The following is a 56,933-nucleotide window of genomic DNA, read 5'->3' as shown; positions in this document are numbered from 1 at the left end:
TTGGCGGACTTCCAGCCCGACCTGATCATCCTCGACATGTACATGCCCGCCTGCACCGGCACCGAACTGGCCAAGGTCATCCGCCACAACGACCGTTATGTCAGCGTACCGATCATCTACCTGTCAGCCGAAGACGACCTGGACAAGCAACTCGACGCCATGAGCGAGGGCGGCGACGACTTCCTGACCAAGCCGATCAAGCCGCGCCACCTGATCACCACCGTGCGCAACCGCGCCGCCCGCGCCCGCAATCTCAAGGCGCGGATGGTCCGCGACAGCCTCACCGGCCTGTACAACCACACCCATATCCTGCAACTGCTCGAAGACTGCAGCTTTCGCGCCCGCCGTGAATGCAAGCCGCTGAGCTTCGCGATGCTCGATATCGATCACTTCAAGCGGGTCAACGACAGCCACGGCCACCCCATGGGCGACCGGGTGATCAAGAGCCTGGCGCTGTTTCTCAAGCAACGCCTGCGCAAGACCGACTATATCGGCCGTTATGGCGGCGAAGAGTTCGCCATCGTCATGCCCGACACCGACCTCGATTCAGCCTATAAAGTGCTGGATGAAATTCGCCAGCGGTTTGCCGAAATCCACTACCCGGCACAACCCCAGGACCTGTGGTGCACCTTCAGCGCCGGGGTGGTCGAACTGCAGGCCGATTCCGACAGCCTGATGATGGCCACCCAAGCCGACGAAGCGCTCTACCGCGCCAAACATGCCGGGCGCAACCGCGTGCAAGCAGCACGGCAAAGTGCCAGCTTTTCATCGGAGCCTACCGATTCTGTCATGACCCTGTAACAAAACAGCAATAACTTCAGGTACTTACCACTCTTTGTCGTGGATAGAATCCTGAATGCGCCTGAAGCTGCTGACCAATCTCAACACCCTGCTGCTTGTCGCCGTCTGCCTCGCGCTCGGAGCCACGCTCTGGTGGTCGCAACAGGCACTGGAACGGCCCTACCAACTGATGGAGCGTTACCTCAGCCTGTCGCAGCAATTCCAGAACCAGGCGGCGCGCAATATCGAAGACTACCTGGGCAGCGGTGACGCCTTGCGCCTGAGCAGCGCGAGCCAGGCCATCGAGCAGCTGGAAAAACAGCTCGGCACCCTGCCGTCGGACATGACCGCGACCCTGCGCCCCAGCCTCGCCGCCCTCAACGACTTCAGCAAGACCGACCTGCTCGCCGCCGGCAAGCTGGCCGGTGACCCTCAAGCCCTGCTGCTCCAGGCCGAACGCGAGCTGGGCGGTAACCTGGATCAGCTCGGCCAATACGCCACCGGGGCCAAGGCGCCGGGCGCGGCCGCCTATCTGCCTCCCTTGCTGGCCGCTTCGTCGCACCTGGCCAGGTTGAGCCTGGCGCGGGACAAGCTGGTCAGCAGCGGACGCAGCGAACTGGCCGCCGATGTCGAACGCGAACTGGCGAACATCTGCGGCCAGGCCGAACAGCTGGAAGCCCTGCCCTTGCTCGGCGTGACCGCCAGCAGCGAATCCAACACCGACGACTTCAGCGCCATGATGGGCCTGGAGAGCACCGAAAAGGCCGTGGCCCAGGACAGCGGCGTCGACCTCAAGCGCGAACTGCACAGCCTGCTGAGCCGTTACCCGGCGGAACTGAGCCGCACCCGCGAGCAAATCCAGAAGCGCTCGGACCTGGCGACGGCGACCCACCTCAAGATCAGCGCCGTACAGCAGGCAATTGCCGCGCTGGAGCCGGTGGTTCGCGCCCAGCATGGCAAGATCCAGGGCGACGTCCGCCTGATGCAGGGCCTGATGATCGGCCTGATCCTGCTGATCGCGTTGCTGATCGATACCCTGCAACGCAAGCTGTCACGGGTTCTGAGCAACCTCGCGCCGGCGCTGTCGACCTGGGCCGAAGGCGATTTCAGCCGGGATATCCAACTGGGCAAGACCAACCGCGAACTGCACGATATCGAAGCTTCGCTGAACCGCCTGCGCGCCTATCTGGTGGACCTGGTGGGGACCATTCGGCAGAACGCCGAGGAAGTCGCCGGCAGCAGCCGTGCCCTGGCCGACCTCAGCGGTGGCCTGCACAGCGGCGCCGAGCGCCAGGCCGGCGATACCGCGCAGATCCGCGACGCCCTTGGCGAATTGGAAGCGACCATCCAGCAAGTCGCCGGCGACGCCAGCCAGGCCGCCGATGCCAGTCGCAGCGCCGGCAGTGCGGTCGAACACGGCCAGCAGGTCATCGGCCTGAGCCTGACCGGTTTGCACGCGCTGGTGGGCGAGGTCCAGGGGAACGCGCAGATGATCGAAAAGCTCGCCGAGGAATCGGCCACCATCGGCGGCGTGCTGACGGTGATTCGCTCGATTGCCGACCAGACCAACCTGCTGGCCCTCAACGCCGCCATCGAAGCCGCCCGTGCCGGAGAAATGGGCCGTGGTTTCGCCGTGGTCGCCGAAGAAGTGCGCAGCCTGGCGCAACGCACCGCCGGGGCCACCGGCGAGATCCAGAACCTGATCGCCGGCCTGCAAAGCGCCGCGCGGCAGTCGGTGGAAGGCATGCGCGCGCAGGTCGAGCATGCCGAGGCCACGGCCAGCCAGGCGCAGGCGGCGGACGGCGCCCTGGACAAGATTGTCGGTGCCATCCAGACCATCGCCGAGACCGCGGTGCGCATCGCCGATGTCACCGCCCAGCAAAGCGGCGCGGTCAGTGAAATCCGTGATCACAGCGAACGTATCCACCAGTTGGGTGGCGACAACCTGCTGCGCATCGGCGAAGGCCGCAGCCAGGGCGAACACCTGCTGGTGCTAGGCGGGCAATTGCGCACCGCCGTGCAGGCCTTCCGCGTCTGACACCGCGCCACGAGTCGCGCCCCGCGCCCCGGCCTTTCGCCCGCAACGGCGGCAAAATCGCCGCAGTGCCGGGCATCGGCGACAGCGGCGCGGCGAACTTCGCCGAACCTGCCGCCGGGACAAGTGACCGGATCCGACAAATCAGTCATAAATTTCGCGCGAACATCGGACATCGTGCTGGCTATTGCAGGTAACTGGACAGTCGCCAAAGCTTTCCGGCATAGTCGGCCCGCACCGACAACTGCACGCGAATGACAAGGAACAACCGATGGCGACCCTACTGGTTCTGCACGGACCCAACCTGAACCTGCTCGGCACCCGTGAGCCGGGCGTCTACGGCGCGGTGACGCTGCCCGAGATCAACCAGGACCTGGAGCGCCGGGCCCGCGAGGCGGGGCACCATCTGCTGTACCTGCAAAGCAACGCCGAGTACGAACTGATCGAGCGAATCCACGCGGCCCGTGGCGAAGGCGTGGACTTCATCCTGATCAATCCAGCGGCTTTTACGCATACAAGTGTCGCATTACGTGACGCGCTGCTGGCGGTGAGCATCCCATTCATCGAAGTGCATTTGTCGAACGTGCACAAACGCGAACCTTTCCGCCATCACTCCTACTTTTCAGATGTCGCTGTGGGAGTGATCTGCGGCCTTGGCGCCAGCGGTTACCGACTGGCCCTGGAGGCCGCCCTGGAACAGCTTGAATCACAGGCTAAACACCCCTGACCGACCCTTGGGAGTTGACGATTAATGGATATCCGTAAAGTTAAGAAACTGATCGAATTGCTGGAAGAATCCGGTATCGACGAGCTCGAGATCAAGGAAGGCGAAGAGTCCGTACGCATCAGCCGCCACAGCAAGACCCCGGCGCAGCAGTACTACGCTCCGGCACCGATGCCCGCACCGGTCGCCGCCGCTCCGGCTGCCGCCCCTGTTGCCGCGGCCCCGGCCGTTGCCGCCGCCCCGGCGCTGAACGGCAACGTAGCCCGTTCGCCGATGGTCGGTACCTTCTATCGCAAGGCCTCGCCTGCTTCCCCGTCTTTTGTCGAAGTCGGCCAGAGCGTGAAGAAAGGCGACATCCTGTGCATCGTCGAAGCCATGAAAATGATGAACCACATCGAAGCCGAATCCAGCGGCATGATCGAGTCCATCCTCGTCGAAGACGGCCAGCCGGTTGAGTACGACCAACCGCTGTTCACCATCGTTTGAAGCGCGGAGAGACAACGATGTCGAAACCTGCGAAGTTGGAAAAAGTCCTGATCGCCAACCGCGGTGAAATTGCACTGCGGATCCTGCGCGCGTGCAAGGAACTGGGGATCAAGACCGTCGCCGTCTACTCCAAGGCCGACAAGGAGCTGATGCACCTGGGCCTGGCAGACGAATCCGTGTGCATCGGCCCGGCGTCTGCCGCCCAGTCCTACCTGCACATCCCGGCCATCATCGCGGCGGCGGAAGTGACTGGCGCCACGGCGATCCACCCGGGCTACGGCTTCCTCGCGGAAAACGCCGACTTCGCCGAACAGGTCGAGAAATCCGGTTTTGCCTTCATCGGCCCGCAAGCCGACACCATTCGCCTGATGGGCGACAAGGTTTCGGCCAAGCACGCCATGATCAAAGCCGGCGTACCGACCGTTCCCGGCTCCGACGGCCCGCTGCCGGAAGACGAGGAAGAGGCCCTGCGCATCGGCCGTGAAGTCGGCTACCCGGTGATCATCAAGGCCGCCGGTGGCGGTGGTGGTCGCGGCATGCGCGTGGTGCACCAGGAAGAAGACCTGATCTCCTCGGCCAAGCTGACCCGCACCGAAGCCGGTGCAGCGTTCGGCAACCCGATGGTGTACCTGGAAAAATTCCTCACCAATCCGCGTCACGTGGAAGTCCAGGTGCTGTCCGACGGCCAGGGCCACGCCATCCACCTGGGTGACCGCGATTGCTCGCTGCAGCGCCGCCACCAGAAGGTACTGGAAGAAGCACCGGCCCCGGGCATCGATGAAAGAGCCCGCCAGGAAGTCTTCGCCCGCTGCGTCAAGGCGTGCATCGACATCAACTACCGTGGCGCCGGCACCTTCGAGTTCCTCTACGAGAACGGCAACTTCTACTTCATCGAGATGAACACTCGCGTACAAGTGGAACACCCGGTCTCGGAAATGGTCACCGGGATCGACATCGTCAAGGAGATGCTCAGCATCGCCGCTGGCAACCCGTTGTCGTACACCCAGGACGACGTGGTGATCCGCGGCCACGCCCTGGAGTGCCGGATCAACGCCGAGGACCCGAAGAAGTTCATTCCGAGCCCTGGCACCGTCAAGCACTTCCACGCGCCAGGCGGCAATGGCGTTCGCGTCGATTCGCACCTGTACAGTGGTTATGCGGTACCGCCGAACTATGATTCGTTGATCGGCAAGCTGATCACCTACGGCAAGGACCGTGACGAAGCCCTGGCGCGCATGCGCAACGCCCTGGACGAAATCGTGGTGGACGGGATCAAGACCAATATCCCGCTGCACCGCGACCTGGTTCGCGACGAAGGCTTCTGCAAGGGTGGCGTAAACATCCACTACCTGGAACACAAGCTCGCCAACCAGTGAGTCCGTGATCCGATCGACAAGGCCGCTTAATTGCGGCCTTGTTGTTTTTGCTCCTTTTGTGGGAGCAGAGCTTGCTCGCGAAGGGGGCCTCAATATCGCCAAAAAGCTTCGCGGGCAAGCTCCGCTCCCACCAAGCCACGCTCCTACAGGGGATTGCGCCAGACTCAGGTTCGTTTTTTTGAATACCGTCCGGGGCGCTGCTCAAGTAGACTTGCGCGTTTCTCGCAGCCTCCAGCGGTTGCACACTCCATTTTTACAAAGGTGCCCCGCCATGCCTTGGCTGCAAGTACGCCTGGCCATCAGCCCGGAACAAGCCGAAATCTACGAAGACGCCTTCCTCGAAGTCGGCGCCGTTTCGGTCACCTTCATGGATGCCGAAGATCAACCGATCTTCGAACCGGAACTCAACACCACCCCGCTGTGGTCCCACACCCACCTGCTGGCCCTGTTCGAAGGCGGCACCGAAGCGGCCAGCGTGCTCGCGCACCTGGAATTGCTGACCGGTGCGCCGCTGCCCGAGCACCACAGCGAAGTGATCGAGGACCAGGACTGGGAACGCAGTTGGATGGACAACTTCGAGCCGATGCGCTTCGGCCGTCGCCTGTGGATCGTCCCGAGCTGGCACGCCGCGCCGGAGCCGGAAGCGGTCAACCTGCTGCTCGACCCGGGCCTGGCCTTCGGTACTGGCACCCACCCGACCACCGCGCTGTGCCTGGAATGGCTCGACGGCCAGGACCTCAAGGACTGCAGCGTCCTCGACTTCGGCTGCGGCTCGGGGATCCTGGCGATTGCCGCCCTGCTGCTGGGCGCCCGTGAAGCGGTCGGCACCGATATCGACGTCCAGGCCCTGGAAGCCTCCCGTGACAACGCCGGGCGTAACCACATCGCCGAAGCGCTGTTCCCACTGTACCTGCCGCAAGACCTGCCCCAGGTCCAGGCCGACGTGCTGGTGGCCAATATCCTCGCCGGCCCGCTGGTATCCCTGGCCCCGCAATTGTCCACCCTGGTCAAGCCTGGCGGGCGTCTGGCACTCTCGGGGATCCTCGCCGAACAAGGCGCGCAAGTGGCTGCCGCTTATGCCCAGGACTTCGACCTCGACCCGATTGCCAATCGCGATGGCTGGGTGCGCATCAGTGGTCGTCGGCGCTAGAATGGGCGCTTGCATGAACCGGATCGCCGCATGACCGACAGCTTCGTCACCCAGTGCCCGCATTGCCAGACCAGTTTCCGCGTCAGTCACGCTCAATTGAGCGTGGCCCGTGGTGTGGTTCGCTGCGGCTCCTGCCTGCAGGTGTTCAACGCTGCGCGACAACTGCTCGAACAACGCGCAGCCAGGGAAGCGGCGAGCGCCGCCGCGGTTGCCGCGCCCGCCGCGGCGCCGAAACCGCCAGCACCGCCACCGCCTCCAGAGCCGCCTGAGCAGCCACGGGCCATCAGCCAGAGGCAATGGTCGGCCGAAGAGCTGGACCTGGACAACCTTGACCTGGACGAGGAACTGGCGCGCCTGGAACAACGGGAAATTCAGCCGACCAAGGCATTCGGCCAGGACCGTGGCGGCAAGGGCGACTCCCTCAGCGCCCGCCGCGACGACCCGGACACTGAAGAGCAATGGCCCGACAGTCTGTTCAGCGAGCCGCCGACCCCGCACGTCGAAGCCGACCTTGCCGACGCGGACGAAACGGCCCCGGCCAAGGCCGCGGAAAACAAAGCCGAACAACCCAAGTCGGCGCGTACCGAGCCTTCGCTGTCCTTCGATCTCGCCGACCTCGACGACGAACCGCCGGTCCCGCGTCTGCAACTCGAACACCACGAGCTGGAAGACGACGCCTTCCATGCCGCCCCGGCCGCCGAGCACATTGACGAAGCGCCCCCCGAAGACGAGCGCAAGAAACCCAAGTCCAAGCGCGAGCGCAACGAGCCCGGCCTGCACGACGATGTGCTGCTGGACCTGGTCGACGACCCGATCCAGCTCGACTGGCAACGCCGTCGCTCGCCCTGGGGCCGACGCCTGCTCTGGCTGCTGCTGGTGCTGCTGGCCGCCGCTGCCCTGCTCGGCCAATACGTCGGTTATCACTTCGACGAACTGGCGCGCCAGGACCAGTACCGTCCCTGGTTCCAGCAACTGTGCCCGGAAATAGGCTGCAAAGTGCCATCAAAAGTCGATATCGCCCGGATCAAGAGCAGTAACCTGGTGGTGCGCAGCCACCCGGACTTTGCCGGCGCCCTGGTGGTGGACGCAATCATCTACAACCGCGCGCCGTTCTCCCAGCCCTTCCCGCTGCTGGAGCTGCGCTTCGCCGACCTGAACGGCCATCTGATCGCCAGCCGCCGCTTCAAACCCGCCGAGTACCTGAGTGGCGACCTCGCCGGACAAGGCGAAATGCCACCACAGACACCGATCCATATCGCCCTGGACATCCTCGACCCGGGCGCCAAAGCCGTAAACTACAGCCTGAGCTTCCACTCGCCCGAGTAGCCCGGGGCCCTTCGCCCGGCGAGACGGCTGTTTTCCGGCGGCAACCAAACCGCCAGCGATAAGCGAATAACTGTTCAGATTTTATCCAATTTTGCCTTTATCCAGTCATCGAGAGCGGGTATCATGCCAACCCTTTTTCGAACTCTCATGATCCGTCCCCACAACAGGGAAGTCCTATGTCGGCGGTACGCATCGGCCCATATACATTGCAGAACGGCTTGATTCTCGCCCCCATGGCGGGCGTCACCGACCAGCCCTTTCGTCAGTTGTGCCGACGCTTGGGCGCGGGTCTTGTAGTCTCGGAAATGGTCACCAGCGACATGAGCTTGTGGAACAGCCGCAAATCGCGTCTGCGCATGATCCACGAAGGCGATCCCGAGCCCCGCTCGGTGCAGATCGCCGGTGGCGACGCACAGATGCTGGCGGAGGCGGCCCGGGCCAATGTCGAGCTGGGTGCACAGATTATCGATATCAACATGGGCTGCCCGGCGAAGAAGGTTTGTAACAAGGCCGCCGGCTCGGCGTTACTGAAAGACGAAGCACTGGTGAGCGAGATCCTGCACGCCGTGGTAGCGGCGGTGGCGGTCCCGGTCACCCTGAAGATCCGCACCGGCTGGGACCGGGCGAACAAGAACGGCCTGACGGTGGCGAAGATTGCCGAACAGGCGGGTATCACGGCGCTGGCGGTGCACGGGCGAACCCGCGCCGACCTGTATACCGGTGAAGCCGAGTACGACACCATTGCCGCGATCAAGCAGGCGGTGTCGATCCCGGTCTTCGCCAACGGCGACATCGATTCGGCCGAGAAAGCCCGGCACGTGCTGCACGCGACCGGTGCCGACGGCCTGTTGATCGGCCGGGCCGCCCAGGGGCGGCCATGGATTTTTCGTGAAATCGAGCATTTTCTGCGTACCGGTGAAACCCTCCCGGCACCGGAGCTGTTCGAGGTGGAACGTATTCTGCTAGAGCATCTGGCCGCGTTGCATGCCTTCTATGGGGAGGTGATGGGTGTGCGTATCGCCCGCAAGCACGTTGGCTGGTATCTCGCAACCTTGCCGGGCGCCAAGGAGTTTCGCGCCCACTTCAATCGTGTGGAAGATACGGAAGCACAATGCGCCAACGTTCGTGAGTTCTTCGCCGAACGTTACAAGAGCCTGGTGACAGGGGAAGGAAGAGGGGTGGCCGCATGACGATGATGACCGAGACTTTAGTGAGTGGAACAACGCCCGTGAGCGACAACGTCAATTTGAAACAGCACCTCAACACGCCGAGCGAAGAAGGCCAGACCCTTCGCGGGAGTGTCGAGAAGGCGCTGCACAATTATTTCGCCCACCTTGAGGGCGCGGCCGTCACGGACGTGTACAACCTGGTGCTCTCGGAAGTCGAGGCGCCCTTGCTTGAAAGCGTGATGAACTACGTCAAGGGCAACCAGACCAAGGCCAGCGAGCTGCTCGGGTTGAACCGCGGCACCCTGCGCAAGAAACTCAAACAGTACGATTTGCTGTAAGCATTCAATCAAACCAGAAAGGCGCCCGCGTAGAAACGGTCGCCTTTTTTGCTGACTCCTTTGCTTTTGATGGAAATTGAGATGACCGACCAGACTACCCGCCTGCCGATCCGCCGTGCCTTGATCAGTGTTTCCGACAAGACCGGGATCCTCGAATTCGCCAAGGAGCTGGAAGCCCTGGGCGTGGAGATCCTTTCCACCGGCGGGACCTTCAAGCTGCTGCGAGACAACGGTGTGGCCGCGGTGGAAGTTGCCGATTACACCGGTTTCGCGGAAATGATGGATGGCCGGGTGAAGACCCTGCACCCGAAAATCCACGGCGGCATCCTCGGTCGTCGCGGTATCGACGACGCCATCATGAACGAGCACGGCATCAAGCCGATCGACCTGGTGGCGGTCAACCTCTACCCGTTCGAAGCCACCATCAACAAGCCCGGCTGTGACCTGCCGACCGCCATCGAGAACATCGATATCGGCGGCCCGACCATGGTTCGCTCGGCGGCCAAGAACCACAAGGACGTGGCCATCGTGGTCAACGCCGGCGACTACGGCCAGGTCCTGGAAAGCCTCAAGGCTGGTGGCCTGACCTACGCCCAGCGCTTCGACCTGATGCTCAAGGCCTTCGAACACACTGCCGCCTACGACGGCATGATCGCCAACTACCTGGGTACCGTGAACCAGGCCGCCGAGACCCTGAGCACGGAAGGTCGCAGCGAATTCCCGCGTACCTTCAACAGCCAGTTCATCAAGGCCCAGGAAATGCGCTACGGCGAGAACCCGCACCAGAGCGCGGCGTTCTACGTGGAAGCCAAGCCTGCCGAAGTCGGCATCGCCACCGCGACCCAGCTGCAAGGCAAGGAGCTCTCCTATAACAACGTGGCCGATACCGACGCCGCGCTGGAATGCGTGAAGAGCTTCGTCAAACCGGCCTGCGTCATCGTCAAGCACGCCAACCCGTGCGGCGTGGCCGTCAGCCCGGACGCCGAAGGCGGTATCCGCCAGGCCTACGAACTGGCCTACGCCACCGACAGTGAATCGGCCTTCGGCGGCATCATCGCCTTCAACCGCGAACTGGATGCCGAAACCGCCAAGGCCATCGTCGAGCGTCAGTTCGTCGAAGTGATCATCGCCCCGTCCGTCAGCGAAGAAGCTCGCGCCATCGTTGCCGCCAAGGCCAACGTGCGCCTGCTGGTCTGCGGTCAGTGGGATGCCAACCGCGCCCCGGCCTGGGATTACAAGCGCGTCAACGGTGGCCTGCTGGTGCAGAGCCGCGATATCGGCATGATCGGCAGCGACGATTTGAAAGTCGTGACCCAACGCGCACCGACCGAGCAAGAGATCCACGACCTGATCTTCGCCTGGAAAGTCGCCAAGTACGTCAAGTCCAACGCCATCGTCTACGCCAAGAACCGCCAGACCATCGGTGTCGGCGCCGGCCAGATGAGCCGCGTCAACTCCGCTCGTATTGCTGCCATCAAGGCCGAGCATGCTGGCCTGCAGGTACAGGGCTCGGTCATGGCTTCGGATGCGTTCTTCCCGTTCCGCGACGGTCTCGACAATGCGGCCAAGGTCGGTATCACCGCGGTGATCCAGCCGGGCGGCTCGATGCGTGACAATGAAGTGATTGCTGCGGCGGATGAAGCCGGCATCGCGATGGTCTTTACCGGCATGCGCCACTTCCGCCACTGATAACACAGCCCCCGTGGGAGCCGGCTTGCCGGCGATGAGGCCGGCGAGTCCTGCATTTGATCTTGCGGCCGCCATCGCCGGCAAGCCGGCTCCCACAATGCTCTCCCAGAATTCAGCGTCATCGAGGTTTTTGAAATGAATGTTTTGATCATCGGCAGCGGTGGCCGTGAACACGCCCTGGCCTGGAAAGTGGCGCAGGACCCGCGTGTCGAGAAAGTCTTCGTCGCCCCGGGCAACGCCGGTACCGCCATCGAGGCCAAGTGCGAAAACGTCGCCATCGACGTCCTGGCCCTTGAGCAGCTGGCGGATTTTGCCGAGAAAAACGTTTCCCTGACCATCGTCGGTCCGGAAGTACCGTTGGTCGCTGGTGTGGTCGACCTGTTCCGCGCCCGTGGCCTGGACTGCTTCGGCCCGACCGCCGGTGCCGCCCAGCTGGAAGGCTCCAAGGCCTTCACCAAGGACTTCCTGGCGCGCCACAAGATCCCCACCGCCGACTACCAGAACTTCACCGAGATCGAGCCGGCCCTGGCCTATCTGCGGGAAAAAGGCGCACCGATCGTGATCAAGGCCGACGGCCTGGCCGCCGGCAAAGGCGTGATCGTCGCCATGACCCTGGGCGAAGCCGAAGACGCCGTGCGCGACATGCTCGCCGGCAATGCCTTCGGCGAGGCCGGTTCGCGGGTAGTCATCGAAGAGTTCCTCGACGGCGAAGAAGCCAGCTTTATCGTCATGGTCGACGGCAAGAACGTCCTGCCCATGGCCACCAGCCAGGACCACAAGCGCGTCGGCGACGGCGACAGCGGCCCGAATACCGGCGGCATGGGCGCCTACTCGCCGGCACCGGTGGTCACCGCCGAGGTGCACCAGCGGGTCATGGACCAGGTGATCTGGCCCACCGTGCGCGGCATGGCCGCCGAAGGCAACGTCTACACCGGCTTCCTCTATGCGGGACTGATGATCGATCAGGCCGGCAATCCGAAAGTCATCGAGTTCAACTGCCGCTTCGGCGACCCGGAAACCCAACCGGTGATGCTGCGCCTGCAATCGAGCCTGATCCTGCTGATCGAGGCCGCGCTGGCCCAGGCCCTGGACAAGATCGAAGCCCAATGGGACCCACGTCCGAGCCTGGGCATCGTCCTCGCTGCCGGCGGTTACCCGGGCGACTACGCCAAGGGCGCGCTGATCAAGGGCCTGGACGCGGCCGCGGGTCTGGAAGGCAAAGTCTTTCACGCCGGTACCGCACTGAAGGACGGCCAGGTAGTAACTTCCGGCGGTCGGGTGCTCTGCGCCACCGCCCTGGGCAACAGTGTTGACGCCGCACAGCAGCAAGCTTACAAGCTCGCGGCTAAGATTGATTGGGACGGCTGCTTCTACCGTAGCGATATCGGCTATCGTGCAATTGCACGCGAACGCGCAGAATCAAAGGAATAAGCTATCCGAAGGGATAGGCAAGGGTGTGCAACCCTTGCCGAACTATTCCAGCCCTGCGCATAGTTATCACCAGGCATCAACCTACGAAGGGATTTCGCCGTGCGCTGGCTCAGGATCGCCATAGGTATTACTGTCAGCTTGCTGACCCTGCTCTGCCTTGCTCCGGCCCAGGCCTCGCAAGGCATTGGCTGGGCGTCATTGTTCGACGACCAGGCCGACCTGCAATTGAGCGATATCCGCTCTTCGCGCTACACCAACCAATTCAGTCCGGTCGAGCTCGAACGCCTGACCGCGGCCCAACCCGAAGGCGCCTTGTGGCTGCGCTTTCGCCTGCAACCGGGCACCCACGAACAAGTACTGCGGGTCTTCGCCCCTGATCTGGCCCGCCTTGACCTCTATACCCTCGACGGCGACAACCTGATCGCCCAGGTGCGTACCGGCAACGACCTGCCTCAGGCCGAGCGCCCATTGCCCAGCAGCGACTTCATGCTGCCGCTGGTACAAAGCAACCGACCGCTGGATATCTACCTGCGGCTGGTGTCCAAGCACGAGCTACGCCCGCACATCACCCTCGAACCGGCTATCGCGGTCGCCGCCGACCAGAGCCAGTCGCTGCTCTACGGCCTGCTGTTCGGCTGCCTGACGATGCTGATCCTGCACAACCTGATCCGCTTCACCTACACCCGCTCGCACAGCAGCCTGTGGCTGGCCGCCTGCGAAGGTTTCCTGCTGCTCAGCGCACTGTTCCTGCTGAACCTGATCGGCCCTTGGCTGCCCGACTGGCATGGCGCGCAAACCCCCGCCTCCTATGTGGCGCTGCTGCTGACGGCACCCTGTGGACTGATGTTCGCCTACTCGTTTTTTTCGCAGTTGGGCCCGCATCCGCTGAACAAGTTACTGCTGGGCGACATCCTGATCATCAGCCTTGGCGGCCTGCTGCTGTTGTTCGTCGACACCCTGCCGCTGAACATCATGACCTATGGCCTGGTGGGCCTGGCGAGCCTGAGCATCCTGCTGGTGTCCGCCTATCACTGGCAGAAGGGCTACCGTCCGGCGCGACTGTTCGTGGTGGCCATGGTGATCTTCAACATCGGCACGCTGGTGATCCTGCCCGCACTACTGGGACTGACGCAGGTGGCGCCGCAAGGCCTGATCATCGCGCTGCTGGTGTTTATCTGCATCAGCGGCCTGTTGATGAGCGTGGCCCTGGGCGAGCGCCGCCGCAGCATCACCGAAGACCAGTTCAGCCTCAGCCGCGACCTGGCGGCGAGCAATGCGGAAATCGCCGCCAAGGCCGAGTTCCTGGCGAAGATCAGCCACGAGATCCGCACGCCGATGAACGGCGTGCTGGGCATGACCGAACTGCTCCTGGGCACGCCCCTGTCGGTCAAACAGCGCGACTATGTGCAGACCATCCACAGCGCCGGCAACGAGCTGCTGACCCTGATCAACGAGATCCTCGATATCTCCAAGCTGGAGTCCGGGCAGATCGAACTGGATGACGTGCAGTTCGACCTCAACGCCCTGATCGATGACTGCCTGAGTATTTTCCGCGCCAGGGCCGAGCAGCAGAATGTCGAGCTGATCAGTTTTATCCAGCCCCAGGTCCCCCGAGTGATCAGCGGTGACCCGACGCGCCTGCGCCAGACTCTACTCAGCCTGCTGGAACACGCCCTGAAGAAAACCGACGAGGGCGAGATCCTGATCGTCGTCGCCCTCGACGAACGCAGCGGCCAGCCGCGCCTGCGCATCGCGGTCCAGGACAGCGGCGTGCCGATGGGCGACGAAGAACGCGATGCCCTGCTCCACGCCGAACTGCAGAGCAAGAACTTCCTCGCCGCGACCCGTCTGGGTGGCAATCTCGGGCTGGTGATCGCCCGCCAACTGGTGCAACTGATGCAAGGCGAGTTCGGCATCAAGAGCGGCACCCACCAGGGCAGTACCCTGTGGCTGACCTTGCCCCTGGACCCGCTGCACCTGGAGAACCCAACCTCGGACCTTGACGGTCCGCTGCGCGGCGCGCGGGTGCTGGTGGTCGACGACAACGACACTTGCCGCAAGGTGCTGGTGCAGCAATGCAGCGCCTGGGGCCTGAACGTCAGCGCCGTGCCGTCGGGCAAGGAAGCCCTGGCGCTGCTGCGGACCAAGGCCCACCTGCGCGACTACTTCGACGCGGTGCTGCTGGACCAGAACATGCCCGGCATGACCGGCATGCAACTGGCGGCGAAGATCAAGGAAGACCCAAGCCTGAACCACGATATCCTGCTGATCATGCTCACCGGCATCAGCAACGCGCCGAGCAAAATCATCGCGCGCAATGCCGGGGTCAAGCGCATCCTCGCCAAGCCTGTGGCTGGCTACACCCTCAAGACCACCCTGGCGGACGAACTGGCCCAGCGCGACAAATGGCCAGGACCGGGGCCGACGCCGACGCCCGCGGCAAGCCCCGAGGCGGTGGAACCGATCGCCGTACCGAGCGACTTCCGCATCCTGGTGGCCGAAGACAACAGCATCTCCACCAAAGTGATTCGCGGCATGCTCGGCAAGCTCAACCTCAAGCCCGACACCGCCAGCAATGGCGAAGAGGCCCTGCGGGCGATGAAAGCCCAGCACTACGACCTGGTGCTGATGGACTGCGAGATGCCGATCCTCGACGGTTTTTCCGCCACCCAGCAGTTACGTGCCTGGGAAGTCGGCAACCAGCGCGTGCGCACCCCGGTGGTGGCGCTGACCGCGCACATTCTCACCGAGCACAAGGAGCGCGCGCGCCAGGCCGGGATGGACGGGCATATGGCCAAGCCGGTGGAGCTGTCGCAATTGCGTGAGTTGGTGGAGCACTGGGTGGCCGAGCGCGCGCACCAGCAGACCCAGGTCCCGACGCCCTGACGGCGAGGCCACGCCCCGCCCATGACGATCGGCCCGGCCGCTTCCCGGACACAGCCGACAGCGTGCGCAACGCCTGATAGACTGCCGTCGCCCTCCTCCGTTGCGAGCCCAAACCATGCTCCACGTGTTATTCAGCGTTTACCTGAAGATGCTGGTGCTCTACAGCCCGTTCTTCGTCCTGTCCTGCTTTATCAGCCTGACCCGTGGTTACTCCAGCAAGGAGCGGCGACGCCTGGCCTGGAAGGTCGCATTGGCGACGCTGGTGTCCAGCGTGCTGCTGTATCTGTTCGGGCGGGTGATCTTCAGCGTCTTCGGCATCACCGTGGATGCCTTCCGCATCGGCGCGGGCAGTGTGCTGTTTATTTCGGCGTTGGGCATGGCCCAGGGTAAATCGGCGGTGCAGACCGACAATGTGCAGCAGGACGTGACCATCGTCCCGCTGACCATCCCCCTGACCGTCGGCCCCGGCACCATCGGTGCCCTGCTGGTCATGGGGGTCAGCCAGCCGCACTGGGATGACAAGCTCTCGGCCATCGTCAGTATCGCCCTGGCGAGCCTGACCGTCGGCGTAGTGTTGTACCTGTCCAACCGGATCGAACGCATCCTCGGCGACCAGGGCTTGCAGATCGTCAGCCGTCTGATGGGGCTGTTCGTCTGCGCCCTGGCGGCGCAGATCATCTTTACCGGGGTACGCGGGTATCTGCTGCCCTGAGCACAGCGCTCCTCAAGAGCGAGGCTTTTCACCGTACCAGCGCGGGGTGTACACCCACTCGCCACCCTCGGCACGGGGGAAAACACAGGTGGTGGAGGAACCGATGATGACCAGGGTACGCATGTCCACCTGGTCCGGCGTCAACTCACCCAGGGTGGTCACCCGCAAGGTCTGTCCCGGCCGACCGATATCCCGTCCCAGCACCACCGGCGTCTGCGCCGTGCGATGCCCGGCGACGATCTCCAGGGCGCGGCCCAACTGCCAGGGGCGGGAGCGCGAGATCGGGTTGTAGAAGGCCAGGGCCAGATCGGCCTGGGCCGCCAGGTCGAGGCGCTTCTCGATGACGGCCCAGGGCTTGAGGTTGTCCGAGAGCGACATCACACAGAAATCATGCCCCAACGGCGCACCAGCCTGGGCCGCCGTCGCCAGCGAGGCAGAGACCCCGGGGAGGATTTCCAGGTCGACGCTGTGCCAGCTCGGGTCAGTGGATTCGTGCAGGGCTTCGAGCACCGCCGCCGCCATGGCGAACACGCCCGGATCGCCGGACGACACCACCACCACCGAACGGCCCTGGGCCGCCAGTTCGAAAGCATGCCGGGCACGCTGCATCTCTTCGCGGTTATCGGTGCAATGCAGCACCTGATCGGCGCGGAACGGGCCAGCCATGCGCACGTAGGTTTCATAACCCAGTACGTCGTTGGCCTTTGCCAGCTCGGCCTTCACCGCCGGGACCATCAGTTCGGCGGCGCCAGGACCGAGGCCGATCACCGCCAGGCGACCGCGTGGACGACCGATCCGCTCCGGCGCCAATGGCTGGCTGGCGACCGCGATCGCCAAGCCCTCGCTGACGGAGATCGGCGCTAGCAATTGCGGTATCGCCTGTTGTGCCATTTCAGCGACCGAGCCGGTCGAGGCGACAAAACGCAAGGGCACGCCCAGCTCGACTGCCGCTTCACGCAACACGGGGCTGGCCATCTCGCTGTCCGCCGCCAACAGGCAGGCCAGCGACTGCCGGGCGATATTCGCGCCATGCAGAGCATCGCAAACCGCGCTGACCAGTTCCGGCACACGAGCCGTGACCGCCACCAGCACGCTGCGCGGATAAATCAGCAATTCATTGGCCGCCGGCACCCGCTCGGCGCTGCCGACATGAATCGACAGGCGCGCCTGGCGATCCTCCGGCAAATTCGCCTCTGCCAACCAGGGTGCCGCGCCTTCGATACGCACGCTTTCGCCGGCCAGCAGGTCCGAGACAAAACGCTTGCCCAGTTCCAGGTCGCCCAGGGCATAACCACTCGGCGGGTTCAGCAGGCAGGTGCCGAAACGCAGCTCGCCGCTGGTGGTGATCGCCGCCGCGATACCGAGACCGGCAGCCATTTCCCGGGCCATGACATTCACCCCGCCCAGCCCACCCAACAGCGGCACCACGGCGCTGCCGTCCTCGGCCACCGCCAGCACCGGCGGTTCGGCGCCTTTCTCCAATAGCACCGGGGCCAGCGTGCGAATGACGATACCGGCGGCGCACAGGGCAATGATCGGGGTGTCCTGTTGATAAAGCTGGCGCATCGTCGCGCCAAACTCGTGGTACAGCCGATCCGCGCCGTCGACCCGCTCCGCCAGCCCATAGACCAGCGCATCCGGGTAAATCCGTTGCAGCCGCCGGGCCGTCGCCAGGCTGCCATTGCCGAGAATGACAATGGCCGGTTGCGCGCGGCTCATCCCTGCCACCGTTCGCCGGGCACGATGATCAGCGAGAAGTACGGCGAGGACATCGGCTCGACCTGATCGAGCGGCACGATCTTCTGATTGGCCATGGTCGCGCGCTCCACATATAAGGCGCGGCCAGCCAGGCCCAACTCTTCCAGCACCTGGCGAACCTTGGGAAAGTTGCGCCCCAGCTTCATGATCACCGCCGCGTCGGCATCGGCCAGGCGGCGCTTGAGTTCGTCATGGGGCAGCACGCCGGACAAGACCGACAGGCTCTGGTTGCGGTATACCAGCGGCACGCCGAGCACCGAGGCGCCCCCGAGCATCGAGCACACGCCAGGAATCACTTCGGCCTCATAACGCTCGGCCAAGCGGTCGTGCAGGTACATGTAGGAGCCGTAGAAGAACGGGTCGCCTTCGCAGATCACCGCCACATCGCGGCCGGCCTCCAGGTGTGTGGCCACTTCCAGACTGGCTTCGTCGTAGAAGTCGCTGATCACCTGCTCATAGGACAAGGGCGCGGGTAGCGCCTCGGTGGTCACCGGGTAGACCAGCGGCAGCAGCCTCTGGGCCTCCTGCAAGTACCCCTCGATAATGCCGAACGCATTGCCTTTCTTGCCCTTGGCGACGAAATACGCCACCACCGGCGACTCGCGCAGCAGGCGCAAGGCCTTGAGCGTAATCAGTTCCGGGTCACCGGGGCCCACGCCGAGGCCGATCAGACGTCCAGGCTGCTGCATCATTCAATCTCCGTAGCGAGGGCATTCACTGCCGCGGCGGCCATGGCGCTGCCACCGAGCCGGCCTTGCATGATCACGAACGGCACGCCACGGCTGTCAGCCGCAAGCATCGCCTTGGATTCGGCGGCGCCGACAAAGCCCACCGGAAAGCCGAGGATCAACGCCGGTTTCGGCGCGCCGGCATCGAGCATTTCCAGCAGGTAGAACAGCGCTGTCGGCGCGTTGCCGATCACCACCACGCTGCCCTCCAGATACGGCCGCCACAGCTCCAGCGCCGCCGCCGAGCGGGTATTGCCCAGCGCTTGCGCCAACTCGGGCACGCGCTCGTCGCGCAGGGTGCAGATCACCGGATTGTTGGCCGGCAGGCGCGCACGGGTCACGCCCTCGCTGACCATCCGCGCATCGCAGAGAATCGCCGCGCCAGCCGCCAAGGCCTCACGCCCGGCCTTGCCGGCGCCCGGGGAAAATTGCAGACCGTCGATGGCATCGACCATGCCGCAGGCGTGGATCACCCGCACGGCGAGCTTTTCCAGGTCCGCGGGAATACGCGCCAGGTTGGCTTCCGCGCGAATGATCGCGAAGGAGTTGCGATAGATCTCCTGACCGTCGCGGATGTAATCAATCATCGGTGTTGCTCCGTGAGCGGGCTGCCAGCAGGGCGCCCGCCGCATCAATAGTAAGGTCGCGGGCGTGCAGCCGGCCAAAGCCCGGGTGCGCGGCGTCGCGGAAATAGAGGTGGTAATGGCCCGGCGCAGCCGCCAGCAAGGTGGCCGGCGCCACATGAGCCGCCGCGCAGGAACGCGCGCAGCCGGACAGGTGCACGCCCTGGGGTTGCTCTTGCAGCTGCCGCGCCAGACTGCGGGCGTCGGCCTTGGTGTCGGCCAGGCCCTTGCCGCAGCCGGCCGAGCCGGTGCAGGCGATCAGTTGCGCCAGGGCGTCGGCGGCGTCGCACAACAAGCCGAGGCGCTGCAATTGTGCGCTGACGGTTGCCGCGTCTTCGCTGCGGATATTGGGCAACAACAGGCTCTGCCAGGGGGTCAGGCGCAGGCTGGCATCGCCAAACTCACTGGCCAGCCGGGCCACGCCGTCGAGCATCGTCGCGTCAAGCCGGCCCAGGGGCGCCATCGCGCCAATGCAGACACGCCCCGGCTGGCGCTGTGGATAAGTGCCGATATGCCGCAGGCCGGGAGCAGCGACTCGCTGCCAGGACGGGACCGCCGCCGGTGTAAAACCAAGCCGTTGGCTCAATTGAGCGAGGAATTCAGCCGGCGCGACTTCAGCCAGCAAATGGCGCATGCGCGTCTGCTCGGGGCGGGCCAGATCGAGGAACAGCTCCAGCACCGCCACCACCAGCGCATGCCCTTCGGCCAGGGGCACGGCGGCCAATGGCAGGTCGTTGGCCGGACAGCCAGCCAGGCCAAACGCCAGGTACGGCTGGTCGCCCAGCAGCAGCGCCGACAGCCATAGGTCGTGCGGATGCTCCAGCATTGCCAGGGCTTCGCCACCGTCCAGTTGCAGCGCGAACTTGGCCGACAGTTCATGAAAGCGCGGCTGAGTCTGCAAGGTCGCCAGGATCTGCCCGGCCAGGGGCCGGGTGTCGATCAACAACTGACGGTCGATTCCCGCGCTCGGGCTGAGCATCAGGTTGCGTACATCGTCGCCCGCTGGCGTGGTCGGGCCGAGGCCGGCGTCGAGCAATTCGTCGATCAGCTCGGCCTGTTGCGCGCCGATGCCACGAATCTGCAGGTTGGCCCGATTGGTCGCTTCGATCACGCCACCGGCATAACGCTCGGCGGCACGGGCCAGCGCCTGGGCCTGGGCGCTGCCGATCACCCCGCCGGCCAGCTTGATCCGGCAGATACCGCCGTCCAGCGCCGGGACGATACGTAACAACCCCGGGCAGGCCGAGGGGCGAATAGCGGTGGTGGGCGGGCGTTGGTTCAAGGGACGGCCGGTAGTGAAGGAAAGGTAGAGGTTGCTATCGAAGAGCATTTCGCCCTCGCAGGCGCGGTATTATGCCTGCTTTGTCCGATGGCATGAAAAGCCTGCCCGTCGGAACCGCTGTGTTTTGAGGATTTTAGATGGCGCCTTGGCTGACAATCGTGGGAATCGGTGAAGACGGCTTCAGTGGCCTGGGTCAACAGGCCCGCGAAGCCCTGTCCGCGGCGGCGCGGGTATTCGGCGGCCAGCGCCAGCTCGACCTGCTGCCGGACTCCATCCGCGCCGAGCGGCTGGTCTGGCCGAGCCCGTTTTCACTGGAACCCGTGTTGGCCCTGCGCGGCGAACCGACCTGCGTGCTCGCCAGCGGCGATCCAATGCTGTTCGGTGTCGGCGCCAGCCTGGCGCGCCGGGTCGCCGCCGAGGAAATGCGCGTGCTGTCCGCGCCCTCCTCCTGTTCGCTGGCCGCTGCCCGTATGGGTTGGGCCCTGCAGGACGTGGTGACGCTCTCGGTGGTCGCCCGTCCGCTGGCCACACTCAGTGCACATCTGCACAGCGGCGTGCGCTTGCTGGTGCTGAGCAATGACGGCCTGAGTCCCGCCGCGATTGCCGCGCTGTTGCGCGAACGGGGTTTCGGTCCGAGCCGGATCAGTGTGCTGGAACACCTCGGTGGTCCGGCGGAACGGCGGATCGATGGGCTGGCCGAGGACTGGAACGACCCGTTCGTGGCCGACCTGAACCTGGTCGCCATCGAATGCCTGGCGGTCCCCGGCACACCGCGTCTGTCGCGTATCGGTGGACTGCCGGACACGGCGTTCGAACATGATGGGCAACTGACCAAGCGCGATGTTCGCGCCATCACCCTCGCCCGCCTGGCCCCGGTACCCGCTGAACTGTTGTGGGATGTCGGCGCGGGCAGCGGCTCCATCGGTATCGAATGGATGCGCGCCCACCCCAGTTGCCGGGCCATTGCCATCGAGGCCGACAGCGGCCGCCAGCAGTTGATCGAGCGCAACCGTGAGCGCCTCGGCGTACCGGGCCTGCAATTGATTCGCGGCAGCGCACCCGAGGCCCTGGAAGGATTGGAGCCGCCGGACGCGATCTTTATCGGCGGCGGTGTCACCTGCCCCGGGGTGCTGGACAGCTGCTGGGCGCGGCTCAAGCCGGGAGGACGGCTGGTGGCGAATGCCGTGACCCTGCAAAGTGAACTGCTGTTGATGAGCTGGCGTCAGGCCCATGGCGGCGAACTGACGCGCATTCATATCGCCCAGGCCCAACCGCTGGGGGATTTCGACACCTGGCGCCAGGCCTTGCCGATCACTTTGCTCGATGTGCTCAAGCCGTGAACAGCTCTGGCACTGTAGGCGCGCGCTTGCTGGCGATGGGCCTCAACGATAACGCGGGGAACCTGATAGCCAACGGTGCCTGGACCAGCATCGCGAGCAAGCTCGCTCCTACAGAGGGCAAGCGTCATGCGTGAAGAAACCGCCGAACAACCCGCGCCCCTGCGCAGCGGCCTGACCACCGGCAGTTGCGCCACCGCCACCGCCCTGGCGGCGGCACGCCTGCTGCTCAGTGGCGTCAGCTGTGACGCGGTGCAAATCACCTTGCCCAAGGGCAAGCGCGTGGATATGCGCCTGGAGTTCTGTCGCCGCCATGCCGACGGTGCCGAAGCCGGTACGCTCAAGGATGCCGGTGACGACCCGGATGTCACCCACGGCGCCCTGCTCTACTCGCAAGTGCGACTGCTCGCCGAACCCGGTGTGCAGTTTTATGCCGGCGTCGGCGTCGGTACCGTCACCCGCCCCGGCCTGGTCCTGGCCGTCGGCGAACCGGCGATCAACCCGGTGCCACGCAAGATGATCACTGACCATCTGCGACAACTGGCTGACGAGTCGGGCTATGCCGGCGGTTTCGCGGTCACCGTCAATGTCCGCGACGGCGAGGCCCTGGCACTGAAAACCATGAACCCACGGCTGGGCATTCTCGGCGGCCTGTCGATCCTCGGCACCAGCGGTATCGTCCGGCCTTTTTCCTGCGCGGCCTATATCGCCTCGATCCACCAGGGCATCGACGTCGCCAAGACCAACGGCTACCTGCATATCGCCGCCTGCACCGGCAACGCCAGCGAGGACACCATGCGCCGCGTCTACAACTTGCCGGAAATCGCCCTGATCGAAATGGGCGACTTTGTCGGCGCTGTGCTCAAGCACCTGCGCAAGGTGCCGGTGGACAAACTGAGCCTGTGCGGCGGTTTCGGCAAGATCAGCAAACTGGCGGCCGGGCATATGGACCTGCACAGCCGGAATTCGAGCATCGACCTGCCGCAACTGGCCGAATGGGCTGCCGAGGTCGGCGCCGATCAGGCCTTGCAGACGACGATTGTCCAGGCCAACACCAGCCAGCAGGCGCTGGCCATGGCCAGCGCCGCCGGCATCGCCCTCGGCGATGCGGTCTGCCAGCGCGCCCGCGACTTCGCCCGCAGCGTGGTCCCCGCGCAGGTACAGGTGGAGGTCTTTGCCATCGATCGCCAGGGCGGCATTGTCGGTCATGCCGGAGTGTTGTCATGAAACGCCTGTTGCTGCTCGGCGGCGTCACCGAGGCGCTGGCGATTGCCCGGACCCTGGGCCCGGAACATATCTACAGCCTGGCGGGAGTCGGGCGGGTGCCGACGGACTTGCAGTGCCAGGTCCGGGTCGGCGGTTATGGCGGTGCCCAGGGCCTGGCGCAATTTATCCAGGAAGAAGGTATCGACCTGCTGCTGGACGCCACCCATCCCTACGCCGCGCAAATCAGCAGCAACGCCGCCACTGCTGCCCGCTTGAGCGGCATACCTTGTTGGGCGCTACGACGTCCGGCCTGGGTCGCAGAACCCGGCGACGACTGGCGCGAAGTGGCCGACTGGGCGGATCTGGTCGAAGCCCTCAAGCCCTTCCAGCGTCCGCTGTTCACCCTCGGCCGCGAGCCTCTGCAACATATTGAAGAAATTCCCGCCGGACAGTTCTGGACCCTGCGCGCCCTCGATGAATATCCCGGCAACGCCCGCTGCGAAGTGATCGGCGCACGTGGGCCGTTCCTGCTGGAAGACGAGCGCAGCTTGTTCGAGCGCCGCGCCATCGACGTACTGATCAGCAAGAACAGCGGCAGCAGCGCAACCGAACCCAAGCTGCAGGTGGCCCGGGAACGCCGGATACCGGTGCTGATTCTCCAGCGGCCGGCATTGCCGTCGGTGGATCGGGAGTTCCAGACGCTTGGTGAAACACTCGCGGCGTTGGCAAGCACTGCTCAATAGATCACGATCATCAGCTTGTAAATATAGTAACCTTTAGGTTACCTTTAGAGCACAATGATCGAGGTCAAAGAATATATTCGGGACAACCAGGCCAACCCATTCGAAAACTGGTTCGCGTCATTGGATGTGCCGGCCGCCACGAAGGTATCCACTGCAATTCTTCGCATGCAGATGGGCAACACCTCCAACATCAAGTGGTTCGACGGCCTGGGTGAATACCGTATCGATTGAGGTCCGGGCTACCGGATCTATCTGATCCAGGAAGGCAAACGGCTGATCATCCTGTTTGGCGGCGGTCACAAATCCAGCCAGAGCAGCGACATCAAGCAAGCCAAAGCGCTCATTGCCGAATACCAGCGCCGTAAAAAAGCCGCACCGAAAACGAGGTAACACTGAATGGCACTTACTCGCAGCTTCAAACAGACCATCGCCGATCGGGCGCAACGTGACCCTGCCTTTGCCCAGGCACTTCTGGATGAAGCCGCCACCCTGTTTCTCAATGGCGAGCCCGAGATCGCACGGGTGATCCTGCGTGACCTGGTCAACGCCACCATGGGCTTCGAGGAGCTGGCCAAGGAAACCGACAAGCCGAGCAAAAGCCTGCACCGCATGCTCTCGGCCAAGGGCAATCCGAGCATGGATAACCTGGCCGCCATCTTTGCGGCGATTCGCACCACACTGGGCGTCAATATCGAGGTCCATGCCGTCCCGGCAACCTGATGGCTAGCGACTACACTTTCGCACAACGCCACCAAGATAGATTCCTACGCATACTTGCGACCTTTCACCGCAGCTCGTACTTTTACTTATGAAGGGCGTTCAGGCTAAATAACCCACTGTTTGAAAACACTCACGGAAATCCTTCCATGCCCCGACAACGGCTAGCCATTGCCTGGATCGCCTGCTTTGCAGTGCTGTTCAATCTGCTCGCGATGCCGATGTCCGGAGCCATGGCGCAAGCCTCGCAAGACTCGATCGCGGAGCAACTGTTGTGGGGCAGTTTCTGCTCGTCCAATGGTACCCGGCTGGTGGCCATCGACCTCGGCAAGCTGGAACAACAAGCCCCGCAGAACGACGACCATTCCAATATGCAGCACTGCTGGTGCTGTGCAGGCTTCGCCTCGCTGCTGGCATTGCCCGGCCATGTTCCACAATTGCCGGTGGCACAGGACGAAAGCCACCCGACGCGCCCCACCCTCCAGATCGACACCCCTACCCCACGCCAGCAATGGCCCTCGCTCAATCCCAGGGCTTCTCCGCTAGCCTGATTCACACCCACAGTCCGTGTGCGTCATGAATCGTTATGGAGAACAACCATGTTCAAGAATGCCCTGTTGCTGGCCGCCCTGATGCTGCCCGCCTGCTTTGCCCATGCCCATGAATTCAAGGTCGGCGACCTGGAAATCAGCCATCCCTGGTCCCAGGAACTGCCACCCAACGCGCCGACGGTGGCGGCCTATTTCGTGATCCACAACCCGGGCACCACGGCCGACCGCCTGACCGGTGTCGACAGTCCCATCGCCGGCAAAGCCGAACTGCATGAGCACGTGATGCAACTCGACCTGATGAAAATGCAGCAGGTCGCCAACGTCGACGTGCCCGCCGGCGGCGAAGTGAAATTCGCGCCCATGGCCTATCATGTGATGTTGCTGGACCTCAAGGAGCGCAGCCTGTTGCACGATGGCAAGCACTTCCCGCTGACGCTGCACTTTGAAAAGGCCGGCGCTGTGACCGTCGAGGTATCGGTGCAGAAACAGCCGCCGGCCGGGACGGACGAGATGCACATGGACCACGCGCACGCTCAATAATCGACGACGCCGTTGAAGGCCATGCACGCCCCACGCCTCAGGTCACCCCGCTCCCGCGCACAAGCACGCGGCAGTTGGCTGAGCCTGTTCGCCATGTTGATGATCTTTATCGGACCGCTGATTTCCCAGGCGATGCCGATGGATCACCGCATGTCCATGTCGATGGAGATGCCCGGGCAGGCAGGCGCGGCCATGGCGCCAAGCGCCGACGAGCACCACGCCCCCAGCGCCGAGCACCACGCACTATGGGAAAAATGCGGTTATTGCAGCCTGCTGTTCAGTTGCCCGGCACTGCCGCAGACTCTGAGCTTCGCCGCCCTTGACGGCCCCCGGCCCACGGCCGCCGTCGTCACCCAGACCCGCCTGGGCCATGCCCGGCAAAGCATCTTCCCGGGTGCCCGCACCCGCGCCCCGCCCGCGTTCCATTAAGCCACGACACCCGACCTTCTCACCCGGCCCGCCTGAACTGTAAAGCACAGTAGCAGGGCGGCGGCCGTGTTGATTGTGGTGTCGGGAACCACGGCAACGGACGAACCAAAACAATCAAACCTTGTGGAGCGCTCCTGATGAGCCAACCTAAAATTTCCTTCTACAACCTGGCCTGGCGCTGGCACTTCTATGCCGGGCTGTTCGTCGCCCCGTTCATGGTCCTGTTGGCCCTGACCGGGATCATCTACCTGTTCAAACCGCAACTCGACCCGCTGCTGTACAGCGACCTGATGACGGTCCGGAGCGGTCAGCACAGCCTCAGCGCCGACGATCAATTACGCCGCATCGAGATGGCTTATCCACAGGTGCGGATCAAGCAGTACCTGCCGCCGATCAACGCCGAACGCAGTGCGCAGTTCGTGCTGCTGCGCGACGGTCGCGAGCTCAACGTGTTCCTCGACCCCTATCGCGGCAACGTCCTCGGCGAGCAGGATGCCAAGCTCAATCTGCAAGCCGTCGCCCGCGCCCTGCACGGCGAGTTGATGATCGGTACGCTCGGCGACCGCCTGGTGGAACTGGCCGCCGGCTGGGGGGTGATGCTGGTGGTGTCCGGCCTCTACCTCTGGTGGCCACGGGGCCGTTCCAGCGCCGGCGTGCTCTGGCCGCGCCTGAACCAGCGCGGACGCATCGTCTGGCGCGACCTGCATGCCGTCAGCGGCTTCTGGGGCGCCGGATTGCTGTTGTTCATGCTGCTCAGCGGCATGACCTGGACCGGCGTTTGGGGCAAGCAGTACGCCGAGGTCTGGAACCAGTTTCCCGACGCCATGTGGAACAACATGCCCAAGTCCGACCGCGAGGCCCGCAGCCTCAACGACGCGACCCGCCAAACCGTGCCCTGGGCCCTGGAAAACACGCCGATGCCAATGTCCGGCGACCACGCCGAACACATGAACCACGGCGCCGCCGCGAGCGGCCCGGCGGCACCGGGCATCAGCCTGCAACAGGTGGTGGACATCGCCACCACGCGCCAGGTCGAACCCGGCTACAGCATCACCCTGCCGACGACTGCCGAAGGTGTGTTCACCATCGCCGTGTTCGCCGACGACCCGCGCAACGACGCCACCCTGCACATCGATCAGTACAGCGGCACGGTCCTGGCCGATGTGCGCTGGCAACACTACGGCAATGTCGCGCGGGCCACAGAGATGGGCGTGATGCTGCATGAAGGCAAGCTGTTCGGGACGATCAATCAGCTCGTGATGCTGATGGTGTGCCTGATGATTTTGCTCAGTGCCGTCAGCGGTGTGGTGATGTGGTGGAAACGCCGCCCACAAGGTGGTCTCGGCGTACCGCCGCTGCGCCACGATCTGCCGCGCTGGAAAACCGCCCTGGTGATCATGTTCGCCCTGGCGATCCTGTTTCCCCTGGTCGGTGTTTCGCTGCTCGTCGTCTGGCTGCTGGACCGCGCGTTGCCTTCACGCTTCAAGGGCGAACCTGAAGCCGCTTCACCTTCAACCTGAAAAGATCGAGAGGCACGCCAGGGGAATCTGTAGGCTTTTAATGCGAAAATATTGCAACCGCACATTGTTACAATGTGCGCCACGAACTTGTAGGAGCCAGCTTGCCGGCGATGAGGCCTGCAAGCCTTGCCTCGGTCTTTCGGCCGCCATCGCCGGCAAGCCGGCTCCTACAAGGGGTTTGCGTGTATTCCCCGACAATGAGTAACGAATGACCTCGCTGACCCTCATCGATCTCGCCTGGACACCCCAGGGCCGTAGCCACTGCCATCACCCGTTCCAACTGCGTGATGCCAATCTGCGGGTGGCGGCCGGTGAGTTTGTCGGCCTGATCGGTCCCAATGGCAGCGGCAAGACCAGCCTGCTGCGTTGCGCCTATCGCTTCAGCCAACCGGAACACGGCGAGGTCCTGCTCGAACAGCAGAACGTCTGGAAACAATCGCCCCGCTGGTGCGCCCAGCGCATCGCCGTGGTACTCCAGGAATTCCCCGACGCCTTTGGCCTGACCGTTGAAGAAGTGGTCGCCATGGGCCGCACCCCGCACCAGAAACTCTTCGACGGCGACACCGAGTCCGACCGCCGACTGGTCCGCCAGTCCCTCGAACTGGTAGGCATGCTGGGCTTCGAGGAGCACGCCTTCGCCACCCTCTCCGGCGGTGAAAAACAACGCGTGATCCTCGCCCGCGCCCTGACCCAGCAACCACAATTGCTGATCCTCGACGAACCGACCAACCACCTCGACCCACGCTTCCAGCTGGAGCTGTTGCGCCTGGTCAGACAGTTGAAGATCGGCGCCCTCGCCAGCATCCACGACCTCAACCTGGCCGCGGCGTTCTGCGACCGGCTGTATGTGCTCCAGCACGGACGCATCGTCGCCAGCGGCACACCCGCCGAAGTCCTGACCGCCGAGCTGCTGCACGAGGTCTTTGGCGTCGAAGCGCTGATCGATAGCCACCCCCGCTCCGGCTACCCACGAATCACCTGGATAACCCAACCATGAAGCTACCGCACCTGATGCTTTGCCTCGGTTCACTGTTCACGTCCGTGGTCGCTCTGGCCGAGCCAACGCATTACCCGTTGACGATCCAGAGCTGCAACCGCGAGGTGACCTTCAAGGAGGCGCCGAAACACGCGGTCAGCCATGACATCAACATGACCCAGATGATGCTCGCCCTCGGCCTCAAGCCACGCATGGCCGGCTACAGTGGAATCAGCGGCTGGAAATCGGTCACCGCGCAAATGGCCAAGACCCTCGACGGCCTGCCGGAACTGGCAACCAAGTACCCGTCGGTGGAAACCCTGCTCAATGCCAACGTCGATTTCTTCTTCGCCGGCTGGGACTACGGCATGAACGTCGGCGGCGCCGTTACCCCGGCGACACTGACGCCCCTGGGCATCAACGTCTACGAGCTGACCGAGTCCTGCGCCTTGGTGATGAAACGCCCGGGCGCCAGCCTCGACGACACCTACAACGACCTGCGCAATCTGGGCCGGATCTTCGACGTGCAGGACCGCGCCAATGCCCTGATCGGCGCGATGCAGGCGCGGCTGGCCGCGGTGCAGAAAAGCCTGCCGGACGACCGTCCACGGGTATTCCTCTATGACAGCGGTGAAGACCGCGCCATGACCTCCGGGCGCCTGGCCATGCCCCAGGCGCTGATCGACGCCGCGGGCGGACGCAACGTCCTCGACGACGTCGATGCCAGCTGGACTCGGGTCAACTGGGAAAGCGTGGTGGAGAAGAATCCCCAGGTCATCGTCATCGTCGACTACAGCGAAGTCACCGCCGAACAGAAGCAGCACTTCCTCGAAAGCAACCCGGCGCTGCAATCGGTGGATGCCATCCGTCACAAGCGTTTCGTGGTCATTCCATATGTCGAGGCGACGCCGGGTATCGATAACGTCAAGGCCATCGAAACCCTGGCCAAGGCGTTCCACCCGCAATGATGAGCCGCCGCTATGGCTTGTTGCTGACTGTCCTCGGCGCTTTGTTGCTGCTGTCCTGCGTCCTCTCACTGGGCTTCGGACCGGCACGGGTACCGGTGGAGGTGGTCTGGCGGATTCTCTTGTACAAGGCCCTGGGCCTGGGCGAGGTGAACTGGAGCACCGGACAGGAACCTATCGTCTGGCTGATCCGCGTGCCGCGCATGCTCCTCGGCGCGCTGGTGGGCGCCGGGCTGGCGCTGATCGGCGCGGTGTTGCAGGCGGTCACCCGCAATCCCCTGGCCGATCCGCATCTGCTCGGAGTGACTTCCGGGGCAACCCTCGGCGCGGTGATCGTGGTCCTCCATGTGGGCGAAATCGTCGGCCTGCTGACCTTGCCCATTGCCGCCTTTATCGGTGCCCTGGGCAGTATGCTGGCGGTGCTCGCCATCGCCAGTCGCAACGGCCGGCTGGACAGTGACCGACTGCTGCTGTGCGGGGTCGCGGTGTCCTTCGTGATGATGGCGCTGGCCAACCTGCTGCTGTTTCTCGGCGACCATCGGGCCAGCTCCGCGGTGTTGTTCTGGATGCTCGGCGGCCTCGGCCTGGCACGCTGGGAACTGCTGCCGATACCGGCGGCGAGCGTGCTGCTGGGGTTGCTGTTGCTGGTGAGCATGGCCCGGCCATTGAACGCCCTGATGGCCGGCGAACAGACCGCCGTGACCCTCGGCCTGAGCCCACGCAATGTCCGCCTGAAGGTGTTCCTGATCGCCTCGCTGATGACTGGCGTACTGGTTTCCATCAGCGGCTCCATCGGTTTTGTCGGCTTGATGGTGCCGCATATCGCCCGCTACCTGGTGGGCGCGGAACACCGGCGCCTGCTGCCGGTGTCGGCGCTGCTGGGGAGCCTGTTCCTGGTCTGGGTCGATGTCGCGGCGCGGACCCTGATCGCTCCGGAAGACCTGCCCATCGGGGTGGCCACGGCGGCCATTGGCGGGCTGTTTTTCATCGGGTTGATGCGCCGCCGGTGAGGGCCTCTTCGCGAGCAAGCTCAGCTCCCACAGGTTCCGAGTCGTTCACAAAATAATGGATCGACACGCCCCCGGTGGGAGCTGAGCTTGCTCGCGAAGAGGGCATCAGCACCAATCTGGCACACCCCGCGCACCGCAACGCCCATGTCGCCCCCGCGTGGTGCGACTGTTCAGACCAGCACCGCTCAAACACGACTGTTTCCTGCCTTTCTCCGACTAGGCACAGCCTTTGCAAAAGCCCCTTCAGTGTCTGCATCTGCCAAGCAAAAAACTTTCAACATCTGGAGATCGCACCAATGAAGCGTCGTAGCTTGATCAAGGCTTTCACACTGACGGCATCCATTGCCGCCATGGGCATGACCTGGACCGTCCAGGCTGCCGAGACCATCAAGGTCGGCATCCTGCACTCGCTGTCCGGCACCATGGCCATCTCCGAAACCTCGCTCAAAGACATGGCGCTGATGACCATCGATGAGATCAACGCCAAGGGCGGGGTCAACGGCAAGATGCTCGAACCGGTGGTGGTCGACCCGGCCTCCAACTGGCCGCTGTTCGCCGAAAAGAGCCGTCAGTTGCTGACCCAGGACAAGGTCGCCGTGGTGTTCGGCTGCTGGACTTCGGTGTCGCGCAAATCGGTGCTGCCAGTGTTCGAAGAACTCAACGGCCTGCTGTTCTACCCGGTGCAGTATGAAGGCGAAGAAATGTCGCCGAACGTGTTCTACACCGGCGCGGCGCCGAACCAGCAGGCGATCCCGGCGGTGGAATACCTGATGAGCGAAGACGGTGGCGCGGCCAAGCGCTTCTTCCTGCTCGGCACCGACTACGTCTACCCGCGCACCACCAACAAGATCCTGCGTTCGTTCCTGCACTCCAAAGGGGTGGCGGACAAGGATATCGAAGAGGTCTACACCCCGTTCGGCCACGCCGATTACCAGACCATCGTCGCCAACATCAAGAAATTCTCCGCTGGCGGCAAGACTGCCGTCATCTCCACTGTCAACGGCGACTCCAACGTGCCGTTCTACAAGGAACTGGCCAACCAGGGTCTGAAAGCCACCGACGTACCGGTGGTGGCCTTCTCCGTGGGTGAGGAAGAACTGCGCGGTATCGACACCAAGCCGCTGGTGGGCAACCTGGCGGCGTGGAACTACTTCGAGTCGGTGGATAACCCGGTGAACAAAAAATTCGTCGCCGACTGGAAGGCCTACGCCAAGAAGAAAAACCTCCCGGGCGCCGACAAAGCCGTGACCAACGACCCGATGGAAGCCACCTACGTCGGCATCCACATGTGGGCCCAGGCGGCGGAGAAAGCCAAGTCCACCGACGTCGACAAAGTGCGTGCGGCCCTGGCCGGCCAGACCTTCGCCGCACCGTCGGGCTACACCCTGACCATGGACCCGACCAACCATCACCTGCACAAGCCGGTGATGATCGGCGAGATCCAGGCCGACGGTCAGTTCAACGTGGTCTGGCAGACCAAGGGGCCGATCCGCGCCCAGCCGTGGAGCCCGTTTATCCCGGGTAACGACAAGAAGCCGGATTATGCGGTGAAGAGCAACTGAGTAACCGCTGACGGTCGGCCCGGCAGGTATTCGCGGGCCGACCCAATCCCCCTGTAGGAGCCGGCTTGCCGGCGATGGCGGCCGGACGGTCGATGCAAGACTTGCGGGCCTCATCGCCGGCAAGCCGGCTCCTACAAGGTCTTATGCAAGGCCATTGCTATGCCCACTGCCCTATACCGCTTTCTCCTCGCCCTGGCACTGCTGTTGCCGATGGCCGCCCACGCCGGCGATGCCGAAGACTTTGCCGCCGCCGACTCCAGCCAACAGGCCGCCCTGCTGGAAACCTGGGCCGCGCACCCGGAGCCGGCGCGCATCGAGCTGATCAACGCCTTGCAAAGTGGTCAATTGACGCTCAACGGAGAAACCAGGACCCTGCGCCTGAACAACCGCTTGCGCGGCCTGATTGACACCGCCGTCGCCGCCCAGCAACTGCTCGCCGCCGATGCCAAGGTCCGCCTGGCCGCCGCCCAGCAACTGCAAAAAAGCGCCAAGCCGGCGCAACTGAAATTCCTCGACCAGCAACTGGCCGGCGAGACCAACGCCGAAGTCCACGCCGCCCTGAGCCTGGCCCTGGCCAATCTGCAACTGGTCGACAGCGACCCGGCGGTACGCCTGGCCGCCGTGCGCCTGCTCGGTGCCAGCGGCGACCCACTGGCCCGCACCCGCCTCGAAGGCCTGCTGCAACCTGGAGTCGAAGCCGACGCCGGCGTGCATACCGCCGCCGAAACCAGCCTGGCGCAAGTCAAACGCAAGCTGATGATCGGCGAATGGCTCGGCCAGGCCTTCAGCGGCTTGTCCCTGGGTTCGATCCTGCTGCTGGCCGCCCTCGGCCTGGCGATCACCTTCGGCCTGCTCGGGGTGATCAATATGGCCCACGGCGAAATGCTCATGCTCGGCGCCTACGCCACCTACGTCGTGCAATTGCTGTTCCAGCGCTTCCTGCCCCAAGCCATCGAGCTCTACCCGCTGGTGGCGCTGCCGGTGGCATTCTTCGTCACCGCCGGGATCGGCATGGCCCTGGAACGCACGATCATCCGCCATCTCTACGGGCGGCCACTGGAAACCCTGCTCGCCACCTGGGGCATCAGCCTGATGCTGATCCAACTGGTCCGCCTGCTGTTCGGCGCGCAGAACGTCGAGGTGGCCAACCCGGCCTGGCTCTCCGGCGGCATCCAGGTGCTGCCCAACCTGGTCCTGCCTTACAACCGCCTGGTGATCATCGCCTTCGCGCTGTTCGTCGTGGCCCTCACCTGGCTGCTGCTGAACAAGACCCGCCTGGGCCTGAACGTCCGTGCCGTTACCCAGAACCGCAACATGGCCGCCTGCTGCGGCGTACCCACCGGACGGGTGGACATGCTCGCCTTCGGCCTCGGCTCCGGCATCGCCGGTTTGGGCGGCGTCGCCCTGAGCCAGATCGGCAACGTCGGTCCGGACCTGGGCCAGAGCTACATCATCGACTCGTTCCTGGTGGTGGTGCTCGGCGGGGTCGGCCAGTTGGCCGGTAGCGTCATGGCCGCCTTCGGTCTGGGGATCGCCAACAAGATCCTCGAACCGCAGATCGGCGCGGTGCTGGGCAAGATCCTGATCCTCGCGCTGATCATTCTGTTTATCCAGAAACGCCCGCAAGGACTCTTCGCACTGAAAGGACGGGTGATCGATTGATGAACCAGCCCCTGATGCTCACCGCGACACAAAAAGCCGGGCCCGGGCTGACGATTGCCGTCGGCGTGATCGTGCTGGCGCTGCTGCTGGCCTTGCCGCTGCTGTCGCTGCTGCCGCCGGAGAACCTGTTCCACATCTCGGCCTACAGCCTGACGCTGGTGGGCAAGATTCTCTGCTACGCCATCGTCGCCCTGGCTCTGGACCTGGTCTGGGGCTACGCCGGCCTGTTGTCCCTGGGCCATGGCCTGTTCTTCGCCCTCGGCGGCTATGCCATGGGCATGTACCTGATGCGCCAGGCGTCCGGCGACGAACTGCCGGCGTTCATGACCTTCCTGTCCTGGACCGAACTGCCCTGGTACTGGACCGGCACCAGCCACTTCCTCTGGGCCCTGTGCCTGGTGGTGCTGGCGCCCGGGCTGCTGGCGCTGGTGTTCGGTTTCTTCGCCTTCCGCTCGCGGATCAAGGGCGTGTACTTCTCGATCATGACCCAGGCCCTGACCTTCGCCGGGATGCTCTTGTTCTTTCGTAACGAGACCGGTTTCGGCGGCAACAACGGCTTCACCAACTTCCGCAGCATCCTGGGGTTCGGCATCACCGAGCCGGGCACCCGCGCGGTGCTGTTCTTCGCCACCGTGGTCTTGCTGGTCGCCAGCCTCTACAGCGGCTGGCGCCTGGCCCGGAGCAAGTTCGGTCGGGTCCTGACTGCACTGCGCGATGCGGAAAACCGGCTGATGTTCTGCGGCTACGATCCCCGGGGTTTCAAGCTCTTCGTCTGGGTCTTGAGCGCCGTGTTATGCGGCCTGGCCGGGGCGCTGTATGTACCGCAGGTGGGGATCATCAACCCCAGCGAAATGTCGCCGACCAACTCCATCGAGGCCGCCGTGTGGGTGGCCCTCGGCGGGCGCGGCAGCCTGATCGGTCCGTTGCTCGGCGCGGGCATGGTCAACGGCATGAAGAGCTGGTTCACCGTGGCCTTCCCTGAGTACTGGCTGTTCTTCCTCGGCGCACTGTTTATCCTCGTGACCCTGTATCTGCCCAAGGGCGTGATCGGGCTGCTGAAGAAAAGGGGCGAACAATGAGAGTCACCGCGACCGCCGAATTCATGCTCGAACCGATCCTTGAACCGAACAAGGATGCCGGCAGCAGCCGCGATGCCATCGGTCTCGGTCAGGCCAGGAGCGACGGCCTGGACACCCGCCACGGCACCCTCCTGACCCTGGAGGACATCAGCGTCAGCTTCGATGGTTTCAAGGCCCTGAACAACCTCAACCTGTACATCGGCGTCGGCGAACTGCGCTGCATCATCGGTCCCAATGGCGCGGGCAAGACCACCCTGATGGACGTGATCACCGGCAAGACCCGGCCCAGCCACGGCAAGGCCTGGTTCGGCGAAACCCTGGACCTGTCGGCGATGAGCGAAGTGCAGATTGCCCAGGCCGGGATCGGCCGCAAGTTCCAGAAGCCGACGGTGTTCGAAGCGCTGACGGTGTTCGAGAACCTGGAACTGGCGCAGAAGACCGACAAGTCGGTGTGGGCCAGCCTGCGGGCGCGCTTGAGCGGCGAGCAGAAGGATGGCATTGCCCAGGTCCTGGAAACCATTCGTCTGAGCGGCTCGGTCAAGCGCCCGGCCGGCTTGCTGTCCCACGGCCAGAAGCAGTTCCTGGAAATCGGCATGCTGCTGGTGCAGGACCCGCAACTGTTGCTGCTCGACGAGCCGGTGGCGGGCATGACCGATGCCGAGACCGAATTCACCGCCGAGCTGTTCAAGAGCCTGGCCGGCAAGCATTCGCTGATGGTGGTGGAGCACGACATGGGCTTTGTCGGCGCGATTGCCGACCATGTCACCGTGCTGCACCAGGGCAGCGTGCTGGCCGAGGGGTCGCTGGAGCAGGTGCAGGAGAACGAGCGGGTGATCGAGGTCTACCTCGGCCGCTGAACCTTATGGGATCGGCTTTTAGGTAGGAACGAGCTTGCTCGCGATGGACGTCAACGATAACGCGTGCTGTCTGGATGAACGCGTCGCTCTCGGTTTTTTCGCGAGCAATCGAGCGTCGACCGGCTGCTCCTACAGGGTTTTTAGGGGAATTTGAACATGCTGCAAGTCGACAAACTGCACCAATACTACGGCGGCAGCCACATCCTGCGGGGCCTGTCCTTTGACGTGAAAGTCGGCGAAGTCACCTGCTTGCTGGGCCGCAACGGCGTGGGCAAGACCACCCTGCTCAAATGCCTGATGGGCCTGCTGCCCGCCAAGGAAGGGGCCGTGCAATGGGAAGGCCAAGCCATCACCCACTTCAAGCCCCACCAACGGGTTCACGCCGGCATTGCCTACGTGCCCCAGGGCCGGGAAATTTTCGGCCGCCTGAGCGTGGAAGAAAACCTGCTGATGGGCCTGTCACGCTTCCCCGCCGCCGAGGCCCGGGAAGTCCCGGCTTTCATCTACGAACTGTTCCCGGTCCTGCTGCAAATGAAGCAACGCCGTGGCGGCGACCTATCCGGCGGCCAACAGCAACAGCTGGCCATCGGTCGGGCGCTGGCCAGCCGCCCACGCCTGCTGATCCTCGACGAACCCACCGAAGGTATCCAGCCGTCGGTGATCAAGGAGATCGGCGCAGTGATCAAGCAGCTCGCCGCCCGCGGCGACATGGCGATCCTGCTGGTGGAGCAGTTCTACGATTTCGCCGCCGAACTGGCCGATCAGTACCTGGTGATGTCCCGGGGCGAGATTGTCCAGCAAGGCCGCGGAGAAAATATGGACGCCGAAGGTGTGCGCGGACTGGTTACGATCTAACCTGTAACGTCCCGACGATAATTAGAAACCATGAATTCAGCTGCCACTCACGCCCTGTTCACCCCCAGCTGGCACGCCGAGCTGGAACTCGGCTACGCCCGCTTCGGCGATTGCACGCGACCGGTCACACGGCGCCACCTGGGGCCGTTGCGGGTGCAGAAACACCTGTACGCCGAAGGTCCGCAAGTCTGCCAGCACATCATCGTCCACCCGCCGGGCGGCATTGCCGGCGGCGACCGGCTGGCGATCAGTGCCCGCGTCGAAGCCGATGCCTGGGCGCAACTGACCAGCCCCGGCGCAGCCAAGTGGTACCGCGCCGCCGGGCCGGCCTACCAGACCCTGGAGCTGAAGGTCGCCGCCGGCGCGACCCTGGAATGGCTGCCCCAGGAAACCATCGTGTTCAGCGCCGCCCAGGCTGAACTGCGTACCGGCATTGACCTTGAAGGCGACGCCCGGTTGTTCTACTGGGACATGGTCGCCCTCGGTCGTCCCGCCAGCGGCGAACGTTTCGACCTCGGGCATTACCAGTCGCAGTTGGATATCCGCCGCGACGGTAAGCTGCTCTGGCACGAACGCCAACGTATCCAGGGCGGTGATGGCCTGCTCGATTCCCCCATCGGCCTCGACGGCCAGCCGGTCTTCGCCACTTTGTTGGTGACCGGCGAGATCGACAACGAATTGCTCGAACGCTGCCGTTCAGTCCCCACGCGAGTACGCGGTGATCTGACCCAGTTGCCTGGCCTGCTGATGGCACGTTGCCTGGCCAGTGAGGCGCTGCAGGCCCGCGCCTGGCTGATCGAGCTGTGGCGGCTGTTGCGCCCGGCTCTGCTGGGGCGCACAGCCGTGCCACCAAGGATCTGGAACACCTGAATATGCCAACCCTCTTTGACTGCCTGCCAACGGACCCCGAACCATGGACCTGACACCCCGCGAAAAAGACAAACTGCTGATTTTCACCGCTGGTCTGGTGGCCGAACGGCGCCTGGCCCGCGGGGTGAAACTGAACTATCCGGAAGCCATGGCCTACATCTCCGCGGCCCTGCTCGAAGGTGCCCGCGACGGCCGGACCGTGGCCGAACTGATGCACTACGGCACCACCCTGCTCAGCCGTGAACACGTGATGGAGGGCATCCCGGAAATGATCCCGGAGATCCAGGTCGAAGCCACCTTCCCCGATGGCACCAAGCTGGTCACCGTCCACCAACCCATTGCCTGAGGCCGCCCATGTCTTACGTTATTCGTGATGCCGCCCACGCCGACCTGCCGGCGATCCGCGACATCTACAACGATGCGGTGCTGAGCACCACGGCCATCTGGAACGAACAACCGGTGGACCTGGGCAATCGCCAGGCCTGGTTCAGCGCCCGTCAAGGCCAGGGTTATCCGATCCTGGTGATCGTCGACAGCAGCAACACCGTGCTCGGCTATGCCTCCTTCGGCGACTGGCGGCCCTTCGAGGGCTTCCGCCACACCGTCGAACACTCGGTCTACGTGCGCAGCGACCAGCGTGGCAATGGCCTCGGCCCGCAGCTGATGACGGCGCTGATCGAGCGCGCCCGTGGCTGTGATAAACATGTGATGGTCGCCGCCATCGAAAGCGGCAACCGTGCTTCCATTCGTTTGCATGAACGCCAGGGCTTTGCCATTACCGGACAAATGCCCCAGGTGGGGGTGAAGTTCGGCCGTTGGCTGGACCTGACCTTCATGCAACTGACCCTGAATCCGGGCGCCCTGCCGCCTGCCGTCAACCAGGAGTAACCCGCCATGAACGCCGCCCAACTGCGTCGTGTGAATAACGAAAGCTTTGCGCACTACCGCCAGGGTTTGATCGATTTGCTGCTGGACGCCGTTCGCCACGGCGCCAGCGTGGGTTTCATGGCCGATCTCGACGCCGGCCAGGCCCGCGACTACTTCGACACGGTGCAAACCGCGTTGCAGGATGGCAGCCTGCTGCTCTGGGTGGTGGTGCGTGACGAACAGGTACTGGCCAGCGTGCAACTGAGCCTGTGCCAGAAGGCCAATGGCCTGAACCGCGCCGAGGTGCAAAAACTGCTGGTGTACAGCGAAGCCCGCCATCGCGGCCTCGGCCAGCAACTGATCCAGGCCCTGGAGCAGACAGCGAAACAACACAAGCGCGGCCTGCTGCATCTCGACACCGAGGCCGGCTCCGAGGCCGAAGCCTTCTACAGCGCCCTGGGTTACACCCGGGTCGGCGAACTGCCGAACTACTGCGCCACACCGGATGGTCGCTACAAGGCCACCGCCATTTACTTCAAGACCCTGGGACAACCCGAATGATTCCTGGCGAATATCAGATCCAGCCCGGCGACATCGAACTCAATGTCGGGCGCCGGACCCTCAGCCTGACTGTGGCGAACAGCGGCGACCGACCGATCCAGGTCGGCTCGCACTATCATTTTTTCGAGACCAACGACGCCTTGAGCTTCGATCGCCCCGCCAGCCGCGGCATGCGCCTGAATATCCCGGCCGGCACCGCCGTGCGTTTCGAACCGGGGCAGAGCCGGGATGTCGAGTTGGTGGAGCTGGCGGGGTTGCGGCGGGTGTTCGGGTTTGCCGGGCGGGTCATGGGCGACCTTGACTGAGGTGTTGCCTGCACTGACGTCTTCGCGGGCAAGCTCCGCTCCCACAAGTGTTATGTCGTACCCGAGTCTTGAGTTCAACACGGGCAGTGTGGGAGCGGAGCTTGCCCGCGAAGACGGACTCAAGTTCGCCCTCGCCGACACGTCGAACACCTGACACCCGGATGAACGCTCGCCCTTTCTACAAGGATCCACGATGAAGATTTCCAGACAAGCCTACGCCGACATGTTCGGCCCCACCGTCGGCGACAAGGTGCGCCTGGCCGACACCGAACTGTGGATCGAAGTGGAAAAGGACTTCACCACCTACGGTGAAGAAGTAAAATTCGGCGGCGGCAAGGTCATCCGCGACGGCATGGGCCAGGGCCAGTTGCTGGCCGCCGAAGTCGTCGACACCCTGATCACCAACGCCCTGATCATCGACCACTGGGGCATCGTCAAGGCCGACGTCGGCCTCAAGGACGGTCGCATCGCCGCCATCGGCAAGGCCGGCAACCCGGACATCCAGCCCGACGTGACCATCGCCGTCGGCGCCAGCACCGAAGTCATTGCCGGCGAAGGCATGATCCTCACCGCCGGTGGCATCGACACCCATATCCACTTCATCTGCCCGCAGCAGATCGAAGAAGCGCTGATGAGCGGCGTCACCACCATGATCGGTGGCGGCACCGGACCGGCCACCGGCACCAACGCCACCACCTGCACCTCCGGGCCCTGGCACCTGGCACGCATGCTCCAGGCCGCCGACGCCTTCCCGATGAACATCGGCTTCACCGGCAAGGGCAACGCCAGCCTGCCGCAGCCACTGATCGAGCAGGTCGAGGCCGGCGCCATCGGCCTCAAGCTCCATGAAGACTGGGGTACCACGCCGGCCGCCATCGACAACTGCCTGAGCGTGGCCGACCAGTACGACGTGCAGGTGGCGATCCACACCGACACCCTCAACGAGTCCGGCTTTGTCGAAACCACCCTCGCCGCGTTCAAGGGCCGCACCATCCACACCTATCACACCGAAGGCGCGGGCGGCGGCCATGCGCCAGACATCATCAAGGCCTGCGGCTTCCCCAACGTACTGCCCAGCTCGACCAACCCGACCCGGCCATTTACCCGCAACACCATCGACGAACACCTCGACATGCTGATGGTCTGCCATCACCTCGACCCGAGCATCGCCGAGGACGTGGCGTTTGCCGAGAGCCGCATCCGCCGGGAGACCATCGCCGCCGAAGACATCCTCCACGACCTCGGCGCGTTCTCGATGATCAGCTCCGACAGCCAGGCCATGGGCCGGGTCGGGGAAGTCATCACACGGACCTGGCAGACCGCCGACAAAATGAAGAAACAACGCGGCCCGCTGCCGGGCGACGGTGACGGCAACAGCAACTTCCGGGTCAAGCGCTATATCGCCAAATACACCATCAACCCGGCGATCACCCACGGCATCAGCCATGAAGTGGGTTCGATCGAAGTGGGCAAATGGGCCGACCTGGTGCTCTGGCGCCCGGCGTTCTTCGGTGTGAAACCGACGCTGATCCTCAAAGGCGGGGCGATTGCCGCCAGCCTCATGGGCGATGCCAACGCCTCGATCCCGACGCCGCAGCCGGTGCACTACCGGCCGATGTTCGCCAGCTACGGCGGCTCATTGCACGCCACCAGCCTGACCTTTATCAGCCAGGCGGCGCAGGCCGCGGGTATTCCCCAGAGCCTGGGCTTGAAGAAAAAGATCGCCGTGGTCAAAGGTTGCCGCGACGTGCAGAAAACCGACCTGATCCACAACGACTACCTGCCGCACATCGACGTCGACCCGCAGACCTACCAGGTCAAGGCCGATGGTGTGCTGCTGTGGTGCGAGCCGGCGGACGTGCTGCCAATGGCACAACGCTACTTCCTGTTCTGAGCCTCGCGGGAGCCAGGCACGGCCAGAATGCCTTTTCTACCCGCCAATGGGACGCAAAGGCGCTAAGCTAGCCGTTAACCTGGCGAGTACCCTTTCGAGATAACGAGCATGCACCTATCCACCTTTATCGTGCAGCAGGTCGACAGCATCGTCGATGAGTGGGAACAGTTCGCCAAAACCCTGACCCCAGCGGCGGCGGCCATGGGCCGGGGCGACTTGCGCGACCACGCCAAATCGATCCTGCTGGCCGCCGCCCGGGACATGCAAACCCAGCAGAGCGCCAGCGAACAGACCGCCAAGTCCAAGGGCGACAGCCCGGACAGCAGCCCGAGCCTGGACATCGCTGCCGCCAGCCATGGTGAACTGCGCCACACCGCCGGTTTCGACCTGATGCAGATGACCTCGGAGTTCCGGCACCTGCGCGCCTGCGTGATTCGCCGCTGGGTCAACAGCCTGGCCTCGCCGGAACTGGAGCATTTCCAGGAGATGATTCGCTTCAACGAAGCCATCGACGAAGCCCTGACCGAATCCACCGCCGCCTACGCCGAACAGGTGAACCGTTCACGGGATATTTTCCTCGCCATTCTCGGCCATGACCTGCGCGCGCCCTTGCAGGCCGTGAGCATGTCCACCGAAATGCTGGTGCGCAAGACCCGCCTGGATGCCGACGGCCTGGTGTATGTCGCCAGCATCAAGCGCGGCACCCAACATATGGGCAGCATGATCAGCGACCTGCTGGAGTTCGTTCGCAGCCGCCTGGGCAGCAGCCTGCCCATCGACCCGGCGCCGATGGACCTGAGCAGTGCGGCGAAGGCCGTGATCAATGAAGCCTGGGCCGGACAGCCGGATTGCCTGCCGCTGCTGAAAGTGGAAGGCGATGTACACGGGGTGTGGGATCGGGGACGCATCGAGCAACTGCTGCAGAACCTGATCGGCAATGCCTTGCAACATGGTGCCAGCCATCGGCCGCTGACCCTGAGCCTGGAAGGGGGGGCGGAGGCCGTCAGCCTGACCATGCACAACTTCGGCACCCCGATTCCGCCGGAAGCCCTGGCAACGATCTTCGACCCGTTGGTGCGTAGCGCCAGCGAAGAGATCGGCCAGCCGGGTACCGCCACCAGCCTGGGCTTGGGGCTGTATATCGCCAAGGAAGTGGTGACCGCCCATCAGGGCACGATAGAGGTCAGCTCCAGCGCCGCAGACGGGACACGCTTTACCGTGGTCCTGCCCAGGATCTCGCGGGCCTAGCGACGCGATCCATCAGGTACAATCGTTCATCGCCGGCAAGCCGGCTCCCACAAGGGATTTGTACCCACCACAAATTCCTCGTCCGACACCGCCCCCCTGTGGGAGGAATTTGTGCCCTCCACAAATTCCTTGTCCGACACCGCCCCCTGTGGGAGGGATTTGTGCCCTCCACAAATCCCTTGTCCGACACCGCCCCCTGTGGGAGGAATTTGTGCCCTCCACAAATTCCTTGTCCGACACCGCCCCCTGTGGGAGGAATTTGTGCCCTCCACAAACTCCTTGTCCGACACCGCCCCCTGTGGGAGCTGGCTTGCCAGCGATCCGCCGTAGGCGGCCATTCACCCGGCTACTGGATACAGACCCCATTCACTCGTGCACAAAGCGCCCCAGGCGCTGGCGCAACATCTGGTTCTCCGCCCGCAGCAACTGCACTTCCGCCAGCAGGTCCAGCGCCAGCGCGACACCCTCCCACTCCAGCTCCAGGTCCCGATGCAGCTTCACCGCGCGGCGCGCAATCGCCGGCGCTTCATCGCCAAAACGCCAAGCCTCGGGCGAACGCCCCTGAGGTTCAAGAATGCCGTGTTCGACGATTTCGATCACGTAGGCAACCGGCAATTGGGTCACCTCACAAAAAGCCTGCATATCCAGTTGAACGGTCAAGGGGCTGCTCATGATTAGCTACTCCATTGCTCTCTCGGGTCGAAGGCGGCCTTTTTCGCCAGTTCCTGCCACAACGCCTTGACGGCATCGTCGTTCTGCCGGGGCATGACCGCCTTGAGTTGCACGAACAGATAACCGCGCTGCCCGGCCTTGTTCAACAACCCATGGCCCTTGGCCCGCATGCGCTGGCCGTTCTGGCTACCCGCCGGGACCTTGAGGTTGATCTTGCCGGTCAGGGTCGGCACCGCGACCTCGGCGCCCAACGCCAGCTCCCAGGGGGCCAGCGGCAGGGTAATGATCAGGTTCTCTCCTTCGACATCAAATTTGGGGTGAGGTGCGAAACGAATCGTCAGATACAGGTCGCCATTCGCCCCGCCGCCGACACCCGGCGCACCCTGACCCTTGAGGCGGATACGCTCGCCGTCGGTGACACCGGCCGGAATCTTCACGTTCAGGCTCTTGCTGGTGTTGCTGACATGCTGCCCGGCGGCATTGTGCTGCGGGATCTGGAAACTGACCTTCTTCGATTCGTTGGAGAGGCTTTCTTCCAGGAAAATCGGTAATTCCAGTTCCACGTCCTGCCCTCGCCGGCCGGCGCTGCGGCCCGGTTGTCCACCACCAAAACCATTGCCGCGCGAGCCGAAGATCGAACTGAAGAAGTCCGAGAAGTCGCCGGTGTCCGCGCCGCCGCCACCAAAACCGCCACGGCCCTGCCAACCCGGCGGGCCCTGGAACGGCTGGCCGTGCTGGCCGTATTTACGCAGGTCGTCGTACTCGGCGCGCTTGTCGGCGCTTTTCAGCGCTTCATAGGCTTCGGAGGCATCCTTGAATTTCGCCTCGGCGTCCTTTTCCTTGCTGACATCCGGGTGGTACTTGCGCGCCAGCTTGCGGTACGCGGCCTTGATGGTCTTGTCGTCCGCCGTCGGCTCCACACCCAGGATCTTGTAATAGTCTTTGAAGTCCATCTAAGGATCACCATCCGTTATCGATATCGCGCCGCTCGGCAAGACACAGCATGCGCGCATCGGCGCGACAAAGATTGACCGATCTCAAGGCTGTGACTCAGGGGCGCTGCAGAAGTTTATCGGCGGTCACTGCCATTTCTTGTCATCGACAGATACAAACCGAACCAATGACTGCAAGTTTGGGGACGATTGCCCGCCTTTCAAGTCCAATACGTTACAAGAACCGCTATTTAACGGATCACCGGCCTTCGAATCCGGGCGCGACTGGCATACACTGCGCGGCCGTTTTGCAACCGGAACCCGAACACCATGAACAACGCCTCTGGGGCTCGTGCCTGCGGCATCGACTTCGGCACCTCCAACTCCACCGTCGGCTGGATACGTCCCGGCATGGAAACGCTGATCGCGCTGGAGGACGACAAGATCACCCTGCCGTCGGTGGTCTTCTTCAATTTCGAGGAGCGCCGCCCGGTCTATGGCCGGCTGGCCCTGCACGAGTACCTGGAAGGCTACGAAGGCCGGCTGATGCGCTCGCTCAAGAGCCTGCTCGGCTCCAAGCTGATCAAGCACGACACCAGCGTGCTCGGCACCGCAATGCCGTTCAAAGACCTGCTGGGGCTGTTTATCGGCCAGTTGAAGCTGCGCGCCGAAACCGCCGCCGGGCGCGAGTTCGAGCAGGTGGTGCTGGGTCGTCCGGTGTTCTTCGTCGACGAAGACCCCGCCGCCGACCAGGAAGCCGAAGACACCCTGGCCGAAGTGGCGAAGAAACTCGGTTTCAAGGAAGTGTCCTTCCAGTACGAGCCGATCGCCGCGGCCTTCGACTACGAGTCGACCCTGGACCGTGAAGAACTGGTGCTGATCGTCGACATCGGCGGCGGTACCTCGGACTTCTCCCTGGTGCGCCTGTCGCCGGAGCGTCGGGACCTGGACAACCGTCACGACGATATCCTCGCCACCGGCGGCGTGCACATCGGCGGGACCGACTTCGACAAGCAACTGAGCTTGCAAGGCGTGATGCCACTGTTCGGCTACGGCAGCCGGATGAAGAGTGGCGCCTATATGCCCACCAGCCATCACATGAGCCTGGCGACCTGGCACACCATCAACTCGGTGTACTCGCAGAAAACCCACCTGGCCCTGGGCAGCATGCGCTACGACATCGAGGACACCGGCGGTATCGATCGCCTGTTCAAGCTGATCGAACAGCGCGCCGGCCACTGGCTGGCGATGGAAATCGAGGAAACCAAGATCGAGTTGACCCATGCCGCACAGCGCCATGTGCCGCTGGATCGTATCGAGCCGGGTTTGAGCGTGGAGTTGAGCCGGGCCCTGTTCGAGTCGGCTATCGACAACCTGCTGGAGCGGATCCGCAACAGTGTCAGCCAACTGCTCGGCGATGCCGGGGTGGGTGTCGCACAGGTCGATACGGTGTTCTTCACCGGCGGTTCCAGCGCTATTCCGGCGCTGCGCCAGAGCGTCTCGGCGATGTTGCCCAATGCCCGGCATGTGGAAGGCAATATCTTCGGCAGCATCGGCAGCGGCCTGGCTATCGAGGCGAAGAAGCGCTACGGCTGACACCCCCTGGGACCTGAATTAAAACGCGGCCCCGGTAGGAGCCAGCTTGCTGGCGATAGCGGCCGATCAGGCGATGCAAGGCTCACTGGCCTCATCGCCAGCAAGCTGGCTCCTACCGGGTTTTGTGCTATTTTCAGTATTTTCTCAGAACGCGATACCAACCTTGGCACCAAACTCGTCACGCTGGAGTTTGACCTTCTTGGCCACGTCGTTATTGATATTCAACTGATACCCGGTCTGGCTGTAATAAACCCCCGCCGTGATCGGCAACGAACCTTGGGTGTTGAACAGAAAGTTCGCTTCCGCGTAGGGATTGGTCCGGTCCTTCAGGTCCGCGGTCACGACATCCATACCATTGATCTTGAGTTTCAGATCGCTTTCGGTGCTCCGACGCACGCCCGCCTCCAGGCGCACGGTGGTGGAATCAAAGTGGTGGGTATAACCCATCGCCGCCTTGAGGAACGGCGAGCGGCCGACCAGGGCAATCTCGTGACGGTCGATTTTTGACGAGTAGCGGGTACGACCGTATCCACCTCCGCCGATCACATCGAGGGCGTCACGATCCCCCAGGGCCATACGCCAGCCTATATCCACATCCCCCTGGAAATCCTTGAGCTGGTCGTCCTTGTCCTTGCCGGACTTCAGGTCAATACCGGCCTGATAGATCAAGCCGACCCCGGCGCTCATCTTGTTGCCGAAGTTATAGAACAGACCGCCCTCGGCCAGCGAGTCCTTCTCGGACAAACCCGCCCCTTTGAGGTTGAAGCGGTTATAGGTGCCGAGGATACCGAATTGCGAGATCGGCTCACTGGATGGCGCAGCCGTTGCCAACAGGGGCATTGCAATCAAGGCAACGGCGGCAGACGTGCTAATCAGTTGAGTAAGCATGGGAAACAACAGCTCCATCTGAGGATTAAAGGCTGAGCACAAGTCCAGAGACACTTTTCCTGCACGCACACGTCTTCGTAGGCATGAATGAAAAATGCGCGGCGGACAGCTCAATTCAGAATGGAATGCTACGGAAAAAGGGCGGTGGGGGAACTCGGCGAAATTAAACAGAGTGCGTCGGATACAGCCCTTACTTTCCGACCTTATTGCGTGGGCCGCAGTAGGACATATTTCGTCTTAAACCGCTTTGAACAGCCCGGACAGGCGATGCGCGCGCCGTCGGTCGCATCGCCGGCAAGCCGGCCCTTGGGAAGTGATGCCAGTCGCTCAGACCAACTCCGCCAGCTTCAGCTCGCTCTTGATGTACGCATAATAGATCGGCCCCGCCACCACGCCCGGTAGGCCGAACGCCGCCTCGAACACCAGCATGGCCATGAGCAGTTCCCAGGACTTGGCACTGATCTGCCCGCCGACGATCCGCGCGTTGAGGAAGTATTCCAGCTTGTGGATAAACATCAGGTAGCCCAACGCCGCCGCCGCGACCCAGATCGACAGCGACAGGCCGACGATGGTGATCAGGGTGTTGGACATCAGGTTGCCGATCACCGGCAACAGCCCCAGCAGGAAGGTCAGCACGATCAGGGTCTTGGTCAGCGGCAGCTTGATCCCGAACAGCGGCAGGATCACCGCCAGGAAGATCGAGGTGAACGCGGTGTTCAGCGCCGAGATCTTGATCTGCGCGAAGACGATATTGCGAAACGCCTGCACCAGCAGCCGCAGGCGGTCGAACAGCGCCGCCGCCAGGGGTTTGCGCAGGGTGATATCCGACACATGCTGCAAGGCGACGATGGCCCCCAGCACCATGCCGATCAGCAAGGTCACGAACATATGCGCCGCGTCCTTGCCCACCAGTTGCAGATCGCTCAGGTGCTTGCTCAGCCACTCGCCGATCGCGACCTGGAACTCGGCCGCACTGGCCGGTAGATAGGCGTCGATAAACGGCGGCAACTGTCCACGCGCCTTGTCCACCACCACCATGAACTTGCCGAGGGAGGCTCCGGGATTTTCCGCTTCGTGCAGCAGGAAACTGATGGCCCCGGCAAAGATCAGGCTCAACACACTGACGATCAGGGTGCCCAGCAATGCCACCGCCAGCCAGCGCGCACGCCGCCCGGCAATCAGGTGCTCAAGCTTGGGCGTGAGCATGTTGACCAGCTCGAAGACCAACAAACCGGCCAACAGACTGGGCAGCAGCCGCAACGGCAATGCCAGCAACAACCCACCGAAAACAAGGATCAAACTGGCCAGGACTACGTAACGCTGGGAAAACGCTGACATACAGCCTCAAAAAGAACGGCGCGAAAAGACAGGCAGTCTGCCAGCGTTCGCCTGGGAGGACCAGCGGCAGACGCCAGAAGGACGGCGGCCTGACATTTTAATGGACGGTTATGACAGCCAGGTATCGCCGCTTCATGAAATTTCGCGGGGGCTGGGCTTGCCCGGATCACGAGCAAGCCTTGCTCAGGCACAGGTTCGAAACTACTTTTTCTTCAGGCAATTACTGATGTAGGTCTTGTACGCATCGCCCTTGAGCCCTTGGGGCCGGTTGGCGTTGCAGTCCTTCATCTTTTGTTGCTGCGGGGTCAGCGCCTTGGCCGGCGCAGCCGCGGTCGCCGGCTTGGTCGCCGGCATGACCGCCGGAGTGGCGGAGGGTGTAGCGGCCGCGGGCGCGGCTTTCAGACAATTACTCATAAAGGCCTTACGCGCATCACCCGCAAGGTTCTGGGTCTTGGCGTCCGCGTTGCAAGTGGCCATCTTGCTTTGCTGAGCCGTTGCCGCAAAGCCCTGCGAGCAAAGTAACAAGCCGATCAACAACAATGGGATACGAAGCATCTTCATGGAGTTTTCTCCTTGTTACCGTACCGAAGGGCACGGCATGCCTTCAGTGTAGACAAACGCTGTTACACATCCAGCAGCGCCAGGCTAGGCCGTGCGCACCTGACGCCGGTACTGCTCCGGCGAACACCCGGCCTGGCGCTGGAACATCGCAATAAACGCAGAGGCCGTGCTGTAACCCAGGTCGAAGGCCATTTCCTGCACGCTGCGACTGCTTTCCAGGGCCTGCAGCGCGCCGATAAAGCGCAGGCGTTGGCGCCATTCACCGAAACTGACCCCCAGCTCGCGAACAAACAGCCGGGCCAGGGTTCTCTCGCTGACGTGCAACTGCGCGGCCCACTGCGCCAGCGGGCGATTGTCCGCCGGATCCTGTTGCAATCCTTCCAACACCCTGAGCAAGGCCGGGTCGTCGGAGTACGGCAGGTAACCATGCTGCACCTTGGCCTGGTGCAATTGGTCCACCAACACTTGCGCCAGGCGCACATCCGCGGGCGTGTCGGGAATTTTCACGTCGCGCCGAGCGAAGTCATTGAGGATCGACTTGAGAATATCGCTGATGGCCAGGGTGCTCGCCTCGGCGGGCAGATCGCGACAATGCTCCTCGGCCAGGTACACCGAGCGGTAGACAATCGCCTGGGCGTTGTGGGAGCTGTGCACGGTGTTCGGCGGTATCCACAGCGCATAGCGCGACGGCGACATAAAGCGCCGGCCGGCCACTTCGTAGTGGATGACCCCGTGGGACACATAGTCGAGGGAACCCCAGGGATGACAATGGGCCGCAGCATGGCGATCGGGACCGAACTCGGCATAACGGAAGTACACCGGGGCCGGCAAAGAAGGAAAATCGGGGATATCGATGTAGCGCTTGCCCATGCTGTCCGGATTCCAACGCAGATTGACCGGATCGAAGTATAGGCTCTCATCCAGACACGAGGATAATCCCTCCTCATTGACGATTCTGGTTGCAACCCCCATGCAATACGCTTTCCCCCTGCTGGCGATCCTTATCTGGGCCGGCAATACCGTGGTCAACAAGATGGCCGTCGGCGCGATCTTCCCGGCGGAGATCGGCTTCTACCGCTGGTTGCTGGCGGGCCTGTTGTTCACTCCGTTCATGCTCAGGCCGGTAATGGCCCACTGGCGCCAGATCCGCCCGAACCTGGGCAAGGTCTTCGTGCTCGGGGTGCTCGGCATGGCGGTCTACCAAAGCCTGGCGTACTTCGCCGCGACCCTGACCTCGGCCACCAACATGGGCATCATCCTGTCGTTGATGCCCTTGATGTCGTTGACCCTGGCCATCCTCAGCCTTGGCCAGCGCCTGACCGCCGGGGCGCTGGCCGGGGCGCTGCTGTCGTTTGCCGGGGTGCTGGTGGTGGTGTCGACCGGCAGCCTGACGGCGCTGCTGAGCCATGGCGTGAATCTGGGCGACGCGATGATGCTGATCGCCACCCTGGCCTATGCGATCTACAGCACCCTGCTGAAAAAATGGCAGCTGCGCCTACCGCCCCTGGTGCTGCTGTACCTGCAGGTGCTGGTGGCGGTGCTGGTGCTGTTCCCGTTGTTCTGGCTGTCGCCGAAGACCGGGCCGAACCTGCACAACGTCGGGCTGGTGCTGTATGCCTGCCTGCTGGCCTCGATGCTCGCGCCGCTGGCGTGGATGCGCTCGGTGGCGACCCTCGGGCCGAGCCGGACCACCCTGTTCTTCAACCTGCTGCCGCTGATCACCGCGCTGATCGCCGCCGTGGTCCTGCACGAAGCGTTGGCGCTGTATCACCTGCTGGGCGGGGCGCTGACCCTCGGCGGGGTGATCCTCTCGGAACGCTGGACCACACCGTTGCGAGCGGCCTGAACGGGTGTGACACTCGTCGCGCCTACTGTTCCTCGGCGCTGGTCTGCAGATCCGGGTCCAGGCTTTGCAGGGTAATGCCCCTGGCCACCGCGCCGAAGACGCGATGCAGCAACGGGTTGCGATGACGGCAATAGCAGTCCAGCGCGACCAGTTGATGACCGAGTTCGCGCTTGACCCGATAACCGGTTTGGCCGCTGTCCAGGCGCGTGGCCCCAACACTGTAGGACCACGTCACCGCCTGTTCCCATAGCTGGAAATACAGGTGCGCCTGTTTGCCCACCTGGTAGTCGATGCCGATGAACTTGTTGATCGCCTTGTCACCGAGCAGAAAGCACAGCATGAACGCCACCATCTTGCCGGTCGTTCCATCGCTCAGCAGAATGAAATGCGACTCGGGCTTGAGGGCGATCTGTTGGAAAAACTCATAGGTGAGTTTTTCGAACTTGGTCTTGCCCTTCTCGTAGGTTTGCAGAAAGAGGCTGAACAAGGTTTGCAAGGTTTCCTCATCCGGCTGCCGCACGATCCGTACGCTCAAGGCACCTGGCACCAGGCCGTGCTTGAGTTTCTTTTTCAGCAGATAGCGATGGCGGCTCTTGAGCGTCTTGAGATAGCCCTCGAAACCACCGGGGGCCAGTTCGACCGCGGTGCCCGGAAAACTCACCATGGGAAACAGCCCGCGCGCTTCGCACAGCCCTGCAAACGCCGGTTTCTGCGCTTCGCCAAAGTCCTTCCAGACGGTCATCGAGGCATTTTTGGCTTTCGCCCGCTGGCTCAGCGCGTCTTGCAGCGGCACCACGACATCCGCCAGCGAATGACCGGGCAGCAGACCGATAGTGCCCTCGTCGGAACAAGGTGAGCCAACGAACAGGGTGCGCTGATAACGCAGCGCCGGGATCACCCTCAGCGCCTTGGCAATCAAGGGCGGGACGACCAACTCCATGGGCACGTTCATGATGAACGTGGGAGCCAGCCCGATGGGCTGACCGTCTTTCTCCAGAATGGCATAGGCAAATTCGAACTGATCTTCAAGCCCGGCGTCTTCCAGGGCCTCGTACCACCAACGACCTTCAACACCGCCAAAACAGTTTTCCCACAGTGTGGCGGGAACAGACGCCGCGTGACTGGCCCATTGAACTTGCAGCATTGAAGCATCCTCTCAGTCGACTCCCTCCTGAGAGGGCCCATCCTTATACCCGCATGCAGGTGCACCGAGAAAAGACGGAAGCCAGTTATCTCAACCACTATCACAGGGTTCGCCACGTCGCTAAAGGCTGCGCTCGGACAGCGCTCACGCGACGCGCATCACTCAGTCGGCAATCACCACAATCGATACCCGACGGTTCTCGGTACGCCCTTCTGCCGTGCTGTTGCTGGCCACCGGTACGCGGCTGCCGAAACCACGCAGCTGGATGTTCTGCTGTTTCATACCCGTCTGCTCCAGCACCGTCGCCACGCTGTTGGCCCGACGCACGGAAAGTTGCTCGTTGTAGGTGTCCTTGCCCGAGGCATCGGTATGCCCGTCCACCCGCACCCGCTCGATCCCCACGCCCAACAGCGCCTTGGCGATCCGCTCGACGATATCGTGGCTTTCCTTGTTCAACACTTCCAGGTCGCTACCGAACAGCACCTTGCCCGACAGACCGAAGGCCCAGCCCTCGTCCGTCAGCTTGAAGCCCTGTTGCTTGAGCACGGTGATCTGCGCGCTGCTCAGGCCTTTGGGCGGCGCGGTCTGGCAACCAGCCAGCGCCAGCAGCGCGCTGAACAGGGCCAGGCAGAAAAAGCGTAGGGTCAGGCGGGTCAAGATGTGCAAGGGGTCAACTCCTGGTTTGAACAATGGCGGCGGAGTGCTCCGACTCCGCCGTGTGTTGCCCGCCTCGGGCCAGGCGTTTGGCATGGTACATCGCCGCGTCGGCGGCGCTGAGCAGGCTGCCCGGGGTAGCGCCATGCTCGGGATAAACCGCGATGCCGATACTCAACGAGGTCAGTACCTGGGCCTCGCCAGGAACCGCGATGGGAGTATCCATGCTGGCAATGATCTTGTCGGCAATGCGCTCGGCGTCTTCGATCCTGTGCAGCGGCGTGAGCAGTACGGCGAACTCGTCACCGCCCAGGCGCGCCACCAGGTCCTCTTCGCGCAGTTGCGCACGCACCCGCGTCGCCACGGCGACCAGCACCGCATCGCCCGCAGCATGACCGAAGTTGTCGTTGATCTGCTTGAAGCGATCGCTGTCGAGAAACAGTACGCCGACCCGCTCGCCCTGCTTGGCGGCATTGCGCAGGGCACGCATCAGCCGGCCTTCGAAAAAGGCCCGGTTCGGCAGACCGGTCAGGCTGTCGTGGCTGGCCTGGTGGGCCAGGGATTCGTTTTCTCTGCGCAGGTGGGTCTGCCAGGACTCCAGCTCGTCGAGCAGGGCGTTGAAGTCGCTGCCCAGGTTGTCCAGCTCGGCAATTTGCGCTGGCGGCACGCGCCGGTCGAAGGCCCGCTCGATCCGGGCGGCATGAGCCACGTCGGCGAGGCTGCGCAACGGGCCGATAATGCCCCGCAGCAGACGCCGGGCCAGGTGCAACCCGAGCCAGGCCGCCAGGGCACTGCACACCACGATGCCGAGCAGTCCACTGATCAGGAAACGCAGCAGGCTGCCACCATGCCCGGTCAGGCGGATACTGCCGACCTCGCGGTCCTGATGCACAATCGCCAGGCGGATCGGTTGTTCGAGCAGGACTCGCGCCAGTTGCATCTCCACCTCGGAGAGTAAACCGGTTTCCGGCCGCTGCCAGCGCGCCAACAGTTGGCCATGGGCGTCGAAGACCTCGGCATCGGCCACCTCTTCGGTCTCGGCGATCAGGGCCAGGGCCTCGGTGGCCGCGCTGCTGTCATTGAAGACCACCGCCGCTTCCACGGTGTAGCTGATGGAGCGGGCGATCAGTTGCAGGTTATGGTCGGCATAGACCCGCAGGGCCAGCACGCCGAGAAAGGTCAGCGAGACACTCACCAGGCCCACCGCGGCCATGGCCGCCAGCAGGTGTCCGCGCCCCAATACCGCACGCAGGCTGGGGCGCGTGCCAGAGCGGATCCAGCCGATCATGGCTGGGCGCTCCGGCGCCGCGAGAGTTGCAAGACGCTGGGATGGATGCGCACGCCACTGCGCGCGACCGAGTCGAGGTTGACCTCGAACGACACCTGGCTATCCGCGACCCGCAGGCAGAAGAGGCTGCCGACGGTGCATTGGTCGCCGCCCTCACTGATGCTCAGCACCGCGTGGCCGTTCAGGGTATTGAAGAGTTGGCTGCGTTCTTCGCTGCTCAGCTGGCCGATATAGACGGCATCACAGGCACTGCCGAGGCTCGGACTGCTCGCCAGCAGCCGTTGGACCAGCACCGGTCGCCCGGAGGCCTGGGTGGTGCCTTTGACCAGGTCGTCGGTGTATTCGGTCGGGCCGACAATGCACAGGCGCAGTTGCGTCGGCTCCACTGGCCAACGCGCATAGCTGAGAATCCCCAGCACCACCTGGGTGACCGCCCGGGCACGCTGGTCGGCAGCGTCGCTGGGCGCGGCGTCCCGGGCAAAGCCGATGTGCGTCAACAAACAGAGAAGGGCAGACAGGCACAACTGTCTCCAACCCCAAAATCGCTCTGTCGTCGAGACAGCCACGCCCATGAAGGAATTCTCTTAAAACAACGTAGGAATAATGCCGCAACGATAGCACAACCCTTGGATCGCCAGGATGGATCTGCAGTACTAGATAGCCAGCTATTGGTTCATAAATCTCTGAAGTATGGATTTGAGCTTTCCTATTCTTCTGCGCGCCATGGGCTGCCTAAGATCGACACCACGCTCCTGCAGGGGGGAAGACTCTCCCCTGACCTGATGTCAGACCGGCTCCACAGAGAACTGGCTAGACGAACGCCCTCTGTTACTGCCGTAACCGCTCGTCCCGGCCCGACACCGTGACGCGCATCGAACCGTTCAAGGCTTCGTTGAGGCGCACCGATGAAACTGGAGATTTTCCGTACCCTTTGGGGCTATACCGCAAGCAAGGCCCAGGCACTCGACGAGTTGCTGGCCGCCGGCTTTGATGGCATGGAGGCGCGCCTGCCCCTGCAAGCGGCTGCGCGCAGCGAGTTCGGCGCCTTTCTACGGGCCAACCAGTTGGGCTATATCTGCACGCTCTTCAGCGCCTACGACGTGCTCCCCGAACAAGCCGCCGCCCCCGCCGAACACCTGCAGGACCTGGATCGTAAACTGGCCTGGGCCGCCGAGCTGCAACCACGCTTCGTCAATGTGCTGGCCGGCAACGACCGCTGGCCTCTGGCACAGCAGGTGGAGTTCTTCGGCCAGGCCATGGCCCTGGCGCAACGTCACGGTCAGTTCTGCAGCTTCGAAACCCACCGCTCGCGCTCGCTGTTCAACCCCTGGTTGACCCTGGAACTGATCCGGCAACTGCCCGATCTGCGGTTCACCAGTGACATCAGCCATTGGATCGTCACTTGCGAACGCCTGCTGGACGATCCCGCCGACGACCTCAGCGCCTTCGTCGAGCGCGTTCACCATATCCAGGCCCGGGTCGGCTACGACCAGGGCCCGCAGGTGCCGCACCCCGCGGCCCCGGAATACGCCCGTGAGCTGGCCTTCCACCAGGCCCACTGGGAAAGCATCTGGCGGGCCCAGCAGGCCCGCGGCTACACGGTCACCACCTTGACCCCGGAATTCGGCGCGGACGGCTACCTGCATCACCTGCCCTTCACCAATGTGCCGGTCGCCGACCTGTGGTCGCTGAATGTCTGGATGGCCCGGACCGAGCGTGAGCATTTCCAGCGTTTCAGCCAATCAACCCATCCGTGAGGTGCTTGCGTCATGCCTGAGAACAACCCCAACCGCCCGGTCCAAGCCAACTTCCAGAGTATTCCGCGGGTGAATATCGCCGGGCTGTTCAGCGTCGAGCTCGAACACCGCCTGGCGGTGGCCGAACAATTGGGCGCCGCCGCCAGCGAAGTGGGCTTCCTCTACATCACCGAGCACGGCATCGACCCGCGGTTGATCGACAACCTGCGCCAGGCGGCCAAGGATTATTTCGCCCAGCCGTTCGAAACCAAGATGCAGCATTACATCGGCACGTCGGCCTCCCACAAGGGCTTTGTCCCGGAAGGCGAAGAGGTGTACGCCAAGGGCAAGCCGGACCACAAGGAAGCGTTCGACATCGGCTTCGAAGTGCCGGCGGACGATCCACTGGTACTGGCCGGCACGCCGCTGCTGGGACCGAATGACTGGCCAACGCTGCCGGGCTTCAAGGACGCGGTGCAAGCCTATTACGCGGCGGTCTTCGCCCTCGGGCGCAAGCTGTTCGGCGGTTTTGCCCTGGCCCTGGGCCTGGCCGAGAACACCTTCGATGCCCTGGTCACCCGACCGCCGTCGAAGCTGCGGCTGATCCACTACCCCTTCGACAATGCCGCCCAGGATGCCCCCGGCATCGGCGCCCACACCGACTACGAGTGCTTCACCATCCTGCTGGCGGACAAGCCGGGCCTGGAAGTGATGAACGACCAGGGCCAGTGGATCGACGCGCCGCCCGTGCCCGGAGCCTTCGTGGTGAATATCGGCGACATGCTCGAAGTCATGAGCGCCGGGGCCTTTGTCGCCACGGCCCACCGAGTGCGCACGGTGAGCGAGGAGCGTTATTCCTTCCCGCTGTTCTATGCCTGCGACTTCCACACCCTGATCCAGCCGCTGCCGGGTTTCACCCAGGCCAGCCAGGACTATGAACCGATCGCCATTGGCGAACACATGTACGGCCAGGCCTTGCAGACCTACCAGTACCTGCGCAAGCGCGTGGCGAACGGCGAAATCGCCCTGCCGGAAAAAGCGCGCAAGCCGTCGAGTTTCGGCCATTTGAAAAACCAGTCGCAGCCGTCCTGAACCCAGCCCTCACACCCCAGCCTTCCCATCGGAGTCACCGAACATGCACAAAAACACAACGCGCCTGACCCTGATCGCCGCCAGCCTGCTCTGCGCCAGCGCCGCCTTCGCCTCGACGGCCACCCCCGGCCAATTGAAAGTCGGGATGGAAATCACCTACCCGCCATTCGAGTCCTATGACACCGACAAGAACGTGGTCGGCTCCGATCCGGAGTTGTCCCAAGCCCTGGCCAAGCACCTGGAGGCCAAGGCCCAGTTCGTTGACACCAAGTTCCCGAGCCTGATCCTCGGCCTCAATGCCGGGCACTACGACGCGATCATTTCCGGCATGTACATCACGCCGGAACGCCAGACCCAGGCCATGACCATCCCCTACGCCAAGACCGGCGCGGCGATCATGGTACCCAGCAACAGCACGCTGAAACCGGGCACGCCGGAGGACCTCTGCGGCTTGAAGATCGGCCTGGAACAGGGCACCACCTGGGTCGCGCAGTTCCAGAAGCTGTCGACTGATTACTGCGTGCCCAAGGGCAAGGGCGCGATCACCGTGAACGAGTACCCCTCGGCCCCGGAAGTCACCCAGGCGCTGCTGTCCAACAACGTCCAGGCGCAGGTGGAAATTGCCGGTGCGGCGAAGTTGATCGCCGAGAAGACCAAGGGCCGGGTAGTGGTGAGCAGCGAACACCTGATCTATGCGCAGACCCTCGGGATCTTTGTGAAGAAGGGCAATGACGCGACGTACCAGGCGTTGCTCAAGGCCTTCGAGGAAACCAAGAAGAGCGGCGAGTACGCGGCCATCCTGAGCAAGTACAGCCTGGAAGCGGCGGAGTAAGGTCCACCACAGGGCTTGAGTCCTGTGTGGTTAATGTGGGAGCGGGGGGGGGGGGGGGGGGGGGGGGGGGGGGGGGGGGGGGGGGGGGGGGGGGGGGGGGGGGGACG

At 63.6% G+C, this 56,933-nt stretch carries 55 protein-coding genes and 1 pseudogene (1 of these 56 only partly in view); 42 read left to right on the top strand and 14 right to left on the bottom strand.

Annotated elements, in window-relative coordinates; all coding sequences use genetic code 11:
- The 13 genes from AC07T0_RS24250 to AC07T0_RS24190 form a co-directional block, all read left to right on the top strand.
- Positions 1–801 carry the 3' end of a diguanylate cyclase gene (locus tag AC07T0_RS24250; RefSeq protein ID WP_495003563.1) on the top strand. The gene continues 861 nt to the left of window position 1, outside the view, so only the last 801 of its 1,662 coding nucleotides appear in the window; its start codon lies beyond the left edge, outside the window; its stop codon occupies positions 799–801.
- A 55-nt stretch (positions 802–856) separates the two neighbouring features.
- Positions 857–2,818, top strand: coding sequence for a methyl-accepting chemotaxis protein (locus tag AC07T0_RS24245; RefSeq protein WP_495003562.1), 1,962 nt, complete (start codon positions 857–859; stop codon positions 2,816–2,818).
- Positions 2,819–3,086: 268 nt separating this feature from the next.
- The gene (gene aroQ / locus AC07T0_RS24240) at positions 3,087–3,542 is read left to right on the top strand and encodes a type II 3-dehydroquinate dehydratase (RefSeq protein WP_040063984.1); all 456 of its coding nucleotides are present in this window, start codon (positions 3,087–3,089) and stop codon (positions 3,540–3,542) included.
- Between the two features lie 24 nt (positions 3,543–3,566).
- Positions 3,567–4,025, top strand: a complete 459-nt coding sequence (gene accB / locus AC07T0_RS24235) for an acetyl-CoA carboxylase biotin carboxyl carrier protein (protein ID WP_495003561.1) — start codon at positions 3,567–3,569, stop codon at positions 4,023–4,025.
- Positions 4,026–4,042: 17 nt separating this feature from the next.
- On the top strand, positions 4,043–5,401 hold the full coding sequence (gene accC, locus AC07T0_RS24230; RefSeq protein ID WP_495003560.1) for an acetyl-CoA carboxylase biotin carboxylase subunit: 1,359 nt from the start codon (positions 4,043–4,045) through the stop codon (positions 5,399–5,401).
- 271 nt (positions 5,402–5,672) lie between these two features.
- Complete coding sequence (prmA, locus tag AC07T0_RS24225; RefSeq protein ID WP_495003559.1) at positions 5,673–6,551, top strand: 50S ribosomal protein L11 methyltransferase; 879 nt, start codon at positions 5,673–5,675, stop codon at positions 6,549–6,551.
- Positions 6,552–6,581: 30 nt separating this feature from the next.
- Positions 6,582–7,877: a DUF3426 domain-containing protein gene (locus AC07T0_RS24220; protein WP_495003558.1), complete on the top strand. Its 1,296-nt coding sequence runs from the start codon at positions 6,582–6,584 to the stop codon at positions 7,875–7,877.
- Between the two features lie 176 nt (positions 7,878–8,053).
- A complete protein-coding gene (gene dusB, locus AC07T0_RS24215) occupies positions 8,054–9,067 on the top strand; it encodes a tRNA dihydrouridine synthase DusB (protein ID WP_495003557.1) in 1,014 nt (337 codons plus the stop codon).
- Complete coding sequence (fis, locus tag AC07T0_RS24210; protein ID WP_003186237.1) at positions 9,064–9,384, top strand: DNA-binding transcriptional regulator Fis; 321 nt, start codon at positions 9,064–9,066, stop codon at positions 9,382–9,384. Before dusB ends, fis begins: the two co-directional genes overlap by 4 nt.
- 81 nt (positions 9,385–9,465) lie before the next feature.
- Positions 9,466–11,073, top strand: coding sequence for a bifunctional phosphoribosylaminoimidazolecarboxamide formyltransferase/IMP cyclohydrolase (gene purH, locus AC07T0_RS24205; RefSeq protein ID WP_495003556.1), 1,608 nt, complete (start codon positions 9,466–9,468; stop codon positions 11,071–11,073).
- Between the two features lie 135 nt (positions 11,074–11,208).
- Entirely contained in the window at positions 11,209–12,504 is a 1,296-nt protein-coding gene (gene purD, locus AC07T0_RS24200; protein ID WP_495003555.1) for a phosphoribosylamine--glycine ligase, read from the top strand.
- Between the two features lie 99 nt (positions 12,505–12,603).
- Complete coding sequence (locus tag AC07T0_RS24195) at positions 12,604–15,390, top strand: hybrid sensor histidine kinase/response regulator (RefSeq protein WP_495003554.1); 2,787 nt, start codon at positions 12,604–12,606, stop codon at positions 15,388–15,390.
- 115 nt (positions 15,391–15,505) lie between these two features.
- Complete coding sequence (locus AC07T0_RS24190; RefSeq protein ID WP_495003553.1) at positions 15,506–16,102, top strand: MarC family protein; 597 nt, start codon at positions 15,506–15,508, stop codon at positions 16,100–16,102.
- A gap of 12 nt (positions 16,103–16,114) precedes the next feature.
- On the opposite strand, the gene cobJ is transcribed toward AC07T0_RS24190, so the two are convergent.
- Genes cobJ through cobG form a run of 4 tightly spaced genes read right to left on the bottom strand, consistent with a single transcriptional unit; the run spans position 16,115 to position 20,493 of the window.
- Positions 16,115–17,821: a precorrin-3B C(17)-methyltransferase gene (gene cobJ / locus AC07T0_RS24185; RefSeq protein ID WP_495003552.1), complete on the bottom strand. Its 1,707-nt coding sequence runs from the start codon at positions 17,819–17,821 to the stop codon at positions 16,115–16,117.
- Entirely contained in the window at positions 17,818–18,549 is a 732-nt protein-coding gene (locus tag AC07T0_RS24180) for a precorrin-2 C(20)-methyltransferase (RefSeq protein ID WP_495003602.1), read from the bottom strand. The genes cobJ and AC07T0_RS24180 overlap by 4 nt, the downstream gene beginning before the upstream one ends.
- Complete coding sequence (locus AC07T0_RS24175) at positions 18,549–19,175, bottom strand: precorrin-8X methylmutase (protein ID WP_495003551.1); 627 nt, start codon at positions 19,173–19,175, stop codon at positions 18,549–18,551. Before AC07T0_RS24175 ends, AC07T0_RS24180 begins: the two co-directional genes overlap by 1 nt.
- Complete coding sequence (gene cobG / locus AC07T0_RS24170; RefSeq protein WP_495003601.1) at positions 19,168–20,493, bottom strand: precorrin-3B synthase; 1,326 nt, start codon at positions 20,491–20,493, stop codon at positions 19,168–19,170. Before cobG ends, AC07T0_RS24175 begins: the two co-directional genes overlap by 8 nt.
- 137 nt (positions 20,494–20,630) lie before the next feature.
- Between cobG and cbiE the strand changes: the two genes are divergently transcribed.
- From cbiE to AC07T0_RS24050, 24 genes and pseudogenes are all read left to right on the top strand, one after another.
- Positions 20,631–21,833, top strand: coding sequence for a precorrin-6y C5,15-methyltransferase (decarboxylating) subunit CbiE (cbiE, locus tag AC07T0_RS24165; RefSeq protein WP_495003550.1), 1,203 nt, complete (start codon positions 20,631–20,633; stop codon positions 21,831–21,833).
- 126 nt (positions 21,834–21,959) lie between these two features.
- On the top strand, positions 21,960–23,057 hold the full coding sequence (locus AC07T0_RS24160; protein ID WP_495003549.1) for a cobalt-precorrin-5B (C(1))-methyltransferase: 1,098 nt from the start codon (positions 21,960–21,962) through the stop codon (positions 23,055–23,057).
- Positions 23,054–23,779 (top strand): cobalt-precorrin-6A reductase, encoded by a 726-nt coding sequence (locus AC07T0_RS24155; RefSeq protein ID WP_495003548.1) that lies wholly within the window; start codon positions 23,054–23,056, stop codon positions 23,777–23,779. The genes AC07T0_RS24160 and AC07T0_RS24155 overlap by 4 nt, the downstream gene beginning before the upstream one ends.
- A gap of 54 nt (positions 23,780–23,833) precedes the next feature.
- Positions 23,834–24,169 (top strand): annotated as a pseudogene (locus tag AC07T0_RS24150) (type II toxin-antitoxin system RelE/ParE family toxin).
- A 6-nt stretch (positions 24,170–24,175) separates the two neighbouring features.
- On the top strand, positions 24,176–24,499 hold the full coding sequence (locus tag AC07T0_RS24145; RefSeq protein ID WP_495003547.1) for a helix-turn-helix domain-containing transcriptional regulator: 324 nt from the start codon (positions 24,176–24,178) through the stop codon (positions 24,497–24,499).
- A 146-nt stretch (positions 24,500–24,645) separates the two neighbouring features.
- Entirely contained in the window at positions 24,646–25,047 is a 402-nt protein-coding gene (locus AC07T0_RS24140; protein ID WP_495003546.1) for a DUF2946 domain-containing protein, read from the top strand.
- Positions 25,048–25,095: 48 nt separating this feature from the next.
- A complete protein-coding gene (locus AC07T0_RS24135; protein WP_495003545.1) occupies positions 25,096–25,587 on the top strand; it encodes a copper chaperone PCu(A)C in 492 nt (163 codons plus the stop codon).
- A gap of 21 nt (positions 25,588–25,608) precedes the next feature.
- Positions 25,609–26,016: a DUF2946 domain-containing protein gene (locus AC07T0_RS24130; protein WP_495003544.1), complete on the top strand. Its 408-nt coding sequence runs from the start codon at positions 25,609–25,611 to the stop codon at positions 26,014–26,016.
- A 137-nt stretch (positions 26,017–26,153) separates the two neighbouring features.
- Positions 26,154–27,536, top strand: a complete 1,383-nt coding sequence (locus AC07T0_RS24125; protein ID WP_495003543.1) for a PepSY-associated TM helix domain-containing protein — start codon at positions 26,154–26,156, stop codon at positions 27,534–27,536.
- A 208-nt stretch (positions 27,537–27,744) separates the two neighbouring features.
- Entirely contained in the window at positions 27,745–28,533 is a 789-nt protein-coding gene (locus AC07T0_RS24120) for an ABC transporter ATP-binding protein (protein WP_495003542.1), read from the top strand.
- Complete coding sequence (locus AC07T0_RS24115; RefSeq protein WP_495003541.1) at positions 28,530–29,480, top strand: ABC transporter substrate-binding protein; 951 nt, start codon at positions 28,530–28,532, stop codon at positions 29,478–29,480. The genes AC07T0_RS24120 and AC07T0_RS24115 overlap by 4 nt, the downstream gene beginning before the upstream one ends.
- The gene (locus AC07T0_RS24110) at positions 29,477–30,487 is read left to right on the top strand and encodes a FecCD family ABC transporter permease (RefSeq protein WP_495003540.1); all 1,011 of its coding nucleotides are present in this window, start codon (positions 29,477–29,479) and stop codon (positions 30,485–30,487) included. The genes AC07T0_RS24115 and AC07T0_RS24110 overlap by 4 nt, the downstream gene beginning before the upstream one ends.
- A 296-nt stretch (positions 30,488–30,783) precedes the next feature.
- Positions 30,784–32,049: an urea ABC transporter substrate-binding protein gene (gene urtA / locus AC07T0_RS24105; RefSeq protein WP_152741566.1), complete on the top strand. Its 1,266-nt coding sequence runs from the start codon at positions 30,784–30,786 to the stop codon at positions 32,047–32,049.
- A gap of 159 nt (positions 32,050–32,208) precedes the next feature.
- Positions 32,209–33,711: an urea ABC transporter permease subunit UrtB gene (gene urtB, locus AC07T0_RS24100; protein WP_495003539.1), complete on the top strand. Its 1,503-nt coding sequence runs from the start codon at positions 32,209–32,211 to the stop codon at positions 33,709–33,711.
- Positions 33,711–34,790, top strand: a complete 1,080-nt coding sequence (gene urtC / locus AC07T0_RS24095) for an urea ABC transporter permease subunit UrtC (protein WP_495003538.1) — start codon at positions 33,711–33,713, stop codon at positions 34,788–34,790. Before urtB ends, urtC begins: the two co-directional genes overlap by 1 nt.
- Positions 34,787–35,647: an urea ABC transporter ATP-binding protein UrtD gene (urtD, locus tag AC07T0_RS24090; protein WP_495003537.1), complete on the top strand. Its 861-nt coding sequence runs from the start codon at positions 34,787–34,789 to the stop codon at positions 35,645–35,647. Before urtC ends, urtD begins: the two co-directional genes overlap by 4 nt.
- A 156-nt stretch (positions 35,648–35,803) precedes the next feature.
- Positions 35,804–36,502, top strand: a complete 699-nt coding sequence (gene urtE / locus AC07T0_RS24085) for an urea ABC transporter ATP-binding subunit UrtE (RefSeq protein WP_495003536.1) — start codon at positions 35,804–35,806, stop codon at positions 36,500–36,502.
- A gap of 30 nt (positions 36,503–36,532) precedes the next feature.
- Positions 36,533–37,372 (top strand): urease accessory protein UreD, encoded by an 840-nt coding sequence (locus AC07T0_RS24080; protein ID WP_495003535.1) that lies wholly within the window; start codon positions 36,533–36,535, stop codon positions 37,370–37,372.
- 43 nt (positions 37,373–37,415) lie between these two features.
- The gene (gene ureA, locus AC07T0_RS24075) at positions 37,416–37,718 is read left to right on the top strand and encodes an urease subunit gamma (RefSeq protein ID WP_495003534.1); all 303 of its coding nucleotides are present in this window, start codon (positions 37,416–37,418) and stop codon (positions 37,716–37,718) included.
- 8 nt (positions 37,719–37,726) lie between these two features.
- Positions 37,727–38,260, top strand: a complete 534-nt coding sequence (locus AC07T0_RS24070; RefSeq protein WP_495003533.1) for a GNAT family N-acetyltransferase — start codon at positions 37,727–37,729, stop codon at positions 38,258–38,260.
- A gap of 6 nt (positions 38,261–38,266) precedes the next feature.
- Entirely contained in the window at positions 38,267–38,800 is a 534-nt protein-coding gene (locus AC07T0_RS24065; RefSeq protein WP_495003532.1) for a GNAT family N-acetyltransferase, read from the top strand.
- Positions 38,797–39,105, top strand: coding sequence for an urease subunit beta (locus tag AC07T0_RS24060; RefSeq protein WP_495003531.1), 309 nt, complete (start codon positions 38,797–38,799; stop codon positions 39,103–39,105). Before AC07T0_RS24065 ends, AC07T0_RS24060 begins: the two co-directional genes overlap by 4 nt.
- A gap of 193 nt (positions 39,106–39,298) precedes the next feature.
- Positions 39,299–40,999: an urease subunit alpha gene (ureC, locus tag AC07T0_RS24055; RefSeq protein WP_495003530.1), complete on the top strand. Its 1,701-nt coding sequence runs from the start codon at positions 39,299–39,301 to the stop codon at positions 40,997–40,999.
- Positions 41,000–41,107: 108 nt separating this feature from the next.
- Complete coding sequence (locus tag AC07T0_RS24050) at positions 41,108–42,247, top strand: sensor histidine kinase (protein WP_495003529.1); 1,140 nt, start codon at positions 41,108–41,110, stop codon at positions 42,245–42,247.
- A gap of 366 nt (positions 42,248–42,613) precedes the next feature.
- Here AC07T0_RS24050 and AC07T0_RS24045 read toward each other — a convergent pair whose 3' ends face one another.
- On the bottom strand, positions 42,614–42,919 hold the full coding sequence (locus AC07T0_RS24045) for a chaperone modulator CbpM (protein ID WP_495003528.1): 306 nt from the start codon (positions 42,917–42,919) through the stop codon (positions 42,614–42,616).
- A gap of 2 nt (positions 42,920–42,921) precedes the next feature.
- Positions 42,922–43,872: a DnaJ C-terminal domain-containing protein gene (locus AC07T0_RS24040; protein ID WP_495003527.1), complete on the bottom strand. Its 951-nt coding sequence runs from the start codon at positions 43,870–43,872 to the stop codon at positions 42,922–42,924.
- Positions 43,873–44,181: 309 nt separating this feature from the next.
- Between AC07T0_RS24040 and AC07T0_RS24035 the strand changes: the two genes are divergently transcribed.
- A complete protein-coding gene (locus AC07T0_RS24035) occupies positions 44,182–45,447 on the top strand; it encodes an Hsp70 family protein (RefSeq protein ID WP_495003526.1) in 1,266 nt (421 codons plus the stop codon).
- A 144-nt stretch (positions 45,448–45,591) separates the two neighbouring features.
- Here AC07T0_RS24035 and AC07T0_RS24030 read toward each other — a convergent pair whose 3' ends face one another.
- From AC07T0_RS24030 to AC07T0_RS24015, 4 genes are all read right to left on the bottom strand, one after another.
- Entirely contained in the window at positions 45,592–46,287 is a 696-nt protein-coding gene (locus AC07T0_RS24030) for an outer membrane beta-barrel protein (protein WP_495003525.1), read from the bottom strand.
- Positions 46,288–46,662: 375 nt separating this feature from the next.
- Positions 46,663–47,673, bottom strand: a complete 1,011-nt coding sequence (locus tag AC07T0_RS24025) for an AI-2E family transporter (RefSeq protein WP_495003524.1) — start codon at positions 47,671–47,673, stop codon at positions 46,663–46,665.
- Between the two features lie 201 nt (positions 47,674–47,874).
- Entirely contained in the window at positions 47,875–48,234 is a 360-nt protein-coding gene (locus AC07T0_RS24020; RefSeq protein WP_495003523.1) for a PsiF family protein, read from the bottom strand.
- A gap of 84 nt (positions 48,235–48,318) precedes the next feature.
- A complete protein-coding gene (locus AC07T0_RS24015) occupies positions 48,319–49,104 on the bottom strand; it encodes an AraC family transcriptional regulator (RefSeq protein WP_495003600.1) in 786 nt (261 codons plus the stop codon).
- Positions 49,105–49,204: 100 nt separating this feature from the next.
- Between AC07T0_RS24015 and AC07T0_RS24010 the strand changes: the two genes are divergently transcribed.
- A complete protein-coding gene (locus tag AC07T0_RS24010; protein ID WP_495003522.1) occupies positions 49,205–50,080 on the top strand; it encodes a DMT family transporter in 876 nt (291 codons plus the stop codon).
- A 22-nt stretch (positions 50,081–50,102) separates the two neighbouring features.
- Here the strand turns inward: AC07T0_RS24010 and AC07T0_RS24005 are convergent, their stop codons facing one another.
- The 4 genes from AC07T0_RS24005 to yfiR all read right to left on the bottom strand — a co-directional run bounded on the left by AC07T0_RS24005 (position 50,103) and on the right by yfiR (position 53,738).
- Positions 50,103–51,224, bottom strand: coding sequence for a peptidogalycan biosysnthesis protein (locus tag AC07T0_RS24005; protein WP_495003521.1), 1,122 nt, complete (start codon positions 51,222–51,224; stop codon positions 50,103–50,105).
- Between the two features lie 162 nt (positions 51,225–51,386).
- On the bottom strand, positions 51,387–51,884 hold the full coding sequence (gene yfiB / locus AC07T0_RS24000; RefSeq protein ID WP_495003599.1) for an outer membrane lipoprotein YfiB: 498 nt from the start codon (positions 51,882–51,884) through the stop codon (positions 51,387–51,389).
- 10 nt (positions 51,885–51,894) lie between these two features.
- Positions 51,895–53,166: a diguanylate cyclase DgcN/YfiN gene (gene dgcN / locus AC07T0_RS23995; protein ID WP_495003520.1), complete on the bottom strand. Its 1,272-nt coding sequence runs from the start codon at positions 53,164–53,166 to the stop codon at positions 51,895–51,897.
- Positions 53,163–53,738 (bottom strand): regulatory sequestration protein YfiR, encoded by a 576-nt coding sequence (gene yfiR / locus AC07T0_RS23990; RefSeq protein ID WP_495003519.1) that lies wholly within the window; start codon positions 53,736–53,738, stop codon positions 53,163–53,165. The genes dgcN and yfiR overlap by 4 nt, the downstream gene beginning before the upstream one ends.
- A gap of 333 nt (positions 53,739–54,071) precedes the next feature.
- Here yfiR and AC07T0_RS23985 point away from each other — a divergent pair, with 333 nt between their 5' ends.
- The 3 genes from AC07T0_RS23985 to AC07T0_RS23975 are packed head-to-tail and all read left to right on the top strand — an operon-like array spanning position 54,072 to position 56,826.
- Positions 54,072–54,923, top strand: coding sequence for a sugar phosphate isomerase/epimerase family protein (locus tag AC07T0_RS23985; protein WP_495003518.1), 852 nt, complete (start codon positions 54,072–54,074; stop codon positions 54,921–54,923).
- 12 nt (positions 54,924–54,935) lie between these two features.
- Entirely contained in the window at positions 54,936–55,994 is a 1,059-nt protein-coding gene (locus AC07T0_RS23980) for an isopenicillin N synthase family dioxygenase (RefSeq protein WP_495003517.1), read from the top strand.
- Between the two features lie 43 nt (positions 55,995–56,037).
- Complete coding sequence (locus AC07T0_RS23975; RefSeq protein WP_495003516.1) at positions 56,038–56,826, top strand: ABC transporter substrate-binding protein; 789 nt, start codon at positions 56,038–56,040, stop codon at positions 56,824–56,826.
- Positions 56,827–56,933 lie beyond the last annotated feature (107 nt).

The organism is Pseudomonas sp. GW821-FHT04D07 (assembly GCF_059420225.1).
The sequence above is the reverse complement of the archived record's forward strand: the minus strand, read 5'-3'. Positions and strand labels throughout refer to the sequence as shown.

Coding starts and splice junctions, on each gene's coding strand:
- AC07T0_RS24245 (WP_495003562.1), top strand. CDS start 857: ATGCGCCTGAAGCTGCTGACCAATCTCAACACCCTGCTGCTTGTCGCC.
- aroQ (WP_040063984.1), top strand. CDS start 3,087: ATGGCGACCCTACTGGTTCTGCACGGACCCAACCTGAACCTGCTCGGC.
- accB (WP_495003561.1), top strand. CDS start 3,567: ATGGATATCCGTAAAGTTAAGAAACTGATCGAATTGCTGGAAGAATCC.
- accC (WP_495003560.1), top strand. CDS start 4,043: ATGTCGAAACCTGCGAAGTTGGAAAAAGTCCTGATCGCCAACCGCGGT.
- prmA (WP_495003559.1), top strand. CDS start 5,673: ATGCCTTGGCTGCAAGTACGCCTGGCCATCAGCCCGGAACAAGCCGAA.
- AC07T0_RS24220 (WP_495003558.1), top strand. CDS start 6,582: ATGACCGACAGCTTCGTCACCCAGTGCCCGCATTGCCAGACCAGTTTC.
- dusB (WP_495003557.1), top strand. CDS start 8,054: ATGTCGGCGGTACGCATCGGCCCATATACATTGCAGAACGGCTTGATT.
- fis (WP_003186237.1), top strand. CDS start 9,064: ATGACGATGATGACCGAGACTTTAGTGAGTGGAACAACGCCCGTGAGC.
- purH (WP_495003556.1), top strand. CDS start 9,466: ATGACCGACCAGACTACCCGCCTGCCGATCCGCCGTGCCTTGATCAGT.
- purD (WP_495003555.1), top strand. CDS start 11,209: ATGAATGTTTTGATCATCGGCAGCGGTGGCCGTGAACACGCCCTGGCC.
- AC07T0_RS24190 (WP_495003553.1), top strand. CDS start 15,506: ATGCTCCACGTGTTATTCAGCGTTTACCTGAAGATGCTGGTGCTCTAC.
- cobJ (WP_495003552.1), bottom strand. CDS start 17,821: ATGAGCCGCGCGCAACCGGCCATTGTCATTCTCGGCAATGGCAGCCTG.
- AC07T0_RS24180 (WP_495003602.1), bottom strand. CDS start 18,549: ATGCAGCAGCCTGGACGTCTGATCGGCCTCGGCGTGGGCCCCGGTGAC.
- AC07T0_RS24175 (WP_495003551.1), bottom strand. CDS start 19,175: ATGATTGATTACATCCGCGACGGTCAGGAGATCTATCGCAACTCCTTC.
- cbiE (WP_495003550.1), top strand. CDS start 20,631: ATGGCGCCTTGGCTGACAATCGTGGGAATCGGTGAAGACGGCTTCAGT.
- AC07T0_RS24160 (WP_495003549.1), top strand. CDS start 21,960: ATGCGTGAAGAAACCGCCGAACAACCCGCGCCCCTGCGCAGCGGCCTG.
- AC07T0_RS24155 (WP_495003548.1), top strand. CDS start 23,054: ATGAAACGCCTGTTGCTGCTCGGCGGCGTCACCGAGGCGCTGGCGATT.
- AC07T0_RS24145 (WP_495003547.1), top strand. CDS start 24,176: ATGGCACTTACTCGCAGCTTCAAACAGACCATCGCCGATCGGGCGCAA.
- AC07T0_RS24140 (WP_495003546.1), top strand. CDS start 24,646: ATGCCCCGACAACGGCTAGCCATTGCCTGGATCGCCTGCTTTGCAGTG.
- AC07T0_RS24135 (WP_495003545.1), top strand. CDS start 25,096: ATGTTCAAGAATGCCCTGTTGCTGGCCGCCCTGATGCTGCCCGCCTGC.
- AC07T0_RS24130 (WP_495003544.1), top strand. CDS start 25,609: ATGCACGCCCCACGCCTCAGGTCACCCCGCTCCCGCGCACAAGCACGC.
- AC07T0_RS24125 (WP_495003543.1), top strand. CDS start 26,154: ATGAGCCAACCTAAAATTTCCTTCTACAACCTGGCCTGGCGCTGGCAC.
- AC07T0_RS24120 (WP_495003542.1), top strand. CDS start 27,745: ATGACCTCGCTGACCCTCATCGATCTCGCCTGGACACCCCAGGGCCGT.
- AC07T0_RS24115 (WP_495003541.1), top strand. CDS start 28,530: ATGAAGCTACCGCACCTGATGCTTTGCCTCGGTTCACTGTTCACGTCC.
- AC07T0_RS24110 (WP_495003540.1), top strand. CDS start 29,477: ATGATGAGCCGCCGCTATGGCTTGTTGCTGACTGTCCTCGGCGCTTTG.
- urtA (WP_152741566.1), top strand. CDS start 30,784: ATGAAGCGTCGTAGCTTGATCAAGGCTTTCACACTGACGGCATCCATT.
- urtB (WP_495003539.1), top strand. CDS start 32,209: ATGCCCACTGCCCTATACCGCTTTCTCCTCGCCCTGGCACTGCTGTTG.
- urtC (WP_495003538.1), top strand. CDS start 33,711: ATGAACCAGCCCCTGATGCTCACCGCGACACAAAAAGCCGGGCCCGGG.
- urtD (WP_495003537.1), top strand. CDS start 34,787: ATGAGAGTCACCGCGACCGCCGAATTCATGCTCGAACCGATCCTTGAA.
- urtE (WP_495003536.1), top strand. CDS start 35,804: ATGCTGCAAGTCGACAAACTGCACCAATACTACGGCGGCAGCCACATC.
- AC07T0_RS24080 (WP_495003535.1), top strand. CDS start 36,533: ATGAATTCAGCTGCCACTCACGCCCTGTTCACCCCCAGCTGGCACGCC.
- ureA (WP_495003534.1), top strand. CDS start 37,416: ATGGACCTGACACCCCGCGAAAAAGACAAACTGCTGATTTTCACCGCT.
- AC07T0_RS24070 (WP_495003533.1), top strand. CDS start 37,727: ATGTCTTACGTTATTCGTGATGCCGCCCACGCCGACCTGCCGGCGATC.
- AC07T0_RS24065 (WP_495003532.1), top strand. CDS start 38,267: ATGAACGCCGCCCAACTGCGTCGTGTGAATAACGAAAGCTTTGCGCAC.
- AC07T0_RS24060 (WP_495003531.1), top strand. CDS start 38,797: ATGATTCCTGGCGAATATCAGATCCAGCCCGGCGACATCGAACTCAAT.
- ureC (WP_495003530.1), top strand. CDS start 39,299: ATGAAGATTTCCAGACAAGCCTACGCCGACATGTTCGGCCCCACCGTC.
- AC07T0_RS24050 (WP_495003529.1), top strand. CDS start 41,108: ATGCACCTATCCACCTTTATCGTGCAGCAGGTCGACAGCATCGTCGAT.
- AC07T0_RS24045 (WP_495003528.1), bottom strand. CDS start 42,919: ATGAGCAGCCCCTTGACCGTTCAACTGGATATGCAGGCTTTTTGTGAG.
- AC07T0_RS24040 (WP_495003527.1), bottom strand. CDS start 43,872: ATGGACTTCAAAGACTATTACAAGATCCTGGGTGTGGAGCCGACGGCG.
- AC07T0_RS24035 (WP_495003526.1), top strand. CDS start 44,182: ATGAACAACGCCTCTGGGGCTCGTGCCTGCGGCATCGACTTCGGCACC.
- AC07T0_RS24030 (WP_495003525.1), bottom strand. CDS start 46,287: ATGCCCCTGTTGGCAACGGCTGCGCCATCCAGTGAGCCGATCTCGCAA.
- AC07T0_RS24025 (WP_495003524.1), bottom strand. CDS start 47,673: ATGTCAGCGTTTTCCCAGCGTTACGTAGTCCTGGCCAGTTTGATCCTT.
- AC07T0_RS24020 (WP_495003523.1), bottom strand. CDS start 48,234: ATGAAGATGCTTCGTATCCCATTGTTGTTGATCGGCTTGTTACTTTGC.
- AC07T0_RS24015 (WP_495003600.1), bottom strand. CDS start 49,104: ATGGGCAAGCGCTACATCGATATCCCCGATTTTCCTTCTTTGCCGGCC.
- AC07T0_RS24010 (WP_495003522.1), top strand. CDS start 49,205: ATGCAATACGCTTTCCCCCTGCTGGCGATCCTTATCTGGGCCGGCAAT.
- AC07T0_RS24005 (WP_495003521.1), bottom strand. CDS start 51,224: ATGCTGCAAGTTCAATGGGCCAGTCACGCGGCGTCTGTTCCCGCCACA.
- dgcN (WP_495003520.1), bottom strand. CDS start 53,166: ATGATCGGCTGGATCCGCTCTGGCACGCGCCCCAGCCTGCGTGCGGTA.
- yfiR (WP_495003519.1), bottom strand. CDS start 53,738: ATGGGCGTGGCTGTCTCGACGACAGAGCGATTTTGGGGTTGGAGACAG.
- AC07T0_RS23985 (WP_495003518.1), top strand. CDS start 54,072: ATGAAACTGGAGATTTTCCGTACCCTTTGGGGCTATACCGCAAGCAAG.
- AC07T0_RS23980 (WP_495003517.1), top strand. CDS start 54,936: ATGCCTGAGAACAACCCCAACCGCCCGGTCCAAGCCAACTTCCAGAGT.
- AC07T0_RS23975 (WP_495003516.1), top strand. CDS start 56,038: ATGCACAAAAACACAACGCGCCTGACCCTGATCGCCGCCAGCCTGCTC.